Origin of the sequence: Microcoleus sp. A6-C6, from assembly GCF_036705955.1 — a bacterium.
Classification (GTDB): domain Bacteria; phylum Cyanobacteriota; class Cyanobacteriia; order Cyanobacteriales; family Microcoleaceae; genus Microcoleus.
Genome location: NZ_JAUBVR010000043.1, coordinates 3,804 through 53,568 on the forward strand (window position 1 = coordinate 3,804; position 49,765 = coordinate 53,568).

Consider the following 49,765-nt stretch of genomic DNA (forward strand, 5'->3'; position numbering starts at 1 on the left):
TTCACACAAGGTGTGGGTCAAACTCGCTGAACTTGCGCCGCTACTTATCTATCTGGAGTGCGTCGGAGTTTTTATGCGAAATTTCGGTTTTTGTAATATAACTTCACACAAGGTGTGGGTCAAACTCGCTGAACTTGCGCCGCTACTTATCTATCTGGAGTGCGTCGGAGTTTTTATGCAAAATTTCGGTTTTTGTAATATAACTTTACAAATACTTGGCAAAATCCCCGTTTTTAGGGGATGCAGAATGACGTTGAAAGAGATATAGGGCGGTTGAAACCGCCGTCTGTTCTTCAACCCGCGCACCATCCGGGTTTTGTTTGTATAGACGCGGTTTCAACCGCACGGTATTCTCAAAAAATATCCCCAACAATCATCCCCGCCAATATGACAAACCCAACCCAAACATTTTGGCGAAAGATTTGACCATAAACAGGTGTGGGAATATCATCCTTTCGCAGTTGACTGTACTGCAAAAACCACAAAATCGCCGCCGCACTAATCGCTATCCAAAAACCAACGTGCAACTGCAAATTAATGCCCATTGCTGCTAACAAACCGACCGTACCAACAAAGAAAAAACCCACAGCATTAGCTGCATTATCCCCGAAAAATATCGCGCTGGAATTTACGCCCAAACGCAGGTCATCTTCTCTGTCGCTCATCGCGTAAACTGTGTCAAATCCCATTGTCCAAAACACGACTGCTCCCCACAGCAACCAAGTTGCTATTTCTAATTGATTGACGGCGGCGCTCCAACTAATTAATACTGCAAATCCCCAGGCTATTGATAATACTAATTGCGGCACCGGAAAGAATCTTTTTGCTAGCGGGTAGCAGATAATTACTGGTACGGCTCCAACGCAGAGCCAGAAGCTTAAAGGATTGAGATAAAATGCCAGAATCGCGGCGCTTGCTAAGGAAATTAAGGCAACTCCTATTGCTGTTTGTACGGTGAGGGCGCGGGATGCTAGGGGGCGCGATCGCGTTCTTTCTACTTCGGGATCGATATCGCGATCCCACAAGTCGTTAATCACGCATCCAGCCGCACTCGTGGCTAAGGTGCCCAACACTATCACACCGACTAATGCTGCGGGCGGCGTTCCGTGGGCTGCTAAAAAGACGGCCCAGAGGGCTGGAATCATTAAAATTAGTCGCCCTGCTGGTTTGTCCCACCTCAAAAGCTTTACGATGGTTAGTAATTTGGATTCGGTTGGGCGATCGGGCTCTATAAGCATTTTAATTCTAGATTGGAGATTCTTAATATTTTAAGCCGATGGCTCAGTAAATTCATGGAATAATTAAAAATATCTGTCAACCCCGATACACTCCTATGGTTAATTCACTTGCTTCTGCGGAGTCAAATCGCATTATTGCCGCTATTGATATGGGTACTAACTCGTTTCACATGGTGGTGGCGCGGATCGATCCGAAATTGCCCGCGTTTACGATTATTGCTAGAGAAAAAGATACGGTTCGATTGGGCGATTGCGAGGCTAAAACAGGGTGTTTGAAGTCTGAAGTTATGCAAAGGGCGATCGCAACTTTGCGCCGTTTTCAAGATATTGCTAAAACTTTTAATGCTGAACAAGTCATTGCTGTAGCTACGAGTGCGGTTCGAGAAGCCCCTAACGGGCGCGAGTTTCTCAAACAAGTTGCTGACGAATTAGACCTAAATGTTAGCTTAATTTCCGGTCAAGAAGAAGCGCGGAGAATTTATCTCGGCGTACTTTCGGGAATGGAATTTAACAATCAGTCCCAGGTAATTATTGATATTGGCGGCGGTTCTACTGAGTTGATCTTAGGAGATAGTTCTGAACCGCGCTGTCTCACCAGTACCAAAATTGGTGCTGTACGCCTGACTGGAGAATTTGTCAAAACTGACCCGATTAGCAAGGAGGAGTTTGCCTATTTGCAAGCTTATATTCGGATTTCGCTGGAAAGACCGATCGACGAATTGCGATCGCAATTCAAGGCTGGCGAAACTCTGCGCTTGATTGGCACTGCTGGAACCATCGAAACTCTGGCTGCAATTAACGCTCGCGAAAAGCTGGGAACAGTTCCGAGTCCGCTGGCGGGCTATCAATTAAGTTTAAAAGATTTGCGCGATTTAGTCAATCGCTTTCGCAAACTTTCTTACTCGGAAAGGCTGGCAATTCCCGGAATGTCTGATAAACGGGCGGAAATTATTCTCGCCGGCGCTTTGATTTTGCAGGAGGCGATGGCACTATTAGGGATGGAATCGCTCACTGTGTGCGATCGATCTTTGAGAGAAGGCGTCATTGTTGACTGGATGCTGAGCCGAGGTTTGATTGAAAACCGCTTGCGCTATCAAGGTTCAATCCGCCAGCGCAGCGTTCTACACATGGCTGCAAAATATCAAGTTAACTTAGAACAAAGCGAAAGAACCGCAGAATTTGCGCTGAATTTGTTTGACCAAACCCAAGGAATTTTACACAATTGGGGAACTGAAGAACGCGAGTTGCTGTGGGCGGCGGCGATTCTGCACAACTCCGGTTTGTACGTCAGTCATTCGGCGCACCACAAGCATTCTTACTATTTAATTCGCAATGGTGAGTTATTGGGATACACTGAAACAGAGATTGAAGTAATTGCTAATCTAGCTCGATATCACCGCAAAAATCCTCCCAAAAAGAAGCATGAAAATTTTCAAATTCTCCCGAAAAGATACCGAGAAGTAGTGAGTAAACTGCATCCTTTTCTGCGGTTGGCTGTGGCTTTGGATAGGCGGCAGATTGGCGCTATTGCTGATTTCAAATGCGAACACCGCCCGGAAGTGCGAGAGTTTCACTTGCGGCTGCAACCGCTCAACCCCGCGGACGATTGCGCTCTGGAAATGTGGAGTTTGGATTATAAAAAGCCATGTTTTGAAGATGAGTACAATCTCAAATTAGTGGCAACTTTAGAACCGAGTCTGGTTGGAGTTTAAATACCAGCCAGAGCAACTGTAGGGTGCGCACTGCGCACCTTACGCATATATAGAACGACAATCAGCTAAAATATTTGGATCGATCGCCATTTTCAACATAAAATAGACAAATGTCAAATCCCTTACTTTCCCTCAACTACGAGCCCGCCCTCGAATCCCTCGGCGGCGACTACTTTGATGAAGTCCCGGCGGCCGATTTTCCCCAGCACATCCTCCGCTTCCGCAACGACCAATTATTACCGACATTGGGTTTAGACCCCTCAGAAGTAACCGACGAGCATTTCATCCAAGCATTCGGCAAATTTCACTGCGTGCGTCCATTTCTCGCACTCCGCTACCACGGCTATCAATTCAACGAATACAACCCCAATTTAGGCGACGGTAGAGGCTTTTTATACGGCCAAGTTCGCGGCACTGACGGCAGACTTTATGACTTCGGCACTAAAGGTTCTGGTCGCACTCCCTACTCGCGCAGTGCTGATGGTAGACTCACTCTCAAAGGGGGAATTCGCGAAGTTTTAGCTGCTGAAGCTTTGCAGCGATTGGGAGTTCGGACATCTCGCTGTTTTAGTTTAGTTGAAACCGGCGATGCTTTGTGGCGAGGTGACGAACCTTCTCCGACGCGATCGTCTGTAATGGTTCGTTTTAGTGAATCTCACATTAGGTTTGGCACTTTTGAAAGGCTAAATTATATCCGCCGCCCGGACTTAATTAAAAAACTTTTAGATTTTGTAATTGAATATTACTATCCTGAACTGCATTTAGCAGCTAGCAATTCTGGTGCTTCTTCAGAAGAAAAGTATGCACTATTTTATGCGGATTTAGTCAAGCGAGTAGCTGAATTGGTCGCTCAGTGGATGGCGGCAGGTTTTTGCCACGCGGTGCTGAATACTGATAATATGTCGATTACTGGTGAAAGTTTTGATTATGGGCCTTTTGCTTTTATACCAACTTATAAACCGGAATTTACGGCAGCTTATTTTGACCATTATGGTCTTTATTGTTACGGCAATCAACCGTTTGTTTGCAAGGGGAATTTGGAGAAGCTTCAGCAACCGCTAGCAGCCGCGATTTCTCAAGCTGATATGGATGCTGCTTTGGCAAAGTTTGGTGAGTATTATAATGTTGCTTACCGTCAGTTGATGCTGAATAAATTGGGATTTGAAGATTTGCCAGAGGCGGATGGTGATGAGCTTTTGAAGTTGACAATTAAGATGTTGGCGGAGTCTCAAGTTGATTATCATGATTTCTTTTGGCAATTGCGCAGACAGTTCGATCGCACTTGGCGAGATGATGTCAATCAAATTTTTAGTGACGCGGAACCTGGGGAGTTGTTAGCACCTTGGCGGGAGTTTTATTGTCACGTTTTGCAAAGTTTGTCGGCGGACGATATGGACAAAATGGCCCAAAGGTTGCGGAAGCACAATCCTGAACAATCGCTGTTGAGACCTACGATTGAGGCTGTTTGGGAACCGATCGCTCTTGAGGATAATTGGCAACCTTTTTATGATTTGGTTAAGCGAATTCAAGACTCTTAACGGTAATTTTGCAAGGTGCGCAATGCGCACCCTACGAATAACTATTTGAGCTTTTCAATCTCAAATTGTGTGTCTTTATAACCGCCAGTAAGTCCTTGATCGAGAAAGATTTTGCCCGCTTTTTCTAAGTCGCTAATCGCTCCTGCTTTGTCTCCTAACGATCGCCTAACCATTCCTCTACCGTAGTAAGCACCAGCATAATTTGGATTGATCCGAATGGCTTGCACGTAATCGCCGATCGCACTATTGTAATTATTTAACTGCTGGTAAACCTTGGCCCGATTGGCGTAAGCTTCAGCATCGTTGGGATTCAGCCCGATTGCTGCGGTAAAATCTGCGATCGCCCCTTGGCTGTCGCCCGCTGCGTTGCGAGCCAAACCCCGGTTGCTGAAAGCATTATAATCCTTGGGATTCACTGTCACCGCTTGAGTGCAATCGGCAATTGCTTTCGGATAATCCTTCAAATTTATATAAGCAATACAGCGATTGTTATAGGGAACCCCATCTTCATCGCTCAGCGCAATTGCTTGAGTGCAATCGTCAATTGCGGCTTGATAAGCTCCCAAATTTAACTGCGTACTGCAACGATTCGCGTAAGCATCTCCACTCTTGGGATCGATCGCAATTACCTGAGTATAATCCGCCAATGCTCCCTGATAATCTCCTAGGTGAAAGCGAGCTCTCCCCCGACTGTAAAAAGCATCAACATTCTGAGCATCCAGTTTAATTGCTTCTGTATAATCTCCAATCGCCCCCTGTAAATCGCTGTTACCAGCGCGAGCAATCCCCCGCGAATGATAAGCTTTAACCATGTTCGGCTGCAATCGAATTACTTCGGTAAAATCCTGAATAGCCGTCTTGTAATCTTGTATTTCTAAATAAGTAACTCCTCTTTCATAATATGTATTAACATCGTTGGGCTGGAGCTTCAAAACCTGAGTGTAATCCTCAATTGCTCCGCGCTTGTCGTTGAAATCACGACGGGCAAGAGCCCGGTTAAAATAAGCCTTGAAATATTTAGGATTGAGAGCGATAGTCTGACCATAATCGGCAATTGCTTCTTGATATTTTTTGAGGTCATAATTAGCATTACCCCGCTGATAAAAACTCTCAGAATTGTTAGGGTTTAATTGAATAGATTTATCAAAGGCTTGCAAAGCGGCCGCCGCATCTTGATTTCGAGAGCTTGCTACTCCCTTTTCGTAATATTCCTTAGCTTTGATTGGATTCGGGCGGCTACAATAATTAAACAAAAATACCAGAGCAATCGCCCCACAGCCAGCAAATATCAGCCACCAAAACCGAGTCCCCAACCGTAACCCAAAATTATTAGAAGACAGTAAGCTCGACGGAGATTTTTTTTTGTTTTGAGTCGTATTTCCCGCGTCTGGGCGGTGTCTCAACTTGCTGAGAGCTGCCAAAATTTCCTCAGCCGATAGATAGCGTTTGCTAAATTGGTGGCAGACCATTTTGTCGATTATATTTGCCAATACCGGAGAACATTGAGTTCGGTTGCGCCAAACAATTTCCCCGGTGTGAGAAGGATTCGGATCTTGCAATTTTGGCAAATCCGTACCGGGCAAACCCGTGATAGCTTGGATGGCCATCATCCCCACTGCATAAAGGTCACTGCTAAATTGTGGGTTGCCTTGAAATTGTTCGATCGGCATATAAGCCGGAGTCCCAGTCGCAATGGTGCGCGGAAATTCTGTATCGTAGTCGCTGACATGATTAGCAACTTCTTTAACTGAGCCGAAGTCAATTAAAACTAATTTGCCGTCTGGTTTACGGCGGATTAAGTTGGAGGGATTAACATCGCGGTGAATCACTCCCTGAGAGTGTACAAAAGCCAGAAGTTGTAACACTTCTTCCAATAGCAACAGCACTCGCTCTTCCCGCCAAGGTTGACCGGCCACAATTTCCCGATTTAGGGCGTGTCCGGGTACAAATTCTTCTACGAGGTAGAATTGATTATTTTCTTCAAAATAAGCGAGTAAAAAGGGAATTTGATCGTGTTTTCCCAGTTTTTCTAATATTTCTGCTTCTTGTTTAAATAAGCGGTAAGCTGTTTTGAGAACTGTGGAAGTGTTGCTGGGAGGCCGAAGCTGTTTGACTACACATTGAGGGTGGCCCGGACGGCGAGTATCGACAGCCAAATAAGTTTGTCCGAAAGCTCCCGAACTGAGAATTTGCACTACGCGATAACGCCTGTCTAAAAGTTGACCAACCATGTTCATATCAATAATTGGGAATTGGGAATTGGGAATTGGGAATTGGGGATTGGGGATTGGGAATTGGGAATTGGGGATTGGGAATTGGGAATTGGTAGTGGGTGATTTTGACTTCTTTCTTCTTCCTTGTTGGTTATTCATTTTCCTACCTAATGACTAATGACAGTTGACTAATGACTGATGACTGATGACTGATGACTGATGACTAATAACTGATGACTAATAGTTTATTTAGGGTCGTTGATTTGTGCTTGTGCATTTTGAAAACCATCGGCTCTTCCTTGTTCTAAAAACAGGGTTGCAGCTTTCTGAAAATCCTCGATCGCCCCAGCCCGATCTTTGAGTTGGCGACGGACAAGGCCTCGGCTGTAAAAAGCGCTAGCATTGTTGGGGTTGATCCGTAGCGAATGAGCGAAATCCTCAACCGCTAAAGGGTAATTTTTTAGTCCTGAGTACAGAGTACCGCGATTGCTGTAAGCTATGGCATCACTGGGATTAAGCCGAATTGCTTGAGTAAAATCTTCCACAGCCCCCTGCTTGTCTCCCGAAGCCGATCGAGCTAATCCTCGATTGCTGTACGCCTTGGGATTGTTGCTGTTGAGTCCGATCGTCAAACTGCAATCTTCGGTAGCCTTTTGAAATTGTTTTAAATTCAGATGAGCAATGCAGCGGTTGTTGTAAGCTGCTTCATCTTTGGGATCGAGGCGAATTGCTCGGCTGCAATCTTCAATCGCTTTGTCGTAGGTTGCCAAATTTAAGTAAGCGCTGCACCGATTAGTATAAGCATCAGCTTGGTCTGGTTCCAATTCGATCGCCCTACTGTAATCTTCCATCGCTCCTTGATAATCTGCCAGATTAAATCTCGATCGACCGCGACTGTAGTAAACCCCAGCTTCCTTGGGGCTAATTTGAATCGCCTGGGTAAAATCCGCCATTGCTCCGGTTTTGTCGCCCGATGCCGATCGAGCTAAACCCCGATTGCTGTATGCTGTCGCATCGTTGGGATTAAGCCGAATTGCTTGAGTGTAGTCTTCAATTGCCGTGCGGTAGTCTGCCAAATCGTAGTAGGCTAAACCCCGCTGGTAGTAGGCCTCGCCGTCGTTAGGATTGAGCCGCAATACTTGGGTAAGATCTTCCAATGCCCCCCGCTTGTCGCCGGTGTCGCGGCGCGCCAGAGCTCGATTGTATATGGCTTTGGTGAAGCTGGGATTAACTTTAATTGCTTGGGTGTAATCCTGTATTGCTTGCTCTGTCGCGCCCATATCATAACGAGTATTAGCCCGCTTGTAGAAAGTTTCGGCATCACTGGCATTCAGGGCGATCGCTTGAGTATAATCGGCGATCGCACCTGTTTTGTCACCTTGCTGCGCCTTGGTAGCGCCCCTGGCCAACAATTCTTTTGCCCTCGCCGGATTTTGACTCTGCCAAAAGTAAATTATGACTGCTATCAAAATTAAAGCTGCCGGTATTGCAGCGAACAGCAACAGTCTGGTTGGGCGCTGTCTCGGCCGTTGACTCGTAGCCTTCCTGATGATCGTGGCTGGCGACGGCTCAAAATCGTATTTTACGGCGATTTGCTTGAGGTCGGTCAACACTTCGGTGGCATCTTGATAACGTTGCTCGCAGTCGGAGTCCACCATGCGATCGATCATATCTGCTAGGGTCGCCGAACAAGTCGCCCGATCGCGCCAGGGAATTTCGCCTTGGTTTTTTAAGGCACTCAGTTCATCGGGCGAGAGTCCCGTCACCGCAAGCTGGGCGATCGTACCTAGAGCGTAAATGTCGCTATTGTAACGGGGGTTGCCGATCGATTGCTCGATCGGCACATATAATATTTCAGCAGCCAACTCCTGTTTTTTTCCCAAAGGCTTTTTAACAGAGTTCGGGGAGGTTGGCGCCAACAAATGACAATTAGCGAGTTCCGGGTTAATTTCTTTGTCTAAGCTAAAGTCAATCAACACAAATTTGTCGTCTGACTCGCGCCGGATCACTCTATCTGGTTGAATTCTGCGATGAATGAACCCGTTATCGTGTATAAACACCAAAACTTCTAATATGGATGATAGCAGAGCAATTACTTTCTCTTCTGCCCAAGGTTCACTGGGTATCAGTTCTTGGCTTAAAGGTTGACCCGTAATAAATTCTTCAATTAAGTATAAACTTTGATTTTCCTCAAAATACGCCAGTAATTCGGGGATTTTGTCGTGTTTACCCAATTTCTCAATTATTTCTGCATTTCTTTGAAATATAATTTTGACTAATTCTGGAGTTTGCGAACTTGTGCCGAGAAGCCGCATTTCTCTAACCGTGCATTGCGGATATCCGGGACGGTGAGTATCTGCTGCTACATAAGTTTTTCCCACTTCACTTGAGTCTGTGACTTTAATGATGCGGTAACGTCTGTCTAGAAGTTGACCAATCATGCTATGCCCTCTGCCCTGTTAATGTTCGATTATCGCATGAAACCAGGATAGCAAAAAGATGTTGCTGACTAATTTAAGTTCGAGCAGGCCGTGAATGGGGCTTTCCGGGCGAGGGCTGTTCTGCAAGCCTCGTTAACAGTTGACAGTTGACAGTTGACAGTTGACAGTGAAGTTTTTAGGCAGGGGATTTAAGCCCCTGCCTAAAAACAATCCACCTAAAGGTGGGGGCTTAAATCCCCTGTGCCTCGGTAACGGATTCGCGAGCGAAGTCAAGCAGGGCGGGCACGCTCTTTTAATATCTTGGAAAAACCTCGCTAAAATTGTTTATCCTGTCAATGAGATATCTATAACTTTTGAATGTGTGAACAATAAAAATGTCTGAATCCCTAACAAAAGGAGGAACGATCGCAGCGATCGCCACTGCCATAGTACCGCAACAAGGCAGCGTCGGCATTGTGCGAGTTTCAGGTTCCGCAGCCTTAAAAATTGCCGAAACCCTGTTTCGCGCCCCAGGACGGCAAATTTGGGAGTCTCACCGCATTCTTTACGGTCACATCCGCCGCCCCAAAACTCAAGAATTAGTCGATGAAGCCTTGCTGTTAATCATGAAAGCACCACGTTCTTTTACCCGCGAAGATGTGGTGGAATTTCACTGTCACGGTGGCATTATGGCGGTGCAGCAAGTCTTGCAGTTGTGTTTGGAAAATGGCGCGAGATTGGCGCAGCCGGGAGAGTTTTCGCTCAGGGCTTTTTTGAATGGAAGACTAGATTTAACTCAAGCTGAAAGTATCTCGGATTTGGTGGGAGCCCAATCGCCGGCAGCCGCGCAAAGTGCTTTAGCTGGTTTGCAGGGAAAATTAGCTCAACCAATTCGCAAGTTAAGAGCAATTTGTTTGGATGTGTTGGCAGAAATTGAGGCGAGAATTGATTTTGAGGAAGATTTGCCACCTTTAGATGAAGGTCAAACTTGTTTGGAAATAAATCACATTTTGAGCGAATTGTCAAGGATTTTGGCGACGGCAGATCGCGGTGAATTGTTGAGAACTGGTTTGAAAGTGGCGATTGTTGGGCGGCCGAATGTGGGAAAGTCGAGTTTGTTGAATGCGTGGAGTAAGAGCGATCGGGCGATCGTCACAGATTTGCCCGGAACGACGCGGGATGTGGTAGAATCGCAGCTAGTTGTGGGCGGCATTCCGGTGCAGGTACTCGATACTGCGGGCATTCGCGAGACGGAAGACAAGGTAGAAAAAATTGGCGTTGAGCGATCGCGCGCCGCAGCAAAACAAGCCGATTTAGTATTGTTGACAATTGACGCAGCATCTGGTTGGACAGCAGGCGATTGGGAAATTTACGAACAAGTAAAACACCGCCAGCTAATTATAATTATCAACAAAATTGACCTAGTAAAAACAATCCCAGAATTGCCTTTTACCTCTGAAATTCACCCGATAGTCACCGCAGCCGCCGCCCTCGATCGAGGCATAGAAGACTTAGAAACAGCAATCTTAGATGCTGTCAGCGGGGGGAATTTGCAAGCAGCAAACTCGGATTTTGCAATCAACCAGCGACAAGCAGCAGCCTTAACTAGAGCCAAAATTTCTCTGGAACAATGCACGGATACTATTAAAAATAAATTGCCTTTCGATTTTTGGACAATAGATTTGCGCGGCGCAATTCAAGCATTGGGGGAAGTTACGGGGGAAGAAGTGACAGAATCAGTGCTGGACAGAATATTTAGCAGGTTTTGTATTGGGAAATAGATCAGACATACGGTTAAAACCGCGCCTACAAAAACTAAGTCCGCCGACGCGGACTAAAGAAAACAGGTAATTTTAAGCGCCCGGTCTTCTTATCTTCAACCCGCGCACCATCCGGGTTTTGTTTGTGTAGACGCGGTTTCAACCGCTCAGTTTTATGTGGATTATTTCATTTAACGAATATTATATTTACTAGAACGAGTTACGATCGCGGTCTTCCCAGCGTTGTAATATAAAGCACGGCCTCACTCGTAGGAATACCGAGAACGTCATTCACGCGATCGTCAAAAAAGCCCGCAATACCGCTGACACCCAAACGCAGTTGAACCGCTGCTAAATTCAACCTCTGGCCCAAATGACCGGCATCCATGTGCAAATATCGGTAAGCCCGATCGCCATATTTTGCTACAGCCCTGTTCAAATCCGCCGTATGAAACAACAGCGCCCCCGCATCTCTGCCCAAATCTTGCCCCAAACACAAAAAATGTAGCTCCCTGCGGAAATTTTTAAACCGAATTTGCCGCAATTCTTGAGCTTTCGGAGCGTAATAATAACAACCTTCTTCCAACCCATTCACTCCCGAAACAGCAATAAAAGTCTCGATCAAACTCAGATCGAAATAGTCGGGATAACCGTCTAATCCTTGGTCGATATAGTGCTGCGGCTGGTAAGTAAAATCCAGCATAGCTAGCAGTTCACCCAAGCTCAAAGAAGCACCTGTATAAGCACGGGTAGAACGCCTTTTGAGCATAGTATTTTCTAAACCTTCCAGGTTGACTCCCCAAGGAATCGAAGGAGTTACAGTCGAAACTTTAGTACAAAATGGAAAGTTGTATTTATCGTCTAAATCGCCTTCACTTTCATCGAATTTCCACCCATCAACTCCGGTAGGATCTGATTCTAACTCTGTCGCTTTATGGAGGTATCCTAAGAGTTGACCTTCGGAAATCTGCGGGTAATCTGTCGTGGTCTTTCCAGGCAAAGCTGTTTTGAATTTTGGCAAGTTTTGGTCGATATCTAGCAAGTCGGCTAAAGCAACTAAACAGATCGCTCCTTCTTGTTCCGAGTCGATGTACAGTAATTGATTGATAGCTTCGTCGGCAAATCCTCCAATCAGGTGAGGTCGGTAATCGTTGACGGCGCAAGCTAACTCGATATTGCTCAATAAATGACCAGTGTCTAGGAAAATTCGTCGATAAGCTCGGTCTTCGTAACGCCAAGAAGAACGGAAGAAAACAGTCGTAATTGCGATCGCCAATTGGGTATTTTCTAGCACTGGCGATCCAAAACAAGCTGTTTGCAACGCCGGCCAAACTTGACTGTCCCAAAAATGAACCAGCGTATGAGTTCTACACTGATAATTGTAGAGCCCCGCCGGCAAATGTGGCGTGCCACGGGAGATTAAATAAACTTCTGCTGGGTAGAGCCCGCCCGCCGACGGTGCCGATCGCAAATACAGGTAGCTGTCATCTACCGTCTGCACCTTCGCCGTCAGCCCGTAGCTGCACAGCAACAAGCTAGACAACCGATGCCACCAACCGGCATCGGGAGTGGCATTTGGATCATCCGAGGGGTCTTTTAGATAAGGCTTGAGGTCAAAATACGCTCCAATTTTATATTCTTTGAAGGGCACGGGTTGCTCTGTCCAATCTAGCTGTCTGCTTTTGGCAGCAATGGTTTCAGGATCGTATTTCGTCCGTTCGTGGTAGTGCTGAGCAATGGAGATGGGAAGTTCTGGCATATTTCAGTAGAGGATCAGCTTTGGTTTATCGATCGATCTTGACATTACCGACCGCAAGCATGGTCGAGCAACGCAGAAATTTACAAATATAAAAAAAATCTTAGAAAAAATGCGATCGTTGTTACACAAGCTTAACATGAGAAGTGCCTAAGTATAAATACGCAAAATAATAACCATCAATTATCGTTATGGATTAGCTGCTATAGCTGTCCTCACAAACAGATGAAAATGCAAAAGCTAAGCGCTGAGCAATTGCTCGCTCAGTATTCTGAAGGCAAGCGAAATTTTGACGCTGTAGACTTAAGTGGAGATAACTTGTTTCAAGCAGATCTGGCAGAAATAAACCTTTCTGGTAGCGTTTTGAGGCGAGCTTATTTGCCCTACGGAAATCTGACTCAAGCTAATCTTTACAAAACTCAGTTGCAGGATGCTGAATTAGGCGATATTCAACTTTATCAAGCCAACTTGTCGGAAGCTAATTTGAGGGGAGCTAATTTATCAAGAGCAAATTTACGCCACGCCAATTTGCAAGGTGCTAATTTGCAAAAAGCGAATTTACAAGGTGCGGATTTGTACAATGCAGATTTGACCAATGCCGATTTGAGATATGCCGATTTGCAGAGAGCTAATTTGGAGAAAGCAAAGTTAACCAAAGCTCAATTGGCTGGCTGCAACTTCTTTCGATCGCGCTTGGTGGATTTGTCCGACGCTGAGTGCGATCGCACTACCATCGGCCCCGAAGGATATTGATTTCGCAGCAATACGTTTGGGCGATCGGCCGAAAAGGGCGTGAAGCGTAGCTATCCCGTAGGGAATCGTCCTTTTTGACATTTTTTAACATTTCTCGACACCGCTGACAATGTGAGTTAGAATCGTAGAGAACTTATCTCTCTGCAATATTGACAATCAACAACACATATTTCCACATAAAAAACGGTCAAATCTATGAATGATCCAGATGAAAAAGCCAGAGAACTCCGACACAAAGAACAACAACTTAGAAAACGAGAACAAGAACTTCGACTTCGCGAACTAGAAGCAGAAATCGAAAAATCGGTGCCAGAACATATAACGAGAAAGTACGAAGAACCAGATAGCGATCCTCAGGCAAAACTTAAAATATGGCGTCGAAAAATTATAGCAATCACTCAATTTACAGGTCTGGCAATTGTCGCGCTGGTTGCGATTCGCGTAGCATCTTGGCTGGGAACTGCGGTACTGGTTGGAGCAATTGCTTTGATTGGTTACAAAATATTGTTTGAAGATAAGAACTCTAAAAAATAACTGGCAGGGTATTGTAGTTATTGCAGGTTTGCACTGCGCACCTTATCGCTATCAATAACGCATCAAACCAATTTTACATAAACCATGACAAAATTATTTTGTTTGGAAATACCCCAGTAGTAAACAATCAGAAAATAACCATGAACCTCAAAGTAGAAACTAGCAGCTTTCTCAACGATTTAGAGCGAGTATCCGCAGTGCGCCGAGAAATTGCCGATCGCCTCAGCAACATCGCCACAGCCATCGAGCGATCGGAAGTAGCAGGAACCGAAGCATCAGGAAAACTCGGCTTAGAAACAGACAACGCCGACATCAATCTCGCCAGCAAAAACTTGCGTCAAGGAGTTTTCCGGCTGCTAGTATTAGGCGACATGAAACGCGGCAAAAGCACTTTTCTAAATGCCTTAATCGGCGAAAACTTGCTCCCCAGCGATGTCAATCCCTGTACGGCTTTGCTGACAATTTTGCGCTACGGTTCCGAAAAAAAAGTCACCGTTTATTTCAACGACGGCAAAAGCCCCAAACAGCTCGATTTTAAAAGTTTCAAACATGACTACACAATTGACCCCGCCGAAGCAAAACGCCTAGAATCAGAAAAGAAACCAGCATTTCCAGATATCGACTGCGCCGTAGTAGAATATCCCTTACCTTTGCTAGAAAAAGGCATCGAAATAGTAGACAGTCCCGGACTCAACGATACAGAAGCCCGCAACGAATTATCCCTCGGTTACATCAACAACTGCCACGCTATTTTGTTTGTGCTCAGGGCAACTCAGCCTTGTACAATGGGGGAAAGACGCTATCTGGAAAATTACATCAAAGGTCGCGGCTTGAGCATTTTCTTTCTAATCAATGCTTGGGATCAGGTGCGGGAAAGCTTGATTGACCCGGATGATCCTGAAGAAATGGCAGAAGCAGAAGAGAAACTGGGGAGGGTTTTTAAAGCTAATTTGGCTGAATATTGTTTAACAGAAGGACACGATATTTACGACGAACGAGTGTTTCCAATTACCTCAATTAAGGCGCTCAGGTTGCGGATCAAAAATCAGGATGCAGATTTGGCAGGAACTGGTTTTCCTGAGTTTATGGCGGCACTGAATACATTTTTGACCCAAGAAAGGGCGATTTCGGAATTGCGTCCGGCGAGGACTTTGGCGCGTCAGATTTCTGCTCGCGTCCGCGAAGCTGTTGGACGGCGCTTACCATTGCTCGATCGCGATGTCAATGAGTTGAAGGATAAGATTAATTCAGTTGAACCGGAGTTTAAGAAGCTGACTCAAATCCGCGATGAATTTCAACAAGAAATTAGCCGAGTTAGAGATAGTAAATCGCGGGCGATCGCAGATTCTTTCCGCGCCTACGTTCTCAACTTAGAACATAGTTTTGAAACCGACTTTTTGCGGTATCAACCGGAGCTGAGATTTCTGGATTTCTTCAGCCAAGACAAGCGAGAAGCATTTGAAGCATCGCTCAGACGAGCATTCGAGCAGTACATCAACGACAAACTAGCAGCTTGGACTCTCACCGCTGAACAAGAGATGAATTCAGCATTTTCGCAGTTGTCACAAAGTGCAGCAAATTACGGAGCATCTTACACAAAAGTAACTGAAAAAATTACCGAAAAACTGACCGGGCAAACAATTCCCACGCCAGTCAGCAACTCGAACGAAGATAACTCACCAGCTTGGGCAAAATGGGCGATGGGATTGTTTTCGTTAACGACAGGAAACCTGGCAGGCGTAGCAATGGCAGGAGCGGGTTTTGACTGGAAAAATATTCTGCTTAACTTAATTACTGTGTTGGGCGTTAGTACGATTTTTGCTAGCTTTACGGGGATTGTTTTGGGGCCGCTATATTTGGCTTTGTTGGGAATGGGTATTGGGGTTTTGCAAGCAGATGGAGCTCATAAACAGTTGGTGAAAGCGGCGAAAAAAGAGTTGGTGAAGTATCTGCCGCAGGTTGCCGAGCAGCAGTGGCAGCCAATTCACGATGCTGTGAAAGAGTGTTTTGATGTTTATGGACGCGAAGTGGGCGATCGCATGAATGATGATATTAACTCTCGGAAAGCTGAATTGGATAATTTGCTAGAACAAAAGCAATCTCGCGAGATTAATTGTCAGGCTGAATCTGAGCGGTTGGAAAAATTGGAGGCTGATGTTTCTGCCGAGTCGCAGAGTATTGAATCGGTTTATCAATGTTTCTTAGCATCCGCTAGTTAAATTTTTCCTAATCGTTCAAAGTTAACCGGTGCGCAGTGCACACCCTACAAACTCAACTCTTGTGGGGTGGGCATCTTGCCCGCCCCAAAACTTAAATTTAAATGTTATAATAGCTTGAAAAAATATGCAACAACCCGAAACTTATCAAGATCTAACTAACAATCTCAAGTCAGCACTCGGCATTCTAGAACTAGATAAAAACTCCCAACTTTACCGAGATACAACCTCAATCTGCGACTATCTTGCCAAACCAACTTTTCAAATCGCTGTCTTCGGCCCGTTTAATTACGGCAAGTCAACTTTGCTGAATGCTTTGCTGGGAAATCGTGCTTTGCCGATCGACCTTGTGCCAACTACAGGTGCCGCCATTTATGTCAACTACGGCGATGAATTGCACGCAAAAATCACGCTCAAAGACGGTACAGAAGTCAGCGAACCGGGGACGGATGTGTTGAAACGCTACGCCATCCTCGACGACGCTAGGCAAATGCGGGATGATGTGGCAGCCGTGAATGTGTACTGTCCCCACCCATTCCTAAAAACGGGCGTGGAATTGCTGGATTTGCCGGGAACTAACGATCGCCAAGAACAGGATAACTTGGTTAGGGATAAATTGCTCACTGCTGATTTAGTGGTGCAGGTTTTGGACGCTCGAAAATTGATGACTTTGGGCGAACGGGAGAACTTGAGAGACTGGTTGAGCGATCGCAACATCAACACAGTCGTCTTTGTTGCCAATTTTATCAATCTACTCGAACCAGACGACCAAAAACAAGTATACAATCGGTTGTTGTTTGTTGCCGAAAGTTTTCGCTCCAACTTGCCGAACAACATCAGCAATATTTACCGCGTCGATGCTTTACCCGCGTTGAGGGCGAGATTAAAAGGCGATGTAGCGGCGGCTCAAACTACAGGAATTGCCACGTTTGAATCGGCTTTGCAAAGTATTGTAGTAGCTCAACAGGAACAACTAGCAGTTAAGTTGCCCAGAATAGAAGCCATAGCTATTAAGATTTGTCAATCTCTGCGAGCTAAATCTGAAACTGTCGCCGCCGAAATAGCAGCAGCTCAACAAAAGCAAAAAGACAGAATAGAAATTAAACAAAAAGCCGAAAAATTGATATCTAAAGGCTTTCAATCCAGCGTTTCCGACTTCGAGATTTGGCTTTATCAACCCACATTTTTGCAGCGATATCAATCTGAAATGGCTCTGTCGCTTCAGGAAGGCAGTTTTGATGCGTGGAAGATAAAATTTCAGCGAGAGGTCTTAAATCAGCAGCAAACCATCGCAGAATGGGTAAATAAAGCTTGCGAGTTCTTTGACAAAGAACAGCCGATCGCCCTTTTGATCGCATTTCCCCCAGCCCCGCAAATCGCTTTACCAGAGCCACCGCCAGCTCCGGCTGCTAAAAGGTCGATCGACAGCGAAGTGACTCCAGTGGCGATCGCCACCGGCTTAGGTTGGCTGTTGGGCGGGCCTGTGGGAGCCGCAGTAGTCGGCGGTGCTAGCTATATTTTGAACAAAAGAACTGGGTATGAAAAGCCGCCTGAATCCTCAGAAGCTTATCTCAATCAAGTCGCAGAAATTTGCAATGATGCTGCTAAAAACTATCTTGCCCGCTTCAGCACAGATACTTTTTCGATGCTGCAACACTACAAGGAAATCGCCGCCAAAGTTATCTGTTTTCAAGACAGCCAAGAGCCATTAAAAGTTAATGTCCAGCAGCATCAATTACAGTTATTAAATACTTTAACGGAGAACTTAGAGCAAGAATTGGCAACCATACAAGTCAGGTTATAGCTGCCATTTGCGGAGCCGGATATCGATCGCCCGCAGCAATACCTTTCGGTGCGACGGCTTCAATTCGCTGCAAGCGTAAAGAGGGCAACCACGAGGGGTTGCCCCTACAAGAATTACACAACTGATTTAGGATTGCTATATCTACCAGACAATCTGTGCACTCTAAGCTTTCAACTCTTACAATCCTAGGGAGGCAGCAGGGCGATCGCATCTTTCCAAGGACATAATGCTATTGTTGTATTTAAAATGCTAGGCTGTGAGAAATAATTAAAATTTGAGGCCGAACAAGCGGGGTCGAGCGGCGAGGTATTAGGAAATTTTCCCCAAGTTTTTTCGCATCTGGCTGCAATCTTCGGATCGGCGTGAAATTGAGATAAATGACTCTAAAGTTTATGAATAATTCTCCTCTACAAGTGCAGAAAATTCGAGCTATTGCATTGACGGTGACAAATGCGGATCGCTCCCAGGAGTTTTATACGAAAGCCCTCTCCTTTAAATTTGTTTCAGATATTACGGTTGAAGGGCAAAAATACAGCGAGCTCGAAGGTGTTGAGCAGGTCAAAATCCGCATTGTTAGTTTGCAGCTTGGAGATGAACAGATTGAGCTGATGCAATATCTTAACGTTGAGGGAAAACCCATCCCCAAAGATTCGCAAAGTAATGATTTGTGGTTTCAACATTTGGCAATTGCAGTCAGTGACATCGATCGCGCTTTTGCACACCTGCGCTGTTTTCCCATTGTCCCCATCTCCACTGCACCGCAGACAATACCGCCGGAAAATCAAGAAGCTGCTGGCGTGCGAGCTTTTAAATTTAAAGACATTGACGGCCACAATTTAGAGCTAATTTGGTTCCCGGAGGACAAAGGACAAGAAAAGTGGCATCAAAAGGGCGATCGCTGCTTTTTAGGAATCGATCATAGCGCGATCGCAATTAGCAACACCGAGCAAAGTCTCCACTTTTACCGCGACTTACTGGGAATGCAAGTTAAGGGAGGCAGCCTCAACCAAGGCGAAACCCAAGTTCGCCTCGATAATTTGCCAGAAGCTAAAGTCAAAATCACCGCACTGCGGCCGATTCAAGGCGGTTTAGGACTTGAACTATTAGACTATTTAGTTACTCCAAAAGGCCGCCCCATACCGAGGGATTGGAAAAGTTGCGATATTGCTCATATGCAAGTCCAACTAATTGTTAACGATCTTGAGCAACTATTAGAAAAGTTGCAGGAAAATAAAGTTGAGTTCGTCTCACCGGGACTTGTGCAATTTGGAGATAATTCCAGTTTTTCCCGCCAAAGTTGCCTCGTCAAAGATCCTGACGGACACGCAATCTTACTGACATCTCCTGTCACTGAGGGCGATCGCCATCGCCACTAATATTCCCGTTCGTAGTGCGGACTTGCATACGCTCCAAATGCGATCGTACCCACCGCAAAAGCCCGATCGCACTTTGGTTCGTAGTACGGACTTCAGTCCGTTCCATGAAAGCGGACTGAAGTCCGCACTACGAACCATGTTTGTTATGGTAATCGACCGGACAGGATTTCACTAACTAAGCTATTTCAAAATATTGCTAAGATTTAGCCATTAACTATCTGTATTGTCCTTGCTATCTCCTAACATTTGCATCAATTTTCTAGCCACGACAACGCCCACTACAGCACCGCCAACCCATTTAACCACATCAGCAGTGTGAATAGGGTGCAAGTGGCGATCGAAAATTTCATCCTTCAGCCATTCCTCTGTTACTTTTAAATTATGAACGGGAGTGGGTAATAACTCTAAATAAGTACCTTGGCGAATTAAATGACCGACCTCTCCGGTAACTTCAAAGCTATTGTAAATGTTAGCCACACTTTCTTCTATCCCTAGTTTTAACAGCGTTCCCCGCAGGTTAACTTCCGCAGGTTTTAGCTCATTTCCTAAAGCCAGAGCATTCAAATTGTGAGCGATTGCAGCTCCCTGCTGATAAGCAACTTGAGCGGTTGGAGGTAAAGAATTGCCTTGCACTGCTGCACAATCTCCCCCAGCAAAAACTTCAGGAAAATCCAGCAATTGTAGTGTAGGGTTCACTAAAGGGCGACCGTGTTTGTCTCGGCTTGCCTCAGAAATCTCTAAACCTTTAATCAGCGAATTAATGTTAGTTCCTGTAGTCCAAATTACTGTAGCTGTTGATAAAGTTTCCGCCTGTCCGTGGCGCTGATATTCTACTTCGTTGGGGCAAATAGCAGTCGCTTTTGCCTCCATAATAAATTCTACGGGTACAGTGCGTTTTTGCAGAGCATTTTTCGCAATTTCGCGCAGGTGACTGTTAATATCGTTATCCAGGATTTGCTCGCCGTGATTGACTAAAACGACCCGCACTTCCTCTGCATTGCCACCCATAGCAGCATACCAATTAGGCAGTAAATCGCCTAATGTACCTGCCATTTCCACACCGGAAGCTCCAGCACCTATGACGGTGACAGTCAGGAATTTGCGCCGCTTTTCTGCATCTTGAATCTGAAGAGCTTGTTGCAAGCAGTCGCGCAGGTGTTTGTCAATGGCGATCGCATCTTCTCCGGTACGGAGAGGGAACGCATTTTCTCGCGCACCCTCAACGCCAAAATATCCTGTAACGCTACCTAACGCCAAAACTAAATTGCTGTAATTGTAGGAATCTCCCGATGTTACTTTGACTAACCGCTGTTGCAAATCAATCGATTGAACGGCATCTTTAACAAAAATTACACCGCTACCTTTTAGCAATTCCTCATAGCGCGGCCAAACTTCTTCTGCACCCATCTCGCCACTAAAATATTCGTAAAGTAACGGCTTAAAGGAAAAGCGATCCTCTTTTTCGATCAAAATTACAGAACGGGGATAGTGTTGATGGCTCAAGTGCAAAGCTGTAAATAGTCCAGCAAAGCCGCCACCTACAATTACAGTTTGATAGATTGTGTTGTTCATCATACTGTTTGTTAAATTTGATAATTTTCTTGATGTACTAATTATTATACAAAAATGCAGCTTGATTCTAACTAACCTCAACTTAGATCGCCTTTGGTCGATTACGATCGCAAAAAAGGTTTGCAGTCCGCCCTCCAGCAAGCTCCCTGTGGAGAACCCAACTCCGCAATAGGAACTAATCTTACTGCGGTTAATCGACAGGACATGATATTAGAGGTAATAGTTATTCAAAGGTATCTGCCTTAAGAAAGACATAATTTTAAACTATATACTTCTTAAGGCATAAATAAATTTTTGTTTAAAATGACTAGACGCTATAATTAGCAAGAGTTTGAACTAAAGCAATTTCTTATAGTAGCTATTTTTATTACAAATTTGACAAAAGTTTGTTATCAATTTGACAAATAGAGTCTATATAATAAATGTCTAATAAATTTTCAAAATGACGGAGAAAAAATATGAGCTTTTCCCCTGAGCTTCTTAAAGGCCAAAAAGCTCTGGTAACGGGCGGAAGTTCTGGTATCGGCGAAGCGATCGCCCGTGCTTTAGCTCTAGCAGGCGCATCTGTTGCAGTCAATTACCACTCGGAAGCTGAAGACGCGCAGAAAATTGTCGAGGATATCAAAGCCGGGGGTGCAGAAGCGATCGCCATTGGTGCCGACGTTAGCAAAGAAGACGAAGTTAAGGCTATGTTCGGTCAGGCGATCGAGGAATTTGGTACGATCGACATCCTGGTTAATAACGCAGGTCTGCAAAAAGATTCGCCCTTGGTAGATATGACACTCGACCAATGGAACCTAGTCATTGGAATCAACCTAACCGGACAGTTTTTGTGTGCTCGCGAAGCTGCCAAAGAATTTATGCGGCGGGGCGTACAACCTCATATTTCTGCGGCGGCGGGCAAAATTATTTGCATGAGTTCAGTACATGAGGTAATTCCTTGGGCGGGTCACGTCAACTATGCTGCTAGTAAAGGCGGTATAAATATGATGATGCGGAGTATTGCCCAAGAACTTGCACCCCATAGAATTCGAGTTAATAGTATTGCGCCAGGGGCTATAAAAACCCCCATCAATACATCAGCATGGAATACACCAGAAGCCGAAGCAAAGTTATTAAAACTTATTCCTTACGGTCGAGTTGGGGAAGTAGAAGATATCGCTAAAACTGCTGTTTGGCTGGCTTCTGATGACTCGGATTATGTCTGCGGTGCAACCCTGTTTGTGGATGGCGGCATGACATTGTATCCAGGATTTGCTACAGGAGGCTAATCGAGATTATGCAATCAGAAATATTCTCGGATAACTGCAATGGATGCTGAACAGGAACGAATTCAAGAAAACAGCGAAATGAAAGCGCACTGGAACCGCTGGGGTTCTTATTTAAGCGATCGCCAGTGGGGAACAGTCCGCGAAGATTATTCGCCAAACGGTGAGGCTTGGGAGTATTTCCCTCACGATGTGGCGCGATCGCGCGCCTACCGCTGGGGTGAAGATGGATTAGGCGGATTTTGCGATCGCCACGGTCAAATTTGCTTCGCCCTAGCAATGTGGAACGGCCGAGATCCGATTTTGAAAGAGCGTTTATTTGGACTTACCAACAGTCAAGGAAATCACGGAGAAGATGTCAAAGAATACTACTTTTATTTAGACAATACGCCAACTCATTCTTATATGCGCTGGCTGTACAAATACCCGCAGCAGGAATATCCTTATACTTTGTTGGTTGAGGAAAATGCCAGACGCGACAAATGTCAGCCAGAATATGAGTTGATGGATACGGGAATTTTTGAGGGCGATCGCTATTTCGACATCGTTGCTGAATACGCCAAAGCATCCCCAGAAGATATTTGCATTCGCATCAGCGCTACTAACCGAGGTGCAGAAACAGCAATCCTTGACTTATTGCCGACTTTATGGTTTCGCAATACTTGGTCTTGGACTGATAGCAAAAAATCAGCGTATGTGGCTCGATCGGGCGATGGAGTTATCAAAGCTCACCATCAAGAATATGGCGATCGCTGGCTATTTTGTCAAGACAATCCTCCCCTGTTATTTACTGAAAATGAAACCAACCTACAGCGCCTGTACGGTGTCGCCAATACCTCACCTTATGTTAAAGATGCTTTCCACGAATTAATCGTTCACAATCACCAAGAAGCTGTCAATCCCGCTCAAATTGGCACTAAAGCTGCCGCCCGCTATCACCTAAAAATTGAGCCAGGAGAAACCGCAGTTATTAAACTCAGATTTACTGATGTTTATACCGACACTCCTTTTAACCAAGAGTTTGCAGACACCTTCATTCAAAGGCAAAAAGAAGCCGATGAATTTTACGAATCCCTAACTCCAAATCTTGAGGAAGATGTCCGCAACGTACAGCGTCAAGCCTTTGCTGGCTTATTGTGGACTAAACAGTTTTACGCCTACGATGTTTGCACTTGGTTGCGAGGCGATCCAGCAGAACCAACACCGCCGGCGCAGCGTTTAAATGGTCGCAATTCTGACTGGCGAAACTTCTATGCAGAAGAAGTCATTTCCATGCCAGATACATGGGAATATCCTTGGTTTGCGGCCTGGGATTTGGCATTTCACTGCATACCGATCGCCTTAATCGATCCTGACTTTGCCAAGCGCCAATTACTACAGCTAACTCGCCAGTGGTATATGCACCCAAACGGTCAAATTCCGGCCTATGAATGGGCATTTGGAGATGTTAACCCGCCAGTGCAAGCTTGGGCGGCATGGCGAGTTTATAAAATTGAAGAAAAGCGAGTAGGTAAAGGCGATCGCGACTTCCTCGAACGGATATTTCACAGAATGTTGCTGAACTTTATTTGGTGGGTAAACCGCAAAGATCCGCAAGGTGCAAATTTGTTTCAAGGTGGCTTTTTAGGCTTAGATAATATTGGAGTATTTGACCGCAGCAAACCCTTGCCAACTGGCGGCCATTTGGAACAAGCAGACGGCACGGCATGGATGGGAATGTTTTCGTTAAATATGTTAGCAATCGCCTTAGAACTTGCCCGCGAAGATCAAGTTTACTCAGACATGGCGATCAAATTTTTTGAACACTTTCTTCACATAGCCGATGCTGTCAACCATGTTGGTTCCCAAAAAATCGGTTTGTGGGATGAGGAAGATGGGTTTTATTACGATGCCCTGTCTCAGCCAGACGGTGAATGTTCCTTGCTAAAAGTCCGCTCAATGGTGGGGATGACGCTTTTATTTGCCGTCGATACCCTGGAAAGTGACTTATTAGAAACAGTACCGGGATTTAAAGAGCAAATCGATTGGTTTTTGAAGAACCGCCCAGAACTAAAAAATAATATTGCTTGTATGGAAATTCCCGGAGTCGGTGAGCGCAGGCTGCTTTCAATTACCACCCCCGAAAAATTGCAGCGTGTCCTCAAAAGGCTGCTAGATGAAAATGAATTTCTATCGCCTTACGGCATCCGCTCCCTCTCTCGCTATCATTTAGAACATCCGTTTATCTTTGAGTGGGATGGCATTAAATATCAGGTAGACTATGAGCCTGCCGAGTCTACAACTGAGCAATTTGGTGGCAACTCAAACTGGCGAGGCCCGATTTGGTTTCCGTTAAATTTCTTATTAATTGAATCGTTGCAAAAATATTACCATTATTTCGGTGATGACTTCAAAGTAGAATTTCCTACGGGTTCTGGAGTTATGATGAATTTATGGGAAGTTGCCTTGCAATTAGAGCAGCGGCTCAATAGCATTTTTCTCAGAGGTAAAGATGGTAAAAGACCAGTCTATGGCGGTTTGGAAAAGTTTCAAAACGATCCTCACTGGCACGATTTGATTTTGTTTAACGAATACTTTCACGGCGACAACGGTGCAGGATTGGGCGCGTCGCACCAAACGGGATGGACTGCTGTGGTGGCGAAACTGATCCAGCAAGTGAGTGACAAACCATGAAACTAACAATGTTTTGTTTAAATCGATCTTATAGATATGAAATTGGCAATTTTCAGCAAACCGAATTGCGTTCTAACCATAAAGACAAAATTGGTTTGTAGTGAGGACTTTAGTCCTTCTGATTGCGGACTAAAGTCCTCACTACAAACCTGTATTGCGCTCTAACCATAAAGACAAGATTGGTTCGTAGTGAGGACTTTAGTCCTTCTGATTGCGGACTAAAGTCCTCACTACGAACCTGTGAATTGTTGATACTTGGCAATTGGATTGGACATGATATAATTCATTGATGCCGTAAGGACAAAGCAATGCCTGCTCTACCTCTCAATAGCGCCAATCTACCTTACCCAGATCCGCTCCATCCGATTCTTGTTCACTTTGTAATTGCGATGGTGATTTTCTCGTTTTTCTGCGACGTTGTGGGATATTTCACTCGCAATCACCGCTTGTTTGAGGTGAGTTTCTGGAACTTGTTTGTGGCGACAGTTTCCATATTCCTAGCTGTGATGTTCGGTCAGTTTGAAGCTGGTTTGTCGCAACCTTACGAGGTGGTTAAGCCGGTACTGAATTTGCACACGATTACAGGATGGTCACTGGCGGCAATTCTGGCGGGAATTATGGGTTGGCGCTTTGTAATTCGCAGGCGCAATCCCTTGAAAGTACCGCCGGCTTATCTGGGGGCGACAACTTTTTTGAGTTGTTTGGTTTTATTTCAAACATATCTGGGAACTCGGCTGGTTTGGGTTTACGGGTTGCACGTAGAGCCGATCGTTGAAGCGACGAAAAGAGGGATTTTGCAATGAACTCGCAACTTGTGCAGCAACTTGTCGATCAATTGGGGTTCAAGCTAGGTGCAAATAGACTGCCCTACGAAGTGCCAATTCATCCGAATTTGGTGCATTTTACCCTTGGTTTGTTTATAATTGCCATCTTGTTTGATATAGCAGGAAATCTTTTTCCGCTAGAAAGACCGATTTTGAAGTTTTTGGCTGTTCCTGCGCTCAGATCGGGCTTTTATGATGTGGGCTGGTACAATTTGGTCGCAAGTGCGATCGTCACATTTTTTACTGTAGCAGCCGGATTTTTCGAGATTATGCTCGCAGATCCCCCTGCGAATGTTAAAAGTGCGTGGGGGTTGGGTGCTGCGCCGACGATGCTATTGCACGGTTTGGGCGGAGTTTTGCTCTTGGGGGCGATCGTTGCCCTGACCGTGTGGAGGGGGTTTCAGCGCTACCGTTGGCGCAAAGAAGCCAGCAGACAAGTGCAGTGGAGCTATTTGCTAGCAGGGGTTGTCATGCTGGGTTTACTATTCGTTCACGGGACGCTGGGAGCACACATGGGAGACCAGTTTGGAATTCACAATACGGCTGCGGGTTTGCTCCGACAGGGATTAAATCCTAGTTCTGCACTCCAGTAAATAGGTAAATAAATTAGAGTTTTCAGTTACAATACGCATCTTTTCAAACAGCAGGAATTTTATGAAAGTTTTCATGAGCTTGCTATTGGCGATCGCGATCGCCTTAGATATGATAGCCAGCCACTGGGTGGGACAGCAGGCCTATTCTTGGATGCCCAGCCAGGGAACCGCAGAAGCCCAACAAGTTGACAATCTGTTTAGCTTCTTGGTATCGATCGGAACGTTTATTTTTGTGGGAATTGTTGCCATTATCCTCTATTCTATTCTCACTTCCCGCGTCCAGAAAGGAGACTTCAGCCACGGTCATCCTGCGAGGGGGAATTGGAAAATCGAGGTTCTTTGGGTAGTGGTTCCGGTGTTGTTAGTGACGTGGGTTGCCGCTCAAAGCTACATGATTTATCAGAAAATCAACATCCAAGGTTTGACGCCGATCGCCCACTTGCACATGGCTCTAGAAGAACCTGTTTATGCCGCCAGCAAACCCACGGAAAACAACAATAATCCTAAACCAGTTGCTGAAGAGATTGAGGTAATTGCTAAACAGTGGTCTTGGTCTTTCCGCTATCCGCGCCAGAATGTTACCAGTACAGAATTGCACCTGCCAGTTAATCAAAATGTGCGGCTGACATTGCAATCACTGGATGTTATTCACGGTTTCTACGTTCCTGAATTCCGCATCAAGCAAGATATCATTCCCAACAGCAGTATTAATTTTGTGTTTGCACCGATCCGAGAAGGCAAATATCGGTTGAGAGATTCTCAATTTAGCGGCACTTACTTTGCTCTGATGGATGCGGATGTGTACGTTGAATCCCCCGAAGCTTACGATCGCTGGCTGACCAAAGCTGCGAAGCAATCGCCAACTCCTGCAAGCAATCGGGCGGTTTCCGAACACACAAAGCAAGTGCAGAACGCCAAAGGCAGCTTCTGGCCAACTGTGAAACCGGCTGCGCCTCCTGTGGTGAATCATCCCAACTGATCGGGAGCATCTCCTGCATTGCAATAAGTTCTACAATACGCGAGCGAGGACGATCGCACTATTATATATAAATCAATACGCTTCACTTAAGACAGATCCCCCCTAACCCCCCTTAAAAAGGGGAGTAGGGGGTGGGACAAGAATGCCCTCAAAGTCCCCCTTCTTAAGGGGGATTTAGGGGGATCTCCGGGGCATAAATATGTTAAGTGAACCGTATTGATATATCAATGCAAAACACCAGATGCTCCCAACAGATCGAACTATTCGGCAAAAAACAGAATTTGCTCTTGATTAATAACTAAGCAACTGAAAAATGACAAATAACTCGATTGAAAACATAGCCAACGGTGGCGATCGTGAAAGCGATCGCAGCGAAAATCCGATTGATTGGCGGCGCTACATTAGCTTCAGCAAAGACCACAAAGTTATCGGCATTCAGTACCTAATTACTGCTTTTATCTTCTTTTTAATCGCGGGTTTATTCTCGATGATTATGCGCGCCGAACTGATCACTCCAGCATTAAATCTAGTCGATCGCCCGCTCTACAATGGTTTGTTCACCATGCACGGGACAATAATGATCTTCCTGTGGGTTTTCCCCTGCATGGTGGGTCTAGGCAACTACCTGATACCGCTGATGATCGGGGCGCGGGACATGGCGTTTCCCCTCCTCAATGCCCTCTCCTTCTGGATAATTCCCCCCGCAGGCATCCTGCTGATTTCCAGCTTCTTGCTGCCCAGCGGCACCGCCCAGGCCGGCTGGTGGTCTTACCCGCCGGTCAGCATCCAGAACCCGTCAGGCGATTTAATCAACGGCCAATTTATCTGGCTGGTGAGTGTGGCGCTGCTAGGCATCTCGTCGATTATGGGGGGAATTAACTTCGTAACGACGATCGTCAGAATGAGAGCACCGGGCATGACTTGGTTCCGAATGCCAATCTTTGTGTGGACGGTTTTGAGCGCCCAGTTGCTGCAACTTTTTTGCCTGCCAGCCCTGACTGCGGCTGCGGTGCTGATGTTGTTCGATTTAGCCTTGGGGACAACCTTTTTCGATCCTTTTAACGAAGGCAGCCCGATTCTCTACCAGCACTTATTCTGGTTTTATTCGCACCCCGCAGTTTACGTGATGGCGCTGCCGGCCTTCGGTATTTTTTCGGAGATTTTGCCGGCTTTTTCCCGCAACCCATTGTTTGGCTATAAATCAGTAGCGATCGCATCCTTTGCAATTTCTCTACTCAGCATCTTCGTTTGGGTACACCATATGTTCGCCAGCGGCACTCCCGGCTGGATGCGGATGCTGTTCATGTTCTCCACCATGTTAGTCGCCGTGCCGACTGGCGTTAAGGTATTCGCTTGGACTGCTACCGTTTGGGGCGGAAAGCTGCACCTGGAAACGCCGATGCTGTTTGCCTTGGGTGGCGTAGTCATGTTTCTGTTCGGCGGCATCACCGGCGTTATGCTGGGAGCAGTGCCTTTTAATCTGCACGTAAATAATACTTATTTTATAGTCGGCCACTTCCACTACATTGTGTTTAACACCATCACAATTGCGATTTTTGGAGCAATTTACTACTGGTTTCCCAAGATGACTGGGCGGATGTACGCCGAGGGTTGGGGCAAAATCCACTTCTGGCTGACTTTTATCGGGGCTAATCTAACTTTCTTTCCGATGCACCCGTTGGGCTTGCAAGGGATGGTGCGCCGCGTTGCTTCCTACGATCCGCAATACCAAGGCTTGAACGTCATTGCCAGTTTGGGGGGATTTTTGCTGGGGGTATCGACGCTGCCTTTTATCGTCAATATGGTGGTTTCCGCGCTACAGGGCCCGAAAGCAACTAACAATCCTTGGCACGCTACGGGGTTGGAGTGGACTGTTTCTTCGCCGCCGCCTGTTGAGAATTTTGCCCAGATTCCGATTGTGACTTTGCCGCCCTACCACTATGTCGATTCTCCAGATGCGATCGCCCAGGCTTCTACTCAAGAATAGCTGCAATTCGATCGCTGATTTCAGGCGGATAAACACAGATTAACGCAGATATTTTCAAGCATTGAGAGAGGGCGGGTTTTGCCATTTATTTAGTCATTTGTATCAGATATTCTTAGCTAAACCCGCCCCTACAAAATGCTAATAACCAATGACTAATGACTGATGAACGAGAGGGCGGGTTTTGCCATTTATTTAGTCATTTGTATCAGATATTCTTAGCTAAACCCGCCCCTACAAAATGCTAATGACTAATGACTAATGACTAATGACTAATGACCAATGACTAATGACTTCTTTACTTATGGCAAATCCTACGCATTCAGACCGATCGCCCCAAGGAAGCAACGAAAATTCTCACGATCGCAAAAACGGGATGTTTGGCTTTACCGCATTCTTGCTTTCCGAGAGTATGGTCTTCCTCAGTTTTTTCGCCGTCTACATCATCTTGCGGCAGACAACTCCTAACTGGCTGCCTCCTGGTGTTCCGAAATTAGAGGTGCTTAAACCTGCCATTAGCACGGCGGTACTGGTTTCGAGCAGTTTTGTCATTTATTTTGCCGAAAGGGCCCTCGATCGCCGGAAACTGGGTTTATTTCGCTTGCTGTGGCTGACGGCATCGTTGATGGGAACTTACTTTTTAGTTAATCAGGCGATCGAGTGGAACCACCTATCTTTTGGGCTGACTACAGGTTTGTTCGGCGGGACATTTTATCTGCTGACTGGGTTTCACGGTTTGCACGTTTTTGTCGGGATTATCTTGCAGCTAATTATGCTTGTCCGTTCTTTCATTCCTGGGAATTACAATGCCGGTCACTTTGGCGTGAGTGCAGCTTCTTTGTTTTGGCACTTTGTTGATGTGATTTGGATTGTTTTGTTCTCGCTGGTTTATCTGTGGTAGTTCTATTTTTTGCCCAAACCCTACCCTTGCGGTTTGGATAGTGCTTGTAATTCTTCCCAAGTGTAATGTTTGGGCAATTCAACTGGCTTATTATTAGCGCCTAAACCTAACCCGATCGCAGGCTGAATTTCGGCGATCGCCTCTGAAGCAACATCAGCCACCGCATTGCCGGCAATTCCGCCCGCGATCGCCCCTGCGATGCTACCAATTGCAGCACCAAACTTTCCGCCCACAGAATTACCAATGGCGGCACCGGCTACACCGCCACCGACTGCGCCCAATCCTGTGGCGATCGGGTGAGATTCAGATGTTTCTGATGGTTCTGTACCGTTTTCATGTGGCTGTTTAGCATCATTCATTGCCATTATTTCCTCACAATTTTTGCTATTGTTTTTTCAATTTGTGCTTTCCCAAACCTAATTTTTTTACATAGTTTATTTTAACCGCTCAGTGATGCGATCGCCAACGCGCAGCGCATTTGCCATAATCGTTAGCGTCGGATTAACGCCTGAATTGGACGGGAAAAAACTGCCATCCACAACATAGAGATTATCAACATCATGAGTGCGGCAATTGATGTCAAGGACTGAGGTTTTGGAGTCTGTACCAAACCGACAAGTGCCGCATTGATGGCCGACTGATTGTACCGGCATCTGGGCGCGAGGATACAGGCTAAAGGGAATAACGTGCTTGGCTGAACGGTTGAGGGATTTGAGTACAGATGTCCAGCGGTGAATTAGCCGATCGCCCGCTTCGACATTATTAGGCGTATAATCCAAGTAAATGCGATCGCCGTCCACCCGAACGCGATTGTTTGAATCTGGCAAATCTTCTGTTTGCAACCACCAACCAACCGAGCGCTCAGCAATCAAATCCCGCTCGTATTTAGGAACCAATTTTACCAGCGGAGCCATCAGCGCCGGAGCCTCAGCCGGCAGCATATCAGCTAACACATTGCCTGTATTTTGTATCATCCCCATTGGATAAGGAAAATCCGGCTCTCCCCAATAATAATCATTGACAGCAATGGTTTTTTGAAAGTTAGCTTTATTCACTTCTAGGTGCATCGAAACTAAAGCGGTTGCTAGGTGTTTCATTAAATTTCTGCCCACCTGATCGGAACTATTTCCTAATCCTTTGGGGTGCTGTTCGTTAGCAGATTGCAGTAACAACACAGCCGAATTAATTGCACCGCAGGAAACCACCACAATATCGCCTGTAAATTGCTGTCGTTCCCCTAAAATTTCGGTTTCTACCCCCGTCACTTCTCGCCCGGATTTGCTAGTATGCAGCCTCAAGACTTTGGCATTAGTTATTAGGGTGAAATTGTCATATTTTTCGCGGGTTGGGCGAATCGCATTCACCTCTGCATCGGCTTTCGCACCTACTAAACAAGGATAGCCGTCAAAGGTATCGCAGCGAATGCAAGGGCTGTTTGTGCGATCGGCTTCATTCAGCTTTAATCCTAAAGGTAAATTAAACGGATTGTAACCGAGCGATCGAATATCATCGGCGAGTACCTGCATATCCGGTTCGTGGCTGACAGCAGGATAAGCATAAGGTAGGCTACAGGGCGGTTCAGTTGGATCGGTTCCTCGCTCTCCATGAACGTCATAGAGTGCTTCAGCTTGCGTGTAATACGGCTCAAAATCCGCGTATTTGAGCGGCCACTCTGGAGAAAATCCTTGTTTGTGAATTACGCGATCGAAATCTCGCTCCCGCAGCCGCAACAAAGCCGCACCATAAACTTTTGTATTGCCGCCAACCCAATAGCCCGTCTGGGGTCGAAACTCCTTACCTTCGCGATCGTACCAGCGCTCGTCCGTGTGATAGCGCTCTTTTTGATAAACTTCCAGCGCACTCCAATTCGCTTTTTCCCGGGGCAAAAAGTCGCCTCTTTCTAACACCAAAATCTTTTTACCAGTCGGTGCGAGACGGTGAGCGATCGTACCTCCACCCGCTCCCGTGCCAATAATGATGATATCGTAGTGGTTCGCCGAATTTACCATTGCCAAGTCTTTACCAAATTGTGCTGGTTTGAGAATAATTTTACCTTAGCTCACTGGTTCAATCTTACCCATAGATTCAGGAATCAACACTGTGTCAATGATGTGGATTATACCGTTATCTGCTTCCACATCAGGCATGATTACCTTAGCATCGTTTACCTTAACTCCATCAGAGGTATTAATCTTGAGGGTTGAACCTTCGGAGGTGGTGACTGAATCAGTTTTGCCAATTTCTGCTGCTGTGATTTTTTGGTCGGGAATGACATGATAAGTTAAAACTTTAATCAGATCCGGGATATTTTCCAGCAAAGCTTCTACAGTTCCCGATGGCAGTTTAGAAAACGCTTCATCAGTTGGTGCAAACACAGTAAACGGGCCTTCTGCTTTTAAACCCTCTGCCAAGCCAGCAACATTGAGAGCTGTTACTAAAGTAGCGAAATTACCGGCATTGATTGCAGTATCTACAACGTCAGGCATTGTGAATCTCCTTAATATTTACAGGTGGTTTTACAGTAAAGTTTGAAATTGGAAACGTGGTTTTAGCTGCGATCTAGCAACACTTGCCCTGCATCAATTCGGATACGAAACAGGCTGTAAGGTTTCTCGCGCAAGTCTTCTCCATTATGATAGCTGGGATTCCGATTCCACTGATCTACCGTAAAGTAGAGATAGCCGTCTTGCGCCACAAACAGGCAATTCGGCCACAGCATTCGCGCATCGTGGGCGACTGTTTCCCACGTACCATCAGGGAGGCGGCGCAAAATCGAATTGTTTTCGTAGTTAGTCACATAAAGGCGATTTTTTGCATCGCAAACCATGCCGCCAGAAGCGCCTTTTTCACCGTGATCGATGACTGTGGTGGCAACTTCTTCATCAGGCATATTTTGATTAACTAATGCTTCAATGCTAACACTGTAAAGGTGCCGACTTGCTAGGGGACAATAGAACAGTCTTTGACCGTCACCGCTGAGGGCAATGCCATCGCTACCGGTGTGGATGTGCTTCGGCGGTTTGTTTGGATGCCGCACCATCATCGGTTGACCTTCAACTACTGGTAAAAAGCCGGGAATTGGTTTAGTTGAAGGATGATCGTTGAGTTTGCGCCAACTGTTTCCCGTTGCTAAATCCACGACAACAATGCCGTTCGGGCCTTCTTCCGATGAGTCGGTAATAAATGCAATTCCATCCTCTCCCCAGCGCAAATCGACGCGCACATCATTGAGGGTAGAATTGGCTGAGGCGATGGATTCGGGAAAGAGAATTTTCTTGACAATTCGATCGCCCTCCAGGTCAATTCCCACCAGTTTCGGGCCGCCGGAGGGGACTGAATTTTGCTTAATTTTCGCATGATCTAACAGCCACAGGCGATCGCGCGCGTCGATGGTCATCCCTTGAACACACAGCAACTTTTCTGAGGGCGAAGCTAAATCTAACTTGTGGATTTCTGCATTGGGGTAGGGAACCGGATTGCCGTTTTTTTCTAGAGGCTGTTTGAGTTCCGCAACGGTGAATTCTACATCGTCAACCAGTCGGGGATAGCTGATGAAAATTCGCCCTTGTTTGGATACCGCAACCCCGATCGGCATGGCATCCTCGAATAGCGTTATTAGCTCTAAATTGCCAGCGGATTTGTCTGTTGGCAGTGAAGGCACGGCGGCCCTAGATTTGGTTGCGGCTAAGTTCGCCATTGCACTAATCCTATTGAGAGTTTGAAGAATTTAAAAAGCCAGAAAATTTGACGTTGATTGTATCTAAAAAAGGTCTAACCTGCTATGTCGTTAACAAAGCGGGAGCATCTCAGTTTTGCGAAAAAGCAATTTCTTTACAGTGCGAGCGTCGCCGATAGCGAGTTGAATAGATCGCGAGCGAGGACGCTCGCAATATAAAATCAAAACTGAGATGCTCCCAACAAAGCACAACAGCTTTTTTTGATATTTTTATGCGGCTAGTTTAACATTTATTGTTAAATTTCTGTGTCTATCTAATGGCTTAGATTAAATTTATATCAAAAGAATGATTAGTATTTGACCGATAGTTGTTTAAGGATAAGAAGAACGTTAAAAATAATATAAAATACCCAAAATGTCTGAAGTCATCAATATTTATGACGATCGCATGAAATCGCTTTTGTGCCCTGATGCTTCACTCCAGAAAGTTGTCAGCGGTGCCGTCTGGAGCGAAGGCCCGGTTTATTTCCATGAAGATGATAGCGTGGTGTGGAGCGACGCTCACGGCAATCGCTTGCTGCGTTGGAGTCCCCGTGAGGGAATGAGCGTTTTGCGCGACCCCTCCGACTATCAAAGCGGCAATTACCGCGATCGCGAAGGTCGCCTTGTCTCCTGTTCGTCGGGTTTGCGCGCGATCGTCCGGCGCGAACACGGCGGCGAATGGCAGGTGTTGGTCGATCGCTACCGAGGAAAGCGCCTCAACAGCCCCAATGACTTGGTAGTCAAGAGTGACGGCACGATCTGGTTCACTGACCCCCCCTACGGCCTCACGCAGCCAAACCAAGGATACGGCGGCGAACAGGAACAGCCTGGATGTTTTGTGTACCGCTTCGATCCGGCGACTGGTGCGATCGATGCGGTGGTGACGGATATGTTGCGCCCCAACGGCCTCGCCTTCAGTCCAGACGAACGCATCTTATACGTGTCGGACAGTTCTGCCTTCAATATGCCGCAAGGGTATCACCACCTCCGCGCCTATGATGTTGTGGGCGATCGCGATGCGGACAATGGCCGGGTGTTCGCAGTCATCGAACCCGGTGAACCCGACGGGTTGCGAACAGACGAACACGGCAATATTTTTACGACTTCCAAAGATAGCGTGCAGGTGTACGCGCCCGACGGTACTCGTTTGGGGAAAATTCCGGTGCCGGAGACTTGCGCTAACCTGACTTTTGGGGGAAAAAAACGCGATCGCCTCTGGATCGCTGCTGGCACATCTTTATATGCGATCGACCTCAACACTCGCGGGCTGCAATAAAGGTGTTCTCGTCATCTGCAATAGACCTCTCGGATAATTATTGTGGAACAGGCATCCTGCCTGTTTTTTACAAGCTTTTGGATCAGAAGTCTAATAGATGTTTAATGATGTCCAATTTAGAATATCTCAATCGATTGGAAACGACAAAATGATTTACAAATTTGCTCTTGGTGTGACAATCGCGCTGCTGTTAGCTCAAGTTTCATCTCCTCTACCAGAACTAAGTTTAAAACTGCTCAGTTCACTCAATCCCGTCTATCCGATCGGCATTCTCGGCTGGGCGCTTTTATTGCTGAGAGTTGGTGTCGGCGGGCTATTTATGCTGCACGGCTACCCAAAAATAACACATCTTCGAGTGTGGTCTGATGCTATGAAAATGCCGCTGTTTCTGTGCTTTCTCTCAGCAGCTTCCATGTTGGCTGGCGGAGTTTGTCTGATTCTGGGATTTCTCACACTATTAGCAAGTTTGCCGATTCTCGGTTCTATGCTATTCGCGATTTATTTAGATTTATCCAAAGGGTTGCCTTTTGTTGCTAGCGATCCCTATTTAATTCCCCAAGGGCAGTATGAAGGGCCAAATGGCAAGGGCGAACCGCCAAGCTGGGAGAAAGCCTTTATGTACTGTTTGATGCTGATGGCGATCGCAGTTTTAGGGCCTGGTGCCTATTCGCTGGATGCTTTAATTTTTCGAGGGTGAATTATTAGCAGGCGGCCAGCTTCGACTATTAGCATAGGTTATGGCCGATCGCATCCTGCCTTTAAATCACCAAATCTGTAATTAACGGCAAATGATCAGAACCGACTTTTGGGCCTGTATGAATATTCAAAACACCAATTTCTTTGCTGACTAAGAAATGATCGATCGGAATATAAACCAGCGGCATAAAAGTCGGCCAAGTCGGTAAAATGCCAAAGCCCGATCGCGCATTGTGCAGTTTTCCAGTTTTTACCATATTTTTGTAGAACGGCGACCACATTGTGGTATTGAAATCCCCAACCACAATCAGCGGATTTTTGACTTGGGCTGCATACTCGCCGATGGCTGCTAGCTGTTGATTGCGATCGATAAAACTCTGCTGTTTGATCGGCACAGTCGGATGAACAAGAATCAAAGAAATAGTTTTACCTTGAAATTTAACATCCGCAGATAAGCTCTTTCTTTGCTGTGAAAAAGCTTTAACAGAGGCATTTTCTAAAGGCAGCTTGCTGTAGATTGCACTGCCAAATCTCTCCGATTCTTGCAGGTTGGAAGAGTAAGGGAACATCTCGCTTAAAACGGCTAACTTCTTCGCCCAAACTGTGCTAACTTCCACAAAAACCGCGATATCAGGCTGTTCTCTTTTGACCAGTGAGATCACATCAGCATATCGCTGATTACTCGTTAAAACATTTGAATGTAAAATCCGCAAGTTTTGTCCGGGAGCCGCTCCTGCTAATGCTGGCGCTGGAAAATACCAAGGAACAATTTCTGCCAAATTAATGATTATACAAAATGCGCTCACCAGCAACCAGATCTTTTTTGAGCGCACCAGAGCGAAGAATATAAAAATAGATATACCGATTAACATATATTGTAGTTTAAAATGAGAATTTAATTCAAAAAGTAGGTTAAATTCTCCTAAGTAACCTGCGATTGACAATACTGCATCTACAATTGCTGCCAGAATAAACCATTTCAAAAATATGTACTTCAAGCCAATGATTTTGCTATTGCTGTGCAGCACTGCCCATTTAAGCTTAATCTTGAGGTCATTGGTAATCAGCAATTTGTCAATTTCTATTACCAATTCTTCTGGCTGTTCCAAATCTCGCCGCTTTAGATAAGACCTCACCAGCAAGCTATCTACCACAAAATAACTAAAATAATTGGCAACAAATCCTGCAATTACCAACACACTTAAACCGCTGAGCACACCAAAGGAAGCGCCTACTTTCCTCAAACCAGACCAGACGGCTGCATCACCTGTTTTACCTGTAGCTACTATGGCGATCAATAACATTAAAGCAGGTAATGCGATCGTGATTATGTTTCTAGCGAGATAGTCCATTATACAATTTTAGATTTTAGCTTGTAGTGTACACTGCACACAGGTTGACTTAATAGCTGTTTTATAAAATCGGATACTCTTTAAATTTCATAGATTTCTAACGGTAAGTTGTCGGGATCTCTGAAAAATGTAAAGCGTTTTTCTGTAATTTCGTCAAGGCGAATTTCTTCTACTTCTACTTGTTGGGATTTTAAGTAAGCAACTGATGCTTCTATGTCCTCAACTGCAAAAGCTAAATGTCTTAAACCGCAAGCTTCAGGATTGTTCACTCTTGCGGGAGGATGGGGAAATGAGAACAGCTCAATCATCGCGCTGCTGTTTCCGACTTGCAAATCTAGTTTGTAAGAATTCCTTTCGCTGCGGAAAGTTTCTGTGATAATCGAACATCCCAATACTTCTACATAAAACTTTTTTGATGCTTCGTAATCTGAGCAAATAATCGCTACATGATGTATTGCTTTTATTTTCATTTGAAAAAAGTTAGTTATTTTTTTTCAACAGCACAGCAGGTTATTGACAATTATATTGGACTCCGCAACAAAACCTGCTAAATTCAGCGCGATCGCCCTTGATTTTCCCCCATCCAAATTTTAATCTGTAAAATTCTCCAAAAAAAAGCACCCTACTTTGATAAAATGAGAGTTTTGCAGTCAATCACCAAATTTGCATCTCAGGAGACAAGCACTATGGCCCGTATGTATTACGACACCGACGCTAACCTAGACCTCTTAGCCAACAAAACGATTGCTATCATCGGCTACGGTTCCCAAGGACACGCCCACGCCCTCAACCTCAAAGACAGCGGCATGAAAGTCATTGTCGGTTTGTATCCCGGTAGCAAGTCTGCCGCCAAAGCAACCGAGGCGGGTTTAACCGTTCACCCGGTAGACAAAGCAGCAGCCGCCGCTGACTTCATCATGATTTTATTGCCCGATGAAGTTCAAAAAACTATTTACAAAGAACAAATCGAACCGAACCTTTCAGCAGGAAATGTTTTAGCATTTGCTCACGGTTTTAACATTCACTTCGGCCAAGTTGTCCCCCCAGCCGACGTAGACGTAGTAATGGTAGCGCCCAAAGGCCCCGGACATTTGGTGCGCCGGACTTACGAACAAGGGGAAGGTGTTCCGAGTTTGTTTGCAGTATATCAAGATGCTTCCGGTCAAGCGCGCGATCGGGCAATGGCCTATGCTAAAGGTATTGGCGGCACCAGAGCCGGCATCCTAGAAACCACTTTCCGCGAAGAAACAGAAACCGATCTTTTTGGCGAACAAGTAGTTTTGTGCGGCGGTTTGAGCGCCTTAATTAAAGCTGGATTTGAAACCTTAGTTGACGCTGGATATCAACCAGAATTAGCTTATTTTGAATGTTTGCACGAAGTTAAACTTATCGTTGACTTAGTAGTAGAAGGAGGCCTCGCCAAAATGCGCGATAGCATCTCCAATACCGCAGAATACGGCGACTTAACTCGCGGCCCCCGCATCGTCACCGATGACACCCGCGCCGAAATGCGGAAAATTCTCAGCGAAATTCAATCCGGCCAATTTGCCCGCGAATTCGTTCTCGAAAACCAAGCCGGGAAACCTGGTTTTACCTCCATGCGCCGTCAGGAAGCAGAGCATCCGATTGAAGAAGTTGGTAAAGAATTGCGCGCCATGTTTAGCTGGTTGAAAAAGCACGGTTAATCAATTTGAGATTTGAGATTTTTAGTCCAATCCAAAATCTCAAGTGCTAACTAACCGTAGGGTGCGTCAGGAAGAAAATTCTTGAGTAGGTGGTCGCCACATTCAGACCTGACGCACCCTACAATAACTGAGATGCTCCCTTCTTCCTTCTTCCTTCTTCCTTCTTCCTTCTTCCTTCTTCCTTCTTGCAAAACTATCGACTGGGAGTAGGACTTTTTTGTAATTTCTCAATATCCCGTTCCCTTTGTTCGTTGAAATCTCTCGGTCTCAACCAACTTGGCCACAACCCGACGAAGAACTTTTTACTTGCTACGCTGGTATCTCTTATTGGTTTGGGGAGAAAAGTTAAACTGTCACCGTAAAGGGTAAACAGGGCTATAAACAGAATCAACAGCGGGATAACATTTTTTTTAGGCATGGCAGTTTGGGAGTTGAGTTTGTAAAAGTGCTTTTCTATATTTTGCCCTTGCACGGACAAAAAATATCAGCAACGGCTCAAAAATCTCACTAACCATAGGGTGCAGTTCTTGAGTTGGTACTCGCCACATTTAGCCGACAATGCGCACCCTACAAACTCAACTGGTGCGAATTTCGTACCCTACAAACTAATGACTACTGTCAACTGCCAACTGCCAACTGTCAACTGCCAACTGCCAACTGCCCACTGCCCACTGTCAACTGTCAACTGTCAATTGACTAATGACTAATGACTCTGCTGGATGAAAGTTTGCACGACTGCATTAGTTTCAGGGGAAATTTCTGTTACCAGGCGCACCGGAATTGCATTTGTTGAAGCAAATTGTGCGTATTCTGGCGTTAGAAAAATAGCATATTTGTCAGATTCATCTGTTAGTTGAGCAGCCATTGCCAGACTGATAACTTTAATATAATTGCGTATGCTCGCGGCTTGGTCGCCGACAACTTCATCGCCAGTAATTACTGTGCTCGGCCTACCAACTTGGTCTAAGGTTTTACTCGGATCTTTGACGCTTAAGTGGGTTCCTCCTACAAATCCGACTAGCCATTTGGGTGATGGAATTTTGGGGAATCCGGCAATTTGTTCGACTAAGGCTGGTGTTGTTTTGTCGGCAGAACCTGCTACTATTAATGTGGGGATTTGAATTGCACTTAAACCTGTTTCTCCAAATAGTAATGATGTTGTGGGATTCATGACGATCGCCCTTTTAATCCTCGCATCCCGCAATTGATACCGTTCTTCGGGCAATCCAGCAGCCGCGCACTGAATGCCTTCGCCCAAGCTAAACCCAATCAAATCGCCCTGACAGCGCTGTTTGAGCCCGCTCAATTGCAGTTCGGCACCGGCTACGGACAAGGCTGTTGCGCCGCCGAAGGAATAGCCAATGATCATCGATCGCTCGATCGCGATTTTCCCCCGTAAGTTATCATCCGTTTGGTTCAATTTTGCTAGTTCGTCAAGCACAAAACTGATGTCTTTGGGACGCTCTAAAAACTCTTGAGGAGCTAATAACCGAGACTTACCCGCGATCGCAGCATTGGTGTTCGTTTCGTTGCTTCCCGGATGTTCCAACGCAGCCACCACATAGCCGTAAGATGCTAAATGCTCCGCCAAATAACGCAAATCCGTGCGGACTGAACCCAAACCGTGAGAAAAGACGATCGTTGGTTTGTCGGCCGTCGCAGCTTTCGACCAGTAGACATCAACCGGAATGCGCCGATTGCGGGCGCTATCGTTCAAATCTAGCTGCAATACCTGCACCGAATTCGGGCCCGGTAGGCTAGGGTCGAAAGGCGGGTTAAACGTGGATTTAGTGGCTGCTAACTGAGGTGCGATCGCGGCCATAAACCGCTGAGTTTGCCAAAAACCCGCGTTCAAATTTCCCAAAACTGCGAAAGCTCGATCGAGATCCACGACTACCCGCGAACTCGGATAAGATTCTATAAAACTCAGTACCGATAAGCCTTCCGGCGCGTTCGCACCCAACACCAAAGCCGCTCGCAGCGCTTGGACACCCGCACCGTCGCGCCTCGGTATAACAGTAGTCAAATCAGTCAGGATCGCACTCCCGATGCGCGTATTTAGCAAGTTGCTCAAACCGACTACATTGAGGGGGATTTTCGCTTTTAGCGCGCCCAAAATTTGACTCCGCTGTGCGTCAGACAGCAAATCGGCGTATGTTTGCAGTCTTGCGGGTACTTTTCCGGTTTTTGCGAGCTCGCGCAAATCCGCAACCGATATTGACGATTCTAAAAAACCTTTGCGGATAACAACGGTTTCCGCAGCTTTTGCAGGGGATGTGACGCTGCTGAAAGTGCCGATCGCGATCGCGCTACAAACGCTCACCATTGACGAAAACCATCTGAAATGGGGTCTAATGCTCATTTTTGCCGGATTCAACTAGAAACTATCTCACTATATTCTCAGAAGTCTCTCAGATACCGAAAAATTGCCTCAGATGTCGAGAAATTGTGTTTAAGCGCGATCTGATTTTTGTAGAATTTTTTGTATTAGTGCGATCGGCTTTGCTCGAAGGGCTTCCATAACCGAAAGCAAGCGAGGACGATCGCACAACGTTAAAGCAAAACACAGATGATCCCATTGCACTATACCTCTTGTACTCAATCGCACACAAGATCGAAAGCATCTGCGTCCATCAGTGTTTATCAGCTTAAAATCTGCGGTTAACCGGCTCTATAAAATATTTATGCAACTCAAGTATACTTTGCTTGTCGCTGCTAATCCAATACAGTTCAGATAAGGCAGCAAGCGAGAGTAAAACCGCTGTAAAAATAGACTCTCTCTCCTGCATTTTAACCGCAGATGAATGCAGGTCGATCAGACGATCTGCGGTTAAAAGATTACTTAAGATTTGGGAAAATAAACAACAAGCATCGAAAGCTCTTGATGAGCGCGGGCGATCGATTCCGGTTCTTTAAGAGTTCCCGGTTGTTCCCACAAATTCTGCGGCTGATAAATTGTTCTTAAAATCAGCAAATCGTGTTCTAACAACTGCTGCGAAACCTGCTTGACAAAATTTCCCCGCACCCGATTTATCGGTATCTCAGAAAGAATTTCTATCTCAGTGGCACTTTTGTTAGCTTGTTCCCGTTTTGTCGCCACTAACAGCACTTGCAAAGTCGCCTTAAGTTCGTCTGCTAAACTCTTAGCAATATCCACGGTTTCCGCAAATCCAAACCGAGTCAAATCGCTGTCAGTTATCGCCAAAACAACTCTGGCTGTATTCTGGATAGGATGGGGAAATCGAGCAATCATTACCGGTACGGGCGATCGCTTCACTATATTGTCAATGATGTTGCCAAAAAAATTGTCGCGAGTCGTGGAAAATCCCTTCCAACCGCAAACAATTAAACTAGCCTCGCGTTCGGTTGCGCTCCGCAGAATTCCGCGATCGATCGCATCATCTATCCTCGCGATGGGTTCCACCGCACAATCAGCCGCGTTAGCCACAGTTTCCGCCGCCCTCAAAAGTTGAGTTTGCTGCATTTTTTGTGCCGGCGAAATTGGTTCCCCGCGATCGGACAAAATATGCAGAGGTAGCAAAGTTCCCTGAGCTGTTTTAGCTAAAATCAAAGCCAAACGTAGCAAATTATCTTCGGTATTCGGGTTAGCAACAGGTACTAAAACTCGATCTCCCCATGAATGCTTGGACGAAGCAACAGCCGGCAAACTAGACTCCGGCTCCTGCATTTGTTGACCCCACCGAGATACAATCCAAGGAGAAGCCACACAAGTTACTAAAATCATGAAAATGATGCCGTTCACCACTACGCGATCGACCAATTTAATCTCAAAAGCAACCGTAATTGCAGCCAAAGTAGAAGCAGCTTGAGCAGCAGAAAGACCGAACATTACCATAATATTCGGAAACTTAAAACCAAAGATTTTCCCCGGTATCCAAGCTGCCAAAAACTTGCTCAACAATTCTGCTACAATTATCACCCCCGCCACCAACAAAGACTGCGGCTGCTTCACCAAAATTAGCGGATCGATCAACATCCCCACAGAAATCAGAAAAAACGGCACAAACAGCGTATTCCCAATAAACTCAATCCGATTCATCAGCGGACTCATTTTGGGGATAATTTGAGTAATGGCAATTCCCGATAGAAACGCACCAATAATTGGCTCAATTTGAATCATTTCCGCTGCGTAAGAAACCAAGAACAGCGTGGCCAGTACAAACATGAATTCGGCGTTTTCGTCGTGACCGAATTTCTTGAAAAACCAGCGACCGATTTTGGGAACTCCCCACAAAGTAGCAAAAGTGTAGATAGCAAGAGATGGAATTAGAAACAGCCAAAAATCGAGAGTAAGATTTCCTTTGTGAGCTTTAACAACAATTGCTAGCACCAACAGTCCCAAGACATTTGTAATTAAAGTCCCGCCCAAAGTCGCAGTAATAGTCTGAGTTCGCATCAATCCCAATTTTGTCAGAATTGGTAGGGCTAAAAGTGTGTGGGTAGCTAAACAAGAAGCGACTAAAATAGAAGCCAGCAAGCTATATCCCAATAGCAGCATTGCTCCAGTCCCCAATATCATCGGTAGGGCAAAAGTAGCCAGCCCAAATATGATAGCTTTGTCAGCATTTAGTTTGAGGTCATCGAGGCTAGTTTCCAGTCCCGCTAGGAACATCAAAAATAGCAATCCTACGGTTCCTAACAAAACCATAGTAGCGTCTCGTTCCAGCAAATTAATACCGTTGGGCCCGACAATTACGCCTGCAATAATCAAACCGACTATTCCCGGTAGTCGCAAGCGCTCAAATACTAAAGGGGCGATTAGCATGATTGCTAAAAGAACAAGAAAGACGGGAACTGGAGCGGTAATTGGACCGGAACCTAGCATAAATTTTTATCCTACATATTCATTCGCACAGAATTCTACCAATTTTTCCCTAAAAACTCTAAATATCTATCAATCTAAAGAGGGATTTTGGGAAAATTGCAGTTGTTATTGCTAATAACTATTATTGACTGGAATTGACTCGGCTTATTAGCAAAATATCGGTTTGTAGTGAGGACTTTAGTCCTTATCTAAATCCGAGGACTAAAGTCCTCACTACAAACCTATTGAAAATCCAAAACCGGGAAAGGTTTTGCTGCTTCCATCTGCGCCGCCAAAGCAATTAAAGTTGCTTCCGCTGCCGGCCGCCCGATAATTTGAATGCCCACGGGTAAACCATTATCATCTAAAATTGCCGGAAGTGCGATCGCAGGCAAACCGCTAGCATTAAACGGCGGACAAGGAGCAACCCAATTAATAATCCGCTGCAAAGTTTCCTCACAACTCAAATCTGCCCACTCGCCGATGCCAATGGTTGAGTGCATATAAGTTGGCAAAACTAACACATCAAAATTTTCAAAGAATCCCACAATCCGCCGTGAAATCACCTGCATTTGATTCACCGCGCGCAGATATTCTCCAGCAGAAACAGTTCTTTCCAACAACCAGCGATTCATCGGTTCCAAAACTTTGCTGGGAATGCCGCTTGCACCCGCCCCAGACTGCCAAATTACTGTAAAGGGTTCGATTAAACCCGTAAAATCAGGGCATCCCGGTTCGACATCGTGACCCAAATCTGTCAGTAATTTTACGGTATCGAGCACCGCTTGCTGACACACAGGCGCTGCCTCACCCACGGGAGCAATATTGGTAGAAAAAGCAATTCGCAGCTTGCCCAATTTTTCACTGGCAGCCTCTAGAAACGTGGGATTTGGGTCTGGTAGCCAGTACGGATCGCCGGTTGTGTACCCTGACATCACGTCTAAAAGTGCGGCCGCGTCAGCCACGGTACGCGCGAGAGGGCCGTTGGCAGAAATGCCGCTGAGATAATCTCCGACTGGTGCCCAGGAAACTCGCCCGCGCGAGGGTTTGATGCCGACTAAACCGCAGGCGGAAGCTGGGCCTCGGATCGAACCGCCGCCGTCTGAACCTTGGGCGATCGCGCATAAACCCGCCGCTACAGCCGCTGCTGAGCCGCCGCTGGAACCTCCGGGCGTGTAGCCTAAATTCCAGGGATTGCGCGCGGGCCGGAAACCTGGGGGCTCGGTGTAAGGCAATGAGCCGATTTGAGAGGTTGCTGTTTTGCCCAGAATGTTAAATCCGGCTGCTTTGATTCGCCAGACTACTGACTCGTTGTAGGGAGATATGTTACTGTGCAACGCCTGAACTCCGTAAGTACAGGGAATGTCGGCAACTGGTGTCAAGTCTTTGATCGCGATCGGCACTCCGAAAAATGGCGGCAATTCCTCTGACTTGTTTAAGCCTGCTAGGTGTTCGGTTTGCGCTGTCGCTAGTTCGATCGCCCGATCGGCCGTTACTGTAAAATAACTACCAAGCTGATGGTTTAATCGATCGATCCGTTCCAAGTACAGATTGACAATTTCTAGAGGCGACACTTCCCGATCGCGGATCGACTTCGCTAATTCTAGGGCTGGAGTAAAAGCCCGATCGACAGAATTCATCGGTTTAAGTCCTTAACAATTTTATTGAGTATCAATTTATACTTTTAGATCGAATGTAAAATATTGGCTGGAAAAAAAATATTTCCCATGTCAAAAATCCATATTCGATAGTAGCTCGATTTGACTCGCATCCTGCAAGGGGCAGAATATTTCCTTACGGGTGCAGCAGTGTGCTCTTCTTTTGGGATAGACTGATCGAAAGAGTCAAGCTTTTGTGCAAGAGAGGCACAATGGCGATCGGCATTGTGCAACTTCCACAAATCCTCTGTTCGAGTCAGCCTTCTCAGCAAATCAAGGTAGCGCATATGACACAACAGCATCCGCCAGCACCTCGCCCACCCCTACCCGGAGCACCCCCACCACCAGGGCTGCCCCGCCCTCCAGCTCCAGGCGTTCCCAGAGCAGCAGGAATGCCGCCGGCCCCCCCACCGCCAGCACCAGCGCCCGCAGCACCAGCGCCCCAATCCTTCGCCACACCTAAAAACCCCAGCTCCAACAGCGGTGGAAATCCGACTTTGAAAGAGCTAGTCATCCGAGCCAAAGAAGAAGGAGTATCGGATCTTCATCTCGGAGTAAACGAATTTCCCCGCTTCCGCAAGCGCGGTGAGATTGGCGACATTGGCTATCCACCAACGGATTTGGATACATTTTTTGCCTGGCTGAGCGAGTGCATGAGCGATGAAGAAATTGAAATTTTCCAAAAAAACCTAGACTTTGACGGCGCTTTCGACTTCGGCTTTGTCCGCATTCGGATCAGTTGTATGGACTCCTTGGCAGGCCCGGCGATGGTGCTGCGGCTAATTCCTGCCAAAATATTGACAATGGAGGAATTGAACCTACCCGAAGTCTTTAAGAAAATATGTGGCTTCCACAAAGGGCTGATTTTGGTTACGGGCCCGACAGGTTCGGGCAAGTCTACCACCTTGGCCGCGATGATCGATTACATCAATAAGAATAAAGCCTACAACATCATTACGATCGAAGACCCGGTAGAATTCGTACACGAAAGCAAAAAATCCTTGATCAAGCACCGGGAAGTCGGCAGGCATACCCTCAAGTTTATTAATGCTCTCAAAGGCGCTCTGCGGCAAGACCCGGATATGCTGCTAGTAGGAGAAATTCGGGACAGAGAGACCGTGGAAATTGCCCTCAAAGCCTCTCAGACGGGTCACTTAGTTGCAGGAACCCTGCACACCAACAGTGCGGTTAAAACCCTGAACCGGATTCTGGATATGTTCGGGGCAGAAGAACAGGACGCCATACGGGTGTCAATTTCCGAATCCCTAGTGGCGATTATTGCTCAACTGCTGTGCAAAACCACAGATGGCAAACGCGCTGCTTTCCACGACGTTATGATTAATACTGACGTGGTTAAGGAATACATTCTGAAAGGGCAGAATGAGGAAATCAATCAAATCATGATCAAAGATACTTATGAAGGCATGACGACGATGAATAAGTCGCTCTATGGTCTTTATCAAGAAGGTCGGATTACCGAAGAACTTGCTGTAGAAAACTCGCCGTTCCCGAACGAAATGGCTCAGATGCTCCGAGGTCGAGTTTAAAAATCGAGTTTAAAAATCGAGAGTTAACAGTTAACAGTTAACTTTTAATTGTTAACCGTTAACTGTTAACTTTAATTGGTGTACTTTATTGAAGGTCGATCGCCCGATTTTGCCGAAAATTTTCAAAGGCATTGCACTATTTACGCCAGGGGGAGACTTAATCTATTGCATAGATCCCCGCAAGCAAACTCAGTGGCATTTGCAGTTGTGCGTAGCTCTACAGGAGATACTCGGTTTGTCGGAACCGCCACATTTTCTGATACCTTGCTATACGGCAACCATTGACTGCTGGCGCGATCGCAGCGATCTACAGTTGCGGGTTGCAGCCGAGGCATACCCCCTGGTGCTGCGACATCAAACACTGCTGAATGCCATTTTTGGCACTGGGGACTTGGTTTGGGAGGCCCGCAGCGACGAAATCTGCGAACCAATGGCGATCGCAACTTATCATGAACAATTCCCCGAACTTTGGGAAAATCACGATTTAGTTGTACAATTTCCGGTCGCCCAAGGTCGATCGGACTCCCATAGTTCCACAATCATACCTCCCTCCCGCTTCCGGCAATCTCCGCTCTTACCGCCCACCAAACCAACAGCACTCACCCCACCGCCACCAACTCAAGGGTACGTTTTACGCCTATTTGTTTCCGGGAGCAACCCCAGCACCGAACGTACCCTCGAAACTTTATACCAATTCCTAGAGCAATGTCTCGATCGCCCCTACACATTGAAAGTAATCGATGTCTTGAAACATCCCGAACAAGCTGAAGCAGATCAGATTTCAGCAACACCTACATTGATTAAAATCTGGCCGAAACCCGTGCGGCGAATTGTCGGCGAATTGAACGATACCGAAAAAATAGTGCGGCTGCTGAGCAATTCAGAATTTTAGATTTGTGCGATTATTAGAAGACCAGGCGGTTGAAACCGCGTCTACACAAACAAAACCCGGATGGTGCGCGGGTTGAAGAGTGCAGGGTTAAAATCACCCGATCTTATTAATTTTCTTCAGATCGGGCGGTTTCAACCGTACGTCCGATCTCAACCAGGAAGACAAACATCCGGCGCGCACAAATCGGCGAAATCTAAAGTTGTGACCTCCAGCGTATCCAACTCAACTCGCCGAATAGCATGATTGTTCGTATCAGCAACAAACAAATGAGACCCGATCGCACTTAAGCCAGAAGGTTCAAAAAATCGAGCCTTGAGACCCGTAGCATCAACCAAACCTGCTTTACCATCTCCAATCATCGTGATACAGGTACCCCCCCGGTGGTCAATCCGCTTAATTTTGTGATTATAAGTATCAGCAACCCACAGATAATTTTGAGCATATTCAACACCTAAACAGTGCTGCAACCTGACTTCATCACCGCGGCCATCTTTATCCCCAAAACCAAACAATTCACCACTACCGCAGACAGTACGAACCTTTGGATCTTCATCAATACCAACAGCCCGAATCGAACTAATTTCGCTGTCAGCCACAAACAACTCCAATCGATCCGTAGCCAGGCCGCTGGGCTGCGAAAAAGCAGATTCTGCCAGATTCCCATCAACACAGGATTCTCGACCAATACCCGCATAAGTGCCGATCGTACCAGTATCTAACTGCATCTCCCAAATTTGGTGCGAGCCCGCCATAGCGATAAAAAGTCGCTCGCCAACTCTTTCTAAATCCCAAGGCGAATTCAATTGCGTCTCTAAAGCCTTGCCACTACGAGGTGAAATTTCCTGACTTTGTTCGCCAGTACCAGCAACAGTTTGCACCCGTTGAGTCGTAAAGTCGATCGTTCTGAGAGCGTGATTTTCCGTATCAGCAACATAGAGAATTTGACTTTCTGCATCAAAAGCCATACCTTGAGGAGCAAAAAACTCAGCCTCTTCAAAGTTGCCATCAGTTAAACCCGGTTTCCCAGTACCAATGACGTGCAACACCTCACCTTCGGTACTACTGACAACAATTCGATTGTGTCCAGAATCTGCAACAAACAAGCAAGAACCGACCAAGCTTTGTTGAACAGAGTTCGCAGGCCCCGGCAGTACAGTTTCATCTACAGATTGATTGTCCTCAGTCATTTCGCCCAAAAGCGCCTCATGTTGGTGAAGCTGTTTTGCCTCCGTTGAAGTAATGGCAAATGCCAGCACTTTACCGGGAAAAGCCAAGGGAGTTGACAGAGGTTTGCGCTGTTTTTCTAAACTGAAACGAAGTTCTTTAAAGGCGATCGCATTTTTATCCTTATATTCAGTAATTAACTTGCCAACTAACTGGTCAAGTGCTTCTCTATTGCCCTCGCCGGAAACAAAGCCGACGACATAACTTTCGGGATCGATCACCATTAAAGTCGGCCAAGCGCGAACAGCGTAGCTTTGCCAAACTTTCATGCCGCTGTCTACAATTACCGGATGTTCAATATCGTAGCGGAGGATAGCTTGACGGATATTTTCTACTTCTTTTTCGTTTTCAAACTTAGCCGAGTGCACGCCGATAACTGTCAGGGAATCTTTATATTTTTGTTCGAGGTATTTTAAGTCTGGGAGGACGTGCAAGCAGTTGATGCAGCAGTACGTCCAGAAGTCTAGGAGGACGACGCGCCCTTTTAACGATGCAATGGATAAAGGTTTCTCGGTGTTAAGCCAGGGGTATTTTACGGGGAATTCTGGTGCTCTGACGCGGGGCATGGGATCTCCTTGGTGGGGCGTGAATGATTTTTACCTTCTTTAATTTAGCGGGAAGTTTCACCGGATGGGGGAAAAGCTGGTTAAAGCTGGGCTTTTGGAGACAGCCAAGATGCCATTGCCACAATAAATAGGAGGAAATTGACATACTCCCCATGCCTAAAGGCGAGGGGATTCTAAACCTAGACTAAAAGAAATTAGATAGGTTTAGGCTT

38 protein-coding genes are annotated in these 49,765 nt (G+C 46.0%); 21 read left to right on the top strand and 17 right to left on the bottom strand.

The window, feature by feature from the left end:
- The coding region (locus QUB52_RS17825; protein ID WP_332976225.1) for a hypothetical protein at positions 1 to 268 on the top strand (268 nt) is incomplete at its 5' end.
- 85 nt (positions 269 to 353) lie between these two features.
- Here QUB52_RS17825 and QUB52_RS17830 read toward each other — a convergent pair.
- The gene (locus QUB52_RS17830) at positions 354 to 1,238 is read right to left on the bottom strand and encodes a 4-hydroxybenzoate solanesyltransferase (protein ID WP_265239550.1); all 885 of its coding nucleotides are present in this window, start codon (positions 1,236 to 1,238) and stop codon (positions 354 to 356) included.
- Positions 1,239 to 1,333: 95 nt separating this feature from the next.
- Here QUB52_RS17830 and QUB52_RS17835 point away from each other — a divergent pair, with 95 nt between their 5' ends.
- Positions 1,334 to 2,950: a Ppx/GppA phosphatase family protein gene (locus QUB52_RS17835; RefSeq protein ID WP_265239549.1), complete on the top strand. Its 1,617-nt coding sequence runs from the start codon at positions 1,334 to 1,336 to the stop codon at positions 2,948 to 2,950.
- 110 nt (positions 2,951 to 3,060) lie between these two features.
- On the top strand, positions 3,061 to 4,488 hold the full coding sequence (locus QUB52_RS17840) for a protein adenylyltransferase SelO (RefSeq protein WP_265239548.1): 1,428 nt from the start codon (positions 3,061 to 3,063) through the stop codon (positions 4,486 to 4,488).
- Positions 4,489 to 4,529: 41 nt separating this feature from the next.
- On the opposite strand, the gene QUB52_RS17845 is transcribed toward QUB52_RS17840, so the two are convergent.
- Both QUB52_RS17845 and QUB52_RS17850 read right to left on the bottom strand, forming a co-directional pair.
- Positions 4,530 to 6,719 carry a tetratricopeptide repeat protein gene (locus QUB52_RS17845; protein WP_442923204.1) on the bottom strand — a complete coding sequence of 730 codons (2,190 nt, stop codon included), beginning with the start codon at positions 6,717 to 6,719 and terminating at the stop codon, positions 4,530 to 4,532.
- 227 nt (positions 6,720 to 6,946) lie between these two features.
- Positions 6,947 to 9,142 (bottom strand): tetratricopeptide repeat protein, encoded by a 2,196-nt coding sequence (locus tag QUB52_RS17850; protein WP_332974181.1) that lies wholly within the window; start codon positions 9,140 to 9,142, stop codon positions 6,947 to 6,949.
- Positions 9,143 to 9,516: 374 nt separating this feature from the next.
- Between QUB52_RS17850 and mnmE the strand changes: the two genes are divergently transcribed.
- The gene (gene mnmE / locus QUB52_RS17855) at positions 9,517 to 10,902 is read left to right on the top strand and encodes a tRNA uridine-5-carboxymethylaminomethyl(34) synthesis GTPase MnmE (protein ID WP_332974182.1); all 1,386 of its coding nucleotides are present in this window, start codon (positions 9,517 to 9,519) and stop codon (positions 10,900 to 10,902) included.
- A gap of 199 nt (positions 10,903 to 11,101) precedes the next feature.
- On the opposite strand, the gene QUB52_RS17860 is transcribed toward mnmE, so the two are convergent.
- Complete coding sequence (locus QUB52_RS17860; RefSeq protein WP_332974183.1) at positions 11,102 to 12,640, bottom strand: SagB/ThcOx family dehydrogenase; 1,539 nt, start codon at positions 12,638 to 12,640, stop codon at positions 11,102 to 11,104.
- Positions 12,641 to 12,868: 228 nt separating this feature from the next.
- Between QUB52_RS17860 and QUB52_RS17865 the strand changes: the two genes are divergently transcribed.
- From QUB52_RS17865 to QUB52_RS17885, 5 genes are all read left to right on the top strand, one after another.
- A complete protein-coding gene (locus tag QUB52_RS17865) occupies positions 12,869 to 13,390 on the top strand; it encodes a pentapeptide repeat-containing protein (protein WP_332970025.1) in 522 nt (173 codons plus the stop codon).
- Between the two features lie 195 nt (positions 13,391 to 13,585).
- Positions 13,586 to 13,924 carry a hypothetical protein gene (locus QUB52_RS17870; RefSeq protein WP_265239542.1) on the top strand — a complete coding sequence of 113 codons (339 nt, stop codon included), beginning with the start codon at positions 13,586 to 13,588 and terminating at the stop codon, positions 13,922 to 13,924.
- A gap of 140 nt (positions 13,925 to 14,064) precedes the next feature.
- Positions 14,065 to 16,143, top strand: coding sequence for a dynamin family protein (locus tag QUB52_RS17875; RefSeq protein ID WP_332974184.1), 2,079 nt, complete (start codon positions 14,065 to 14,067; stop codon positions 16,141 to 16,143).
- A gap of 124 nt (positions 16,144 to 16,267) precedes the next feature.
- Complete coding sequence (locus tag QUB52_RS17880; RefSeq protein WP_332974185.1) at positions 16,268 to 17,944, top strand: dynamin family protein; 1,677 nt, start codon at positions 16,268 to 16,270, stop codon at positions 17,942 to 17,944.
- A gap of 377 nt (positions 17,945 to 18,321) precedes the next feature.
- A complete protein-coding gene (locus QUB52_RS17885; RefSeq protein ID WP_332974186.1) occupies positions 18,322 to 19,320 on the top strand; it encodes a VOC family protein in 999 nt (332 codons plus the stop codon).
- On the opposite strand, the gene QUB52_RS17890 is transcribed toward QUB52_RS17885, so the two are convergent.
- Both QUB52_RS17890 and QUB52_RS17895 read right to left on the bottom strand, forming a co-directional pair.
- Complete coding sequence (locus tag QUB52_RS17890) at positions 19,292 to 19,426, bottom strand: hypothetical protein (RefSeq protein WP_332974187.1); 135 nt, start codon at positions 19,424 to 19,426, stop codon at positions 19,292 to 19,294. The two genes, QUB52_RS17885 and QUB52_RS17890, sit on opposite strands and share 29 nt — an antisense overlap.
- A gap of 104 nt (positions 19,427 to 19,530) precedes the next feature.
- Positions 19,531 to 20,892 (bottom strand): NAD(P)/FAD-dependent oxidoreductase, encoded by a 1,362-nt coding sequence (locus tag QUB52_RS17895; RefSeq protein ID WP_442923205.1) that lies wholly within the window; start codon positions 20,890 to 20,892, stop codon positions 19,531 to 19,533.
- 458 nt (positions 20,893 to 21,350) lie between these two features.
- Here QUB52_RS17895 and QUB52_RS17900 point away from each other — a divergent pair, with 458 nt between their 5' ends.
- The 7 genes from QUB52_RS17900 (at position 21,351) to QUB52_RS17930 (ending at position 30,114) form a co-directional block, all read left to right on the top strand.
- Complete coding sequence (locus QUB52_RS17900) at positions 21,351 to 22,163, top strand: SDR family oxidoreductase (protein ID WP_332974189.1); 813 nt, start codon at positions 21,351 to 21,353, stop codon at positions 22,161 to 22,163.
- Between the two features lie 39 nt (positions 22,164 to 22,202).
- A complete protein-coding gene (locus tag QUB52_RS17905) occupies positions 22,203 to 24,833 on the top strand; it encodes an MGH1-like glycoside hydrolase domain-containing protein (protein ID WP_332974190.1) in 2,631 nt (876 codons plus the stop codon).
- 308 nt (positions 24,834 to 25,141) lie between these two features.
- The gene (locus QUB52_RS17910; RefSeq protein ID WP_332974191.1) at positions 25,142 to 25,636 is read left to right on the top strand and encodes a DUF2231 domain-containing protein; all 495 of its coding nucleotides are present in this window, start codon (positions 25,142 to 25,144) and stop codon (positions 25,634 to 25,636) included.
- Complete coding sequence (locus QUB52_RS17915) at positions 25,633 to 26,250, top strand: DUF2231 domain-containing protein (RefSeq protein ID WP_332974192.1); 618 nt, start codon at positions 25,633 to 25,635, stop codon at positions 26,248 to 26,250. Before QUB52_RS17910 ends, QUB52_RS17915 begins: the two co-directional genes overlap by 4 nt.
- 61 nt (positions 26,251 to 26,311) lie before the next feature.
- A complete protein-coding gene (locus tag QUB52_RS17920) occupies positions 26,312 to 27,229 on the top strand; it encodes a cytochrome c oxidase subunit II (RefSeq protein WP_332974193.1) in 918 nt (305 codons plus the stop codon).
- Positions 27,230 to 27,542: 313 nt separating this feature from the next.
- Positions 27,543 to 29,216, top strand: coding sequence for a cytochrome c oxidase subunit I (gene ctaD / locus QUB52_RS17925; protein WP_332974194.1), 1,674 nt, complete (start codon positions 27,543 to 27,545; stop codon positions 29,214 to 29,216).
- A 286-nt stretch (positions 29,217 to 29,502) separates the two neighbouring features.
- Entirely contained in the window at positions 29,503 to 30,114 is a 612-nt protein-coding gene (locus QUB52_RS17930) for a cytochrome c oxidase subunit 3 (protein WP_332974196.1), read from the top strand.
- Between the two features lie 20 nt (positions 30,115 to 30,134).
- On the opposite strand, the gene QUB52_RS17935 is transcribed toward QUB52_RS17930, so the two are convergent.
- From QUB52_RS17935 to QUB52_RS17950, 4 genes are all read right to left on the bottom strand, one after another.
- A complete protein-coding gene (locus QUB52_RS17935; RefSeq protein WP_332974197.1) occupies positions 30,135 to 30,473 on the bottom strand; it encodes a colicin V family bacteriocin in 339 nt (112 codons plus the stop codon).
- Between the two features lie 75 nt (positions 30,474 to 30,548).
- Positions 30,549 to 32,123 (bottom strand): GMC family oxidoreductase, encoded by a 1,575-nt coding sequence (locus QUB52_RS17940; protein ID WP_332974199.1) that lies wholly within the window; start codon positions 32,121 to 32,123, stop codon positions 30,549 to 30,551.
- Positions 32,124 to 32,168: 45 nt separating this feature from the next.
- On the bottom strand, positions 32,169 to 32,600 hold the full coding sequence (locus QUB52_RS17945) for a fasciclin domain-containing protein (RefSeq protein ID WP_332974201.1): 432 nt from the start codon (positions 32,598 to 32,600) through the stop codon (positions 32,169 to 32,171).
- Positions 32,601 to 32,662: 62 nt separating this feature from the next.
- Positions 32,663 to 33,811, bottom strand: coding sequence for an L-dopachrome tautomerase-related protein (locus tag QUB52_RS17950; RefSeq protein WP_332974203.1), 1,149 nt, complete (start codon positions 33,809 to 33,811; stop codon positions 32,663 to 32,665).
- 394 nt (positions 33,812 to 34,205) lie between these two features.
- On the opposite strand from QUB52_RS17950, the gene QUB52_RS17955 reads away from it, so the two are divergent.
- Both QUB52_RS17955 and QUB52_RS17960 read left to right on the top strand, forming a co-directional pair.
- The gene (locus QUB52_RS17955) at positions 34,206 to 35,108 is read left to right on the top strand and encodes an SMP-30/gluconolactonase/LRE family protein (protein WP_332974204.1); all 903 of its coding nucleotides are present in this window, start codon (positions 34,206 to 34,208) and stop codon (positions 35,106 to 35,108) included.
- Between the two features lie 148 nt (positions 35,109 to 35,256).
- On the top strand, positions 35,257 to 35,805 hold the full coding sequence (locus QUB52_RS17960) for a DoxX family protein (protein WP_332974205.1): 549 nt from the start codon (positions 35,257 to 35,259) through the stop codon (positions 35,803 to 35,805).
- 61 nt (positions 35,806 to 35,866) lie between these two features.
- Here the strand turns inward: QUB52_RS17960 and QUB52_RS17965 are convergent, their stop codons facing one another.
- Both QUB52_RS17965 and gloA2 read right to left on the bottom strand, forming a co-directional pair.
- Positions 35,867 to 37,156, bottom strand: a complete 1,290-nt coding sequence (locus tag QUB52_RS17965) for an endonuclease/exonuclease/phosphatase family protein (protein ID WP_332974206.1) — start codon at positions 37,154 to 37,156, stop codon at positions 35,867 to 35,869.
- A gap of 80 nt (positions 37,157 to 37,236) precedes the next feature.
- Positions 37,237 to 37,626 (bottom strand): SMU1112c/YaeR family gloxylase I-like metalloprotein, encoded by a 390-nt coding sequence (gene gloA2 / locus QUB52_RS17970; protein WP_265239523.1) that lies wholly within the window; start codon positions 37,624 to 37,626, stop codon positions 37,237 to 37,239.
- Between the two features lie 165 nt (positions 37,627 to 37,791).
- On the opposite strand from gloA2, the gene ilvC reads away from it, so the two are divergent.
- Positions 37,792 to 38,841, top strand: a complete 1,050-nt coding sequence (ilvC, locus tag QUB52_RS17975) for a ketol-acid reductoisomerase (RefSeq protein WP_265239522.1) — start codon at positions 37,792 to 37,794, stop codon at positions 38,839 to 38,841.
- A gap of 102 nt (positions 38,842 to 38,943) precedes the next feature.
- On the opposite strand, the gene QUB52_RS17980 is transcribed toward ilvC, so the two are convergent.
- The 4 genes from QUB52_RS17980 to QUB52_RS17995 form a co-directional block, all read right to left on the bottom strand.
- Positions 38,944 to 39,072 carry a hypothetical protein gene (locus tag QUB52_RS17980; protein WP_332970366.1) on the bottom strand — a complete coding sequence of 43 codons (129 nt, stop codon included), beginning with the start codon at positions 39,070 to 39,072 and terminating at the stop codon, positions 38,944 to 38,946.
- Positions 39,073 to 39,544: 472 nt separating this feature from the next.
- Complete coding sequence (locus QUB52_RS17985) at positions 39,545 to 41,203, bottom strand: alpha/beta hydrolase (RefSeq protein WP_332974207.1); 1,659 nt, start codon at positions 41,201 to 41,203, stop codon at positions 39,545 to 39,547.
- A gap of 480 nt (positions 41,204 to 41,683) precedes the next feature.
- Positions 41,684 to 43,627 carry a cation:proton antiporter domain-containing protein gene (locus QUB52_RS17990; RefSeq protein ID WP_442923203.1) on the bottom strand — a complete coding sequence of 648 codons (1,944 nt, stop codon included), beginning with the start codon at positions 43,625 to 43,627 and terminating at the stop codon, positions 41,684 to 41,686.
- A gap of 281 nt (positions 43,628 to 43,908) precedes the next feature.
- Complete coding sequence (locus QUB52_RS17995; protein WP_332974210.1) at positions 43,909 to 45,306, bottom strand: amidase; 1,398 nt, start codon at positions 45,304 to 45,306, stop codon at positions 43,909 to 43,911.
- A 305-nt stretch (positions 45,307 to 45,611) separates the two neighbouring features.
- Here QUB52_RS17995 and QUB52_RS18000 point away from each other — a divergent pair, with 305 nt between their 5' ends.
- Together QUB52_RS18000 and QUB52_RS18005 are read left to right on the top strand one after the other, a co-directional pair.
- Positions 45,612 to 46,871 (top strand): type IV pilus twitching motility protein PilT, encoded by a 1,260-nt coding sequence (locus tag QUB52_RS18000; RefSeq protein ID WP_265239568.1) that lies wholly within the window; start codon positions 45,612 to 45,614, stop codon positions 46,869 to 46,871.
- Between the two features lie 88 nt (positions 46,872 to 46,959).
- Positions 46,960 to 47,763, top strand: a complete 804-nt coding sequence (locus QUB52_RS18005) for a circadian clock KaiB family protein (RefSeq protein ID WP_265239518.1) — start codon at positions 46,960 to 46,962, stop codon at positions 47,761 to 47,763.
- A 149-nt stretch (positions 47,764 to 47,912) separates the two neighbouring features.
- On the opposite strand, the gene QUB52_RS18010 is transcribed toward QUB52_RS18005, so the two are convergent.
- A complete protein-coding gene (locus QUB52_RS18010) occupies positions 47,913 to 49,553 on the bottom strand; it encodes a thioredoxin-like domain-containing protein (protein ID WP_265239517.1) in 1,641 nt (546 codons plus the stop codon).
- Positions 49,554 to 49,765 lie beyond the last annotated feature (212 nt).

What these genes read in the sequence shown, in the direction of transcription:
- QUB52_RS17885 (WP_332974186.1), top strand. Translation starts at nt 18,322, where the DNA reads ATGACTCTAAAGTTTATGAATAATTCTCCTCTACAAGTGCAGAAAATT.
- QUB52_RS17935 (WP_332974197.1), bottom strand. Translation starts at nt 30,473, where the DNA reads ATGAATGATGCTAAACAGCCACATGAAAACGGTACAGAACCATCAGAA.
- QUB52_RS17845 (WP_442923204.1), bottom strand. Translation starts at nt 6,719, where the DNA reads ATGGTTGGTCAACTTTTAGACAGGCGTTATCGCGTAGTGCAAATTCTC.
- mnmE (WP_332974182.1), top strand. Translation starts at nt 9,517, where the DNA reads ATGTCTGAATCCCTAACAAAAGGAGGAACGATCGCAGCGATCGCCACT.
- QUB52_RS17840 (WP_265239548.1), top strand. Translation starts at nt 3,061, where the DNA reads ATGTCAAATCCCTTACTTTCCCTCAACTACGAGCCCGCCCTCGAATCC.
- QUB52_RS17945 (WP_332974201.1), bottom strand. Translation starts at nt 32,600, where the DNA reads ATGCCTGACGTTGTAGATACTGCAATCAATGCCGGTAATTTCGCTACT.
- gloA2 (WP_265239523.1), bottom strand. Translation starts at nt 37,626, where the DNA reads ATGAAAATAAAAGCAATACATCATGTAGCGATTATTTGCTCAGATTAC.
- ilvC (WP_265239522.1), top strand. Translation starts at nt 37,792, where the DNA reads ATGAGAGTTTTGCAGTCAATCACCAAATTTGCATCTCAGGAGACAAGC.
- QUB52_RS17865 (WP_332970025.1), top strand. Translation starts at nt 12,869, where the DNA reads ATGCAAAAGCTAAGCGCTGAGCAATTGCTCGCTCAGTATTCTGAAGGC.
- QUB52_RS17930 (WP_332974196.1), top strand. Translation starts at nt 29,503, where the DNA reads ATGACTTCTTTACTTATGGCAAATCCTACGCATTCAGACCGATCGCCC.
- QUB52_RS17955 (WP_332974204.1), top strand. Translation starts at nt 34,206, where the DNA reads ATGTCTGAAGTCATCAATATTTATGACGATCGCATGAAATCGCTTTTG.
- QUB52_RS17950 (WP_332974203.1), bottom strand. Translation starts at nt 33,811, where the DNA reads ATGGCGAACTTAGCCGCAACCAAATCTAGGGCCGCCGTGCCTTCACTG.
- QUB52_RS17915 (WP_332974192.1), top strand. Translation starts at nt 25,633, where the DNA reads ATGAACTCGCAACTTGTGCAGCAACTTGTCGATCAATTGGGGTTCAAG.
- QUB52_RS17900 (WP_332974189.1), top strand. Translation starts at nt 21,351, where the DNA reads ATGAGCTTTTCCCCTGAGCTTCTTAAAGGCCAAAAAGCTCTGGTAACG.
- QUB52_RS17960 (WP_332974205.1), top strand. Translation starts at nt 35,257, where the DNA reads ATGATTTACAAATTTGCTCTTGGTGTGACAATCGCGCTGCTGTTAGCT.
- QUB52_RS17995 (WP_332974210.1), bottom strand. Translation starts at nt 45,306, where the DNA reads ATGAATTCTGTCGATCGGGCTTTTACTCCAGCCCTAGAATTAGCGAAG.
- QUB52_RS17835 (WP_265239549.1), top strand. Translation starts at nt 1,334, where the DNA reads ATGGTTAATTCACTTGCTTCTGCGGAGTCAAATCGCATTATTGCCGCT.
- QUB52_RS17830 (WP_265239550.1), bottom strand. Translation starts at nt 1,238, where the DNA reads ATGCTTATAGAGCCCGATCGCCCAACCGAATCCAAATTACTAACCATC.
- QUB52_RS17880 (WP_332974185.1), top strand. Translation starts at nt 16,268, where the DNA reads ATGCAACAACCCGAAACTTATCAAGATCTAACTAACAATCTCAAGTCA.
- QUB52_RS17870 (WP_265239542.1), top strand. Translation starts at nt 13,586, where the DNA reads ATGAATGATCCAGATGAAAAAGCCAGAGAACTCCGACACAAAGAACAA.
- QUB52_RS18010 (WP_265239517.1), bottom strand. Translation starts at nt 49,553, where the DNA reads ATGCCCCGCGTCAGAGCACCAGAATTCCCCGTAAAATACCCCTGGCTT.
- QUB52_RS17965 (WP_332974206.1), bottom strand. Translation starts at nt 37,156, where the DNA reads ATGGACTATCTCGCTAGAAACATAATCACGATCGCATTACCTGCTTTA.
- QUB52_RS17985 (WP_332974207.1), bottom strand. Translation starts at nt 41,203, where the DNA reads ATGAGCATTAGACCCCATTTCAGATGGTTTTCGTCAATGGTGAGCGTT.
- QUB52_RS17850 (WP_332974181.1), bottom strand. Translation starts at nt 9,142, where the DNA reads ATGATTGGTCAACTTCTAGACAGACGTTACCGCATCATTAAAGTCACA.
- QUB52_RS17920 (WP_332974193.1), top strand. Translation starts at nt 26,312, where the DNA reads ATGAAAGTTTTCATGAGCTTGCTATTGGCGATCGCGATCGCCTTAGAT.
- QUB52_RS17895 (WP_442923205.1), bottom strand. Translation starts at nt 20,892, where the DNA reads ATGAACAACACAATCTATCAAACTGTAATTGTAGGTGGCGGCTTTGCT.
- QUB52_RS17905 (WP_332974190.1), top strand. Translation starts at nt 22,203, where the DNA reads ATGGATGCTGAACAGGAACGAATTCAAGAAAACAGCGAAATGAAAGCG.
- QUB52_RS17940 (WP_332974199.1), bottom strand. Translation starts at nt 32,123, where the DNA reads ATGGTAAATTCGGCGAACCACTACGATATCATCATTATTGGCACGGGA.
- QUB52_RS17860 (WP_332974183.1), bottom strand. Translation starts at nt 12,640, where the DNA reads ATGCCAGAACTTCCCATCTCCATTGCTCAGCACTACCACGAACGGACG.
- QUB52_RS17990 (WP_442923203.1), bottom strand. Translation starts at nt 43,627, where the DNA reads ATGCTAATCGCCCCTTTAGTATTTGAGCGCTTGCGACTACCGGGAATA.
- QUB52_RS18000 (WP_265239568.1), top strand. Translation starts at nt 45,612, where the DNA reads ATGACACAACAGCATCCGCCAGCACCTCGCCCACCCCTACCCGGAGCA.
- QUB52_RS17875 (WP_332974184.1), top strand. Translation starts at nt 14,065, where the DNA reads ATGAACCTCAAAGTAGAAACTAGCAGCTTTCTCAACGATTTAGAGCGA.
- QUB52_RS17910 (WP_332974191.1), top strand. Translation starts at nt 25,142, where the DNA reads ATGCCTGCTCTACCTCTCAATAGCGCCAATCTACCTTACCCAGATCCG.
- QUB52_RS17890 (WP_332974187.1), bottom strand. Translation starts at nt 19,426, where the DNA reads ATGGAACGGACTGAAGTCCGTACTACGAACCAAAGTGCGATCGGGCTT.
- ctaD (WP_332974194.1), top strand. Translation starts at nt 27,543, where the DNA reads ATGACAAATAACTCGATTGAAAACATAGCCAACGGTGGCGATCGTGAA.